The sequence below is a fragment of the Psychroserpens burtonensis DSM 12212 genome (assembly GCF_000425305.1).
GTDB classification, from domain to species: Bacteria; Bacteroidota; Bacteroidia; order Flavobacteriales; family Flavobacteriaceae; genus Psychroserpens; species Psychroserpens burtonensis.
Genome location: NZ_AUDE01000029.1, coordinates 1 through 57,671, shown reverse-complemented (window position 1 = coordinate 57,671; position 57,671 = coordinate 1). Strand labels below are relative to the sequence as shown.

Annotated in this window: 53 protein-coding genes and 5 tRNA genes (1 of these 58 running past the window's edge); 18 read left to right on the top strand and 40 right to left on the bottom strand. The window is 33.8% G+C overall.

From position 1 onward, the window contains the following. Positions 1-1,288, bottom strand: part of the annotated coding region (locus H593_RS19230; RefSeq protein ID WP_157588855.1) for a DUF11 domain-containing protein (this coding region is incomplete at its 3' end). The annotated region extends 2,057 nt beyond the left edge of the window; 1,288 of its 3,345 annotated nt are in view. Positions 1,289-1,780: 492 nt separating this feature from the next. Between H593_RS19230 and H593_RS0113430 the strand changes: the two genes are divergently transcribed. After that, positions 1,781-3,370, top strand: a complete 1,590-nt coding sequence (locus H593_RS0113430; RefSeq protein WP_028872927.1) for a peptide chain release factor 3 — start codon at positions 1,781-1,783, stop codon at positions 3,368-3,370. Between the two features lie 140 nt (positions 3,371-3,510). Next, positions 3,511-3,738: a (4Fe-4S)-binding protein gene (locus tag H593_RS0113425; RefSeq protein WP_028872926.1), complete on the top strand. Its 228-nt coding sequence runs from the start codon at positions 3,511-3,513 to the stop codon at positions 3,736-3,738. Positions 3,739-3,993: 255 nt separating this feature from the next. On the opposite strand, the gene H593_RS0113420 is transcribed toward H593_RS0113425, so the two are convergent. From H593_RS0113420 to H593_RS0113295, 26 genes are all read right to left on the bottom strand, one after another. After that, complete coding sequence (locus H593_RS0113420) at positions 3,994-4,308, bottom strand: DUF3467 domain-containing protein (RefSeq protein ID WP_028872925.1); 315 nt, start codon at positions 4,306-4,308, stop codon at positions 3,994-3,996. A 295-nt stretch (positions 4,309-4,603) separates the two neighbouring features. Then, on the bottom strand, positions 4,604-8,905 hold the full coding sequence (gene rpoC, locus H593_RS0113415; RefSeq protein ID WP_028872924.1) for a DNA-directed RNA polymerase subunit beta': 4,302 nt from the start codon (positions 8,903-8,905) through the stop codon (positions 4,604-4,606). Positions 8,906-9,005: 100 nt separating this feature from the next. Next, a complete protein-coding gene (gene rpoB / locus H593_RS0113410) occupies positions 9,006-12,818 on the bottom strand; it encodes a DNA-directed RNA polymerase subunit beta (protein ID WP_028872923.1) in 3,813 nt (1,270 codons plus the stop codon). A gap of 125 nt (positions 12,819-12,943) precedes the next feature. Next, complete coding sequence (gene rplL / locus H593_RS0113405) at positions 12,944-13,315, bottom strand: 50S ribosomal protein L7/L12 (protein WP_028872922.1); 372 nt, start codon at positions 13,313-13,315, stop codon at positions 12,944-12,946. Between the two features lie 60 nt (positions 13,316-13,375). Next, positions 13,376-13,897, bottom strand: a complete 522-nt coding sequence (rplJ, locus tag H593_RS0113400; protein ID WP_028872921.1) for a 50S ribosomal protein L10 — start codon at positions 13,895-13,897, stop codon at positions 13,376-13,378. A 20-nt stretch (positions 13,898-13,917) separates the two neighbouring features. Then, positions 13,918-14,604: a 50S ribosomal protein L1 gene (rplA, locus tag H593_RS0113395; RefSeq protein ID WP_028872920.1), complete on the bottom strand. Its 687-nt coding sequence runs from the start codon at positions 14,602-14,604 to the stop codon at positions 13,918-13,920. An 11-nt stretch (positions 14,605-14,615) separates the two neighbouring features. Further along, positions 14,616-15,056, bottom strand: coding sequence for a 50S ribosomal protein L11 (gene rplK / locus H593_RS0113390; RefSeq protein ID WP_028872919.1), 441 nt, complete (start codon positions 15,054-15,056; stop codon positions 14,616-14,618). A gap of 73 nt (positions 15,057-15,129) precedes the next feature. Continuing rightward, positions 15,130-15,687, bottom strand: a complete 558-nt coding sequence (nusG, locus tag H593_RS0113385) for a transcription termination/antitermination protein NusG (RefSeq protein ID WP_028872918.1) — start codon at positions 15,685-15,687, stop codon at positions 15,130-15,132. Positions 15,688-15,707: 20 nt separating this feature from the next. Further along, positions 15,708-15,899, bottom strand: a complete 192-nt coding sequence (gene secE, locus H593_RS0113380) for a preprotein translocase subunit SecE (RefSeq protein WP_028872917.1) — start codon at positions 15,897-15,899, stop codon at positions 15,708-15,710. Positions 15,900-15,914: 15 nt separating this feature from the next. Then, positions 15,915-15,987, bottom strand: a tRNA-Trp gene (locus H593_RS0113375). Positions 15,988-16,050: 63 nt separating this feature from the next. Continuing rightward, positions 16,051-17,238 carry an elongation factor Tu gene (gene tuf / locus H593_RS0113370; RefSeq protein ID WP_028872916.1) on the bottom strand — a complete coding sequence of 396 codons (1,188 nt, stop codon included), beginning with the start codon at positions 17,236-17,238 and terminating at the stop codon, positions 16,051-16,053. Between the two features lie 61 nt (positions 17,239-17,299). Beyond that, positions 17,300-17,371, bottom strand: a tRNA-Thr gene (locus H593_RS0113365). Positions 17,372-17,439: 68 nt separating this feature from the next. After that, positions 17,440-17,512 (bottom strand) — tRNA-Gly (locus tag H593_RS0113360). A 226-nt stretch (positions 17,513-17,738) separates the two neighbouring features. Beyond that, positions 17,739-17,820 (bottom strand) — tRNA-Tyr (locus tag H593_RS0113355). Positions 17,821-17,874: 54 nt separating this feature from the next. Beyond that, a tRNA-Thr gene (locus H593_RS0113350) sits at positions 17,875-17,948 on the bottom strand. A 101-nt stretch (positions 17,949-18,049) separates the two neighbouring features. Continuing rightward, a complete protein-coding gene (gene hpf, locus H593_RS0113345) occupies positions 18,050-18,352 on the bottom strand; it encodes a ribosome hibernation-promoting factor, HPF/YfiA family (protein ID WP_028872915.1) in 303 nt (100 codons plus the stop codon). A gap of 27 nt (positions 18,353-18,379) precedes the next feature. Then, positions 18,380-19,270 (bottom strand): tyrosine-type recombinase/integrase, encoded by an 891-nt coding sequence (locus tag H593_RS0113340; protein WP_028872914.1) that lies wholly within the window; start codon positions 19,268-19,270, stop codon positions 18,380-18,382. A 146-nt stretch (positions 19,271-19,416) separates the two neighbouring features. Then, positions 19,417-19,611 carry a 30S ribosomal protein S21 gene (gene rpsU / locus H593_RS0113335; protein ID WP_028872913.1) on the bottom strand — a complete coding sequence of 65 codons (195 nt, stop codon included), beginning with the start codon at positions 19,609-19,611 and terminating at the stop codon, positions 19,417-19,419. 90 nt (positions 19,612-19,701) lie between these two features. Next, positions 19,702-21,123, bottom strand: coding sequence for a carboxypeptidase-like regulatory domain-containing protein (locus H593_RS0113330; RefSeq protein ID WP_028872912.1), 1,422 nt, complete (start codon positions 21,121-21,123; stop codon positions 19,702-19,704). 67 nt (positions 21,124-21,190) lie between these two features. Beyond that, positions 21,191-22,357, bottom strand: coding sequence for an acyl-CoA dehydrogenase family protein (locus H593_RS0113325; protein WP_028872911.1), 1,167 nt, complete (start codon positions 22,355-22,357; stop codon positions 21,191-21,193). A gap of 20 nt (positions 22,358-22,377) precedes the next feature. Next, positions 22,378-23,250: a ComEA family DNA-binding protein gene (locus H593_RS0113320; protein ID WP_028872910.1), complete on the bottom strand. Its 873-nt coding sequence runs from the start codon at positions 23,248-23,250 to the stop codon at positions 22,378-22,380. A 17-nt stretch (positions 23,251-23,267) separates the two neighbouring features. Further along, on the bottom strand, positions 23,268-24,866 hold the full coding sequence (locus H593_RS0113315) for an alanine/glycine:cation symporter family protein (protein WP_028872909.1): 1,599 nt from the start codon (positions 24,864-24,866) through the stop codon (positions 23,268-23,270). 37 nt (positions 24,867-24,903) lie between these two features. Beyond that, the gene (locus tag H593_RS0113310) at positions 24,904-26,535 is read right to left on the bottom strand and encodes an alanine/glycine:cation symporter family protein (protein ID WP_028872908.1); all 1,632 of its coding nucleotides are present in this window, start codon (positions 26,533-26,535) and stop codon (positions 24,904-24,906) included. Positions 26,536-26,630: 95 nt separating this feature from the next. Then, complete coding sequence (locus H593_RS0113305; protein WP_028872907.1) at positions 26,631-27,650, bottom strand: potassium channel family protein; 1,020 nt, start codon at positions 27,648-27,650, stop codon at positions 26,631-26,633. Positions 27,651-27,653: 3 nt separating this feature from the next. Further along, entirely contained in the window at positions 27,654-27,881 is a 228-nt protein-coding gene (locus tag H593_RS0113300; protein ID WP_028872906.1) for a PspC domain-containing protein, read from the bottom strand. 15 nt (positions 27,882-27,896) lie between these two features. Further along, positions 27,897-29,168 carry a DUF2851 family protein gene (locus H593_RS0113295; protein ID WP_028872905.1) on the bottom strand — a complete coding sequence of 424 codons (1,272 nt, stop codon included), beginning with the start codon at positions 29,166-29,168 and terminating at the stop codon, positions 27,897-27,899. A 476-nt stretch (positions 29,169-29,644) separates the two neighbouring features. Here H593_RS0113295 and H593_RS0113290 point away from each other — a divergent pair, with 476 nt between their 5' ends. Together H593_RS0113290 and H593_RS20545 are read left to right on the top strand one after the other, a co-directional pair. Continuing rightward, positions 29,645-30,442 carry a DUF3050 domain-containing protein gene (locus tag H593_RS0113290; RefSeq protein WP_028872904.1) on the top strand — a complete coding sequence of 266 codons (798 nt, stop codon included), beginning with the start codon at positions 29,645-29,647 and terminating at the stop codon, positions 30,440-30,442. A 338-nt stretch (positions 30,443-30,780) separates the two neighbouring features. Then, on the top strand, positions 30,781-30,909 hold the full coding sequence (locus H593_RS20545) for a 30S ribosomal protein THX (RefSeq protein ID WP_084142328.1): 129 nt from the start codon (positions 30,781-30,783) through the stop codon (positions 30,907-30,909). 10 nt (positions 30,910-30,919) lie between these two features. Here the strand turns inward: H593_RS20545 and yaaA are convergent, their stop codons facing one another. The 3 genes from yaaA to H593_RS0113270 all read right to left on the bottom strand — a co-directional run bounded on the left by yaaA (position 30,920) and on the right by H593_RS0113270 (position 33,617). After that, on the bottom strand, positions 30,920-31,678 hold the full coding sequence (yaaA, locus tag H593_RS0113280) for a peroxide stress protein YaaA (RefSeq protein ID WP_028872903.1): 759 nt from the start codon (positions 31,676-31,678) through the stop codon (positions 30,920-30,922). Positions 31,679-32,016: 338 nt separating this feature from the next. Then, a complete protein-coding gene (locus tag H593_RS0113275) occupies positions 32,017-33,054 on the bottom strand; it encodes an RluA family pseudouridine synthase (RefSeq protein WP_028872902.1) in 1,038 nt (345 codons plus the stop codon). Positions 33,055-33,056: 2 nt separating this feature from the next. Next, positions 33,057-33,617: a PASTA domain-containing protein gene (locus tag H593_RS0113270; RefSeq protein WP_028872901.1), complete on the bottom strand. Its 561-nt coding sequence runs from the start codon at positions 33,615-33,617 to the stop codon at positions 33,057-33,059. 367 nt (positions 33,618-33,984) lie between these two features. Here H593_RS0113270 and H593_RS0113265 point away from each other — a divergent pair, with 367 nt between their 5' ends. Next, a complete protein-coding gene (locus tag H593_RS0113265; RefSeq protein ID WP_028872900.1) occupies positions 33,985-34,959 on the top strand; it encodes a D-alanine--D-alanine ligase in 975 nt (324 codons plus the stop codon). A 33-nt stretch (positions 34,960-34,992) separates the two neighbouring features. Beyond that, positions 34,993-35,445 carry a pantetheine-phosphate adenylyltransferase gene (coaD, locus tag H593_RS0113260; protein ID WP_028872899.1) on the top strand — a complete coding sequence of 151 codons (453 nt, stop codon included), beginning with the start codon at positions 34,993-34,995 and terminating at the stop codon, positions 35,443-35,445. 250 nt (positions 35,446-35,695) lie between these two features. Here the strand turns inward: coaD and H593_RS0113250 are convergent, their stop codons facing one another. Further along, a complete protein-coding gene (locus H593_RS0113250) occupies positions 35,696-36,655 on the bottom strand; it encodes a GSCFA domain-containing protein (protein ID WP_028872898.1) in 960 nt (319 codons plus the stop codon). 40 nt (positions 36,656-36,695) lie between these two features. Next, on the bottom strand, positions 36,696-39,311 hold the full coding sequence (gene alaS / locus H593_RS0113245) for an alanine--tRNA ligase (protein WP_028872897.1): 2,616 nt from the start codon (positions 39,309-39,311) through the stop codon (positions 36,696-36,698). Positions 39,312-39,505: 194 nt separating this feature from the next. Between alaS and H593_RS0113240 the strand changes: the two genes are divergently transcribed. Genes H593_RS0113240 through H593_RS0113220 form a run of 5 tightly spaced genes read left to right on the top strand, consistent with a single transcriptional unit; the run spans position 39,506 to position 42,752 of the window. Further along, positions 39,506-40,477, top strand: a complete 972-nt coding sequence (locus H593_RS0113240) for a M23 family metallopeptidase (protein WP_028872896.1) — start codon at positions 39,506-39,508, stop codon at positions 40,475-40,477. Between the two features lie 4 nt (positions 40,478-40,481). Next, positions 40,482-40,811 carry a MerR family transcriptional regulator gene (locus tag H593_RS0113235; protein ID WP_028872895.1) on the top strand — a complete coding sequence of 110 codons (330 nt, stop codon included), beginning with the start codon at positions 40,482-40,484 and terminating at the stop codon, positions 40,809-40,811. Between the two features lie 12 nt (positions 40,812-40,823). After that, complete coding sequence (locus H593_RS0113230) at positions 40,824-41,426, top strand: LemA family protein (protein ID WP_028872894.1); 603 nt, start codon at positions 40,824-40,826, stop codon at positions 41,424-41,426. Positions 41,427-41,428: 2 nt separating this feature from the next. Next, positions 41,429-41,866 (top strand): TPM domain-containing protein, encoded by a 438-nt coding sequence (locus tag H593_RS0113225; RefSeq protein ID WP_028872893.1) that lies wholly within the window; start codon positions 41,429-41,431, stop codon positions 41,864-41,866. Between the two features lie 55 nt (positions 41,867-41,921). Beyond that, positions 41,922-42,752, top strand: coding sequence for a TPM domain-containing protein (locus H593_RS0113220; protein ID WP_028872892.1), 831 nt, complete (start codon positions 41,922-41,924; stop codon positions 42,750-42,752). Positions 42,753-43,205: 453 nt separating this feature from the next. On the opposite strand, the gene H593_RS0113215 is transcribed toward H593_RS0113220, so the two are convergent. The 4 genes from H593_RS0113215 to der all read right to left on the bottom strand — a co-directional run bounded on the left by H593_RS0113215 (position 43,206) and on the right by der (position 48,341). Further along, complete coding sequence (locus H593_RS0113215; RefSeq protein WP_028872891.1) at positions 43,206-45,986, bottom strand: outer membrane beta-barrel protein; 2,781 nt, start codon at positions 45,984-45,986, stop codon at positions 43,206-43,208. A 118-nt stretch (positions 45,987-46,104) separates the two neighbouring features. Continuing rightward, the gene (locus H593_RS0113210; protein WP_028872890.1) at positions 46,105-46,305 is read right to left on the bottom strand and encodes a helix-turn-helix transcriptional regulator; all 201 of its coding nucleotides are present in this window, start codon (positions 46,303-46,305) and stop codon (positions 46,105-46,107) included. Between the two features lie 3 nt (positions 46,306-46,308). Then, the gene (locus H593_RS0113205) at positions 46,309-46,764 is read right to left on the bottom strand and encodes a hypothetical protein (protein WP_028872889.1); all 456 of its coding nucleotides are present in this window, start codon (positions 46,762-46,764) and stop codon (positions 46,309-46,311) included. A 275-nt stretch (positions 46,765-47,039) separates the two neighbouring features. Next, a complete protein-coding gene (der, locus tag H593_RS0113200) occupies positions 47,040-48,341 on the bottom strand; it encodes a ribosome biogenesis GTPase Der (protein ID WP_028872888.1) in 1,302 nt (433 codons plus the stop codon). A 193-nt stretch (positions 48,342-48,534) separates the two neighbouring features. Here der and H593_RS0113195 point away from each other — a divergent pair, with 193 nt between their 5' ends. Beyond that, a complete protein-coding gene (locus tag H593_RS0113195; protein WP_028872887.1) occupies positions 48,535-49,050 on the top strand; it encodes a hypothetical protein in 516 nt (171 codons plus the stop codon). 7 nt (positions 49,051-49,057) lie between these two features. On the opposite strand, the gene era is transcribed toward H593_RS0113195, so the two are convergent. From era to H593_RS0113170, 4 genes are all read right to left on the bottom strand, one after another. Then, complete coding sequence (era, locus tag H593_RS0113190) at positions 49,058-49,936, bottom strand: GTPase Era (protein WP_028872886.1); 879 nt, start codon at positions 49,934-49,936, stop codon at positions 49,058-49,060. Positions 49,937-50,195: 259 nt separating this feature from the next. Beyond that, complete coding sequence (locus H593_RS0113180) at positions 50,196-50,654, bottom strand: RNA methyltransferase (RefSeq protein WP_028872885.1); 459 nt, start codon at positions 50,652-50,654, stop codon at positions 50,196-50,198. Between the two features lie 140 nt (positions 50,655-50,794). Beyond that, entirely contained in the window at positions 50,795-51,226 is a 432-nt protein-coding gene (locus H593_RS0113175) for a DUF3124 domain-containing protein (protein ID WP_051229734.1), read from the bottom strand. A 359-nt stretch (positions 51,227-51,585) separates the two neighbouring features. Continuing rightward, the gene (locus tag H593_RS0113170) at positions 51,586-51,963 is read right to left on the bottom strand and encodes a hypothetical protein (protein ID WP_028872883.1); all 378 of its coding nucleotides are present in this window, start codon (positions 51,961-51,963) and stop codon (positions 51,586-51,588) included. 92 nt (positions 51,964-52,055) lie between these two features. Here H593_RS0113170 and H593_RS0113165 point away from each other — a divergent pair, with 92 nt between their 5' ends. From H593_RS0113165 to H593_RS0113135, 6 genes are all read left to right on the top strand, one after another. Beyond that, complete coding sequence (locus tag H593_RS0113165; protein ID WP_028872882.1) at positions 52,056-53,186, top strand: tyrosine-type recombinase/integrase; 1,131 nt, start codon at positions 52,056-52,058, stop codon at positions 53,184-53,186. A 113-nt stretch (positions 53,187-53,299) separates the two neighbouring features. Next, positions 53,300-53,905: a Crp/Fnr family transcriptional regulator gene (locus tag H593_RS0113160; protein WP_028872881.1), complete on the top strand. Its 606-nt coding sequence runs from the start codon at positions 53,300-53,302 to the stop codon at positions 53,903-53,905. A gap of 69 nt (positions 53,906-53,974) precedes the next feature. Further along, entirely contained in the window at positions 53,975-54,766 is a 792-nt protein-coding gene (locus tag H593_RS0113155; RefSeq protein WP_028872880.1) for an alpha/beta hydrolase, read from the top strand. Beyond that, positions 54,750-55,337, top strand: coding sequence for a hypothetical protein (locus tag H593_RS0113150; protein WP_028872879.1), 588 nt, complete (start codon positions 54,750-54,752; stop codon positions 55,335-55,337). Before H593_RS0113155 ends, H593_RS0113150 begins: the two co-directional genes overlap by 17 nt. A gap of 188 nt (positions 55,338-55,525) precedes the next feature. Next, positions 55,526-56,026: a hypothetical protein gene (locus H593_RS0113140; protein ID WP_028872878.1), complete on the top strand. Its 501-nt coding sequence runs from the start codon at positions 55,526-55,528 to the stop codon at positions 56,024-56,026. 162 nt (positions 56,027-56,188) lie between these two features. Further along, complete coding sequence (locus H593_RS0113135; protein WP_028872877.1) at positions 56,189-57,382, top strand: PQQ-binding-like beta-propeller repeat protein; 1,194 nt, start codon at positions 56,189-56,191, stop codon at positions 57,380-57,382. Positions 57,383-57,671 lie beyond the last annotated feature (289 nt).

The window sequence follows — 57,671 nt, the reverse complement described above, 5'->3', positions numbered from 1 at the left end:
CATCAAAATTAACTATTGTTATACACTCAAAAGCAGTCGCAGTTGACCCTGTGAGCCCTCCTGTACTTCCATCAATAACATGTCCTGTAAAACAAATCGTTTTCGTATCTCTATTATATATCGTTGTAGCATGACCTCCTGTACTTACATAAACGGCGTCATCATCATCTATCGTATAGCCATCAGGAATCGCAGGATACTCAGTTGTGGCATCCGCTCCTTGACCAATAGCCCCTTGATTGTTTGAACCCCAAGTAAGCAGTATTCTTTTTGATGTTGGCGTAGCACCTTCGGTAATTGCACCAGCACTTGCCCATTGTTCAGAAGATTGATTAGATGACATTTGTAATACGTTTTCAATAGGGTTACCTAAAGAATCATCAATCGTCACCCAATTTAAAACAGCATTTGTGGTTTCATCTATTAATTTTTGAGACGTATTAAATCCGACTCCATACATTCTTCTATCTACCCCTAAAGCTAAAACACCGTGCTCATTGGACTCATCATTGTAAAACGCTGTAATATAAGTCGGAGTTGAAGGAGGTGCGGTCATTAAAGTAGCAAAATCGTAGTTTGCCGCAGCATTTCCATCTGCTAAATGCACATTATTTCCCCATACATATACATCGCCGTCATTTTGAATTGCATACAAAGCAACATCACTCCCTGAAACATGAAAAACATCTGTTATAGGCACTCCTGCTGATGTCTCAACTTGTTGCCATATTGCCGTATTTGTAGATGTATTTCCATTTACTCTTGATTCTACTGATGCAATCCAAACTTCTCCAGCAGATGTATTAATAGCTAGAACATTTGATGTCGCATATAAATCATTAACATCAGTCGCTAGAACACCCGCAGGTAATGCCATAGTATCAAATGTAGCCCCAGAAACGAAACTACTATTTACTACTTCATTAACCTGTCCCCAGGCATATAAGTTTGTTGTTGATAATAAAAAGGCTTGGCCTCCTGAATTTCCTGATACTGCATATTGCACAACAGTTCCAGTAAAAGTATATCCGTTCGCAGGAGAAATTTCTTGAATTACGTTTGCATTTCCTCCATCAAAATCCATGTCCTCACCCCAAGTAATTAATCCATCTGGAGTTTTCGCAATACTTTGGTGATACGATGTAATGATTATATCATCTTTAGGATTATAAGTACCATCTGCCTCGGGAACAGGGCATTGAGCAAACAAAAAAGTTTGACAAGTTATCATTACAAGCAATGCAAATGAAAACTTCTTTTTAAAAGAGAATCGAGTAAAGATTATCATATTATATTAAGGTAAAATTATTTATATCGTCTTAATTATTATCAACATAAATCAATAACACACAACGTGATAAATTCTACCAAAAAAAACCTTTAGAACAACAAAAACTCTAATCTAGAAAATCAGAGTGCAGGTGTGGGCTATGAATTGGGTCAATCACAAATATTGCTATTAATCTTAGTTCAAAAATAATACTTATTAATTAAAAGTATCAAATCTTATTAACATATTTTTAATCGATTAAACGCGTAGTTTAATCGATTAAACACGAATTTACACTATTATTTTAAATTGAAAGAGTTTTATATGAAATAAATTATGTAAGATTCTGGTTATAACAAACATACGGTAATAAAAAACTTACACCATATAACGTGAGACATTTGTCTTACGCAAACGTCACATACAATTCGATAAACGTAATAATTATATATTGGGTTTTAATTATAAATGGATTAATAAAAATTATATTTGTAATCACGAAAACAGATTATGAATTTTATTAAAGAAATCAACAGGCGCCGCACCTTCGGAATTATCTCTCACCCCGATGCTGGAAAGACCACCTTGACTGAAAAACTGCTACTTTTTGGCGGTGCAATTCAAGAAGCTGGTGCTGTAAAAAGCAACAAAATAAAGAAAGGTGCAACGAGTGATTTTATGGAAATTGAACGTCAGCGTGGAATCTCTGTAGCAACATCTGTGTTAGCATTTGAATATAATGGCATAAAAATTAATATTCTTGATACTCCTGGTCACAAGGATTTTGCTGAGGATACGTTTAGAACACTTACCGCTGTTGATAGTGTAATTGTAGTTATCGATGTGGCTAAAGGTGTTGAGGAACAGACCGAAAAACTTGTTGAAGTTTGTAGAATGCGAAACATCCCAATGATTGTTTTCATTAATAAAATGGACCGTGAAGGTAAAGATGCCTTTGACCTACTAGATGAAATTGAACAAAAACTAGGTTTACGTGTTGTTCCCCTAAGTTTTCCTATTGGCATGGGTTATGACTTTAAAGGAATTTATAATATCTGGGAAAAGAATCTCAACCTATTTAGTGGAGATAGCAGAAAAGATATTGAAGAAACCATCGAAATCAATGATTTAACATCCCCTGAACTTGATAAATTAATTGGTGAGAAAGCCGCACAAACGCTAAGAGATGAAATAGAATTGGTTGATGGTATTTATCCTCAATTTAATAAAGAGGAGTACTTGAATGGTGAATTACAACCTGTATTTTTTGGATCTGCTTTAAATAATTTTGGCGTACGCGAATTATTAGACTGTTTTGTTGAGATAGCTCCTAAACCAAGACCAAAAAATAGTGAACAACGTTTAGTAAGACCAGATGAAGATAAATTTACTGGATTTGTATTTAAAATTCATGCTAATATGGATCCTAATCACAGAAACAGGTTAGCCTTTATAAAAGTAGTCTCTGGAGAATTTAAAAGAAACACGCAGTATCTGCATGTTAGGCACAATAAAAAACTAAAATTCTCAAGTCCGAATGCTTTTTTTGCAGAAAAGAAAGAAATTGTGGACATCTCATATCCAGGAGATATTGTAGGATTGCAAGACACCGGAAACTTTAAAATTGGAGACACACTTACTGAAGGTGAAATTCTAAACTATAAAGGAGTTCCTAGTTTTTCCCCAGAACATTTTAGATACATCAATAATGCAGATCCATTAAAATCTAAACAATTAAATAAAGGTATCGATCAATTAATGGACGAAGGTGTTGCTCAATTATTTACATTAGAACTTAATGGAAGAAAGGTTATTGGAACCGTTGGAGCGCTACAGTATGAAGTAATTCAATACCGTTTAGAACATGAATATGGTGCAAAGTGCATTTATGAGAACCTTAATGTTTACAAAGCTAGTTGGATTGAAACCGATGACAAAAAGAGTGAAGAATACAATGAGTTCTTGAGAGTTAAGCAACGTTTTTTAGCCAAAGATAAACGAGGACAACTTGTTTTTTTAGCAGATTCGCCATTTTCATTGCAAATGACGCAACAGAAGTATAAGAATATAAAATTCCATTCTACATCAGAATTTGATTAATAATATAATACCGTTCATCTAATAATCATGATAAAATTTGTTTTTAATCGATGTTTTCATACATTTAAACGTTTAAAGAGTTTTATTAGCGCTTTTACTTTATAAATGAAAAAAGATTAAACCCCAAAATTGATCTACTTATGAAAACTACTCCCAATGTTTTCAGTAATAATGATATTACTGTTACCTACAACCCTTGTGAATGCATAAACGCTGAGCGTTGTGCTAAAGAACTTTCCAATGTATTTCGTCAAACTGTTATACCATGGATAGATTTAGAAGGTGCTTCAACAAAGAAAATCATCGAACAAGTGAAAAAATGTCCTTCTGGTGCATTACAATTTCACATCAATAAAGAAGTTGCTTAAATAGCATATTTCAATTGAAATAGTAAATTTATATTTACAATGTACTATTGATATTTTTGAATAAATTAAAACAAAGTCTTTTTAAGAGCGATTGACCAGGTGGTACAGTAATTCGTACTCAACAATTTTCATTTTGTCTTAAAGATGTATTTATAATACCAAATTTAAAAAAAACATGAATTTGATGTCTTGCAAAAATACTATATGATAAAACATAAATAAAAATCCCCTTGAATTCTTCAAAGGGATTTTTATTTAAGCTTGACCTGTTGGTCCAAAATTTAATGGAATTGGTGGTTGCTCGTAGTCTTTAATTTCACCGTGTGCCTTTTCAAATCGATTAACATTATCACCTAATGCTTTTAATAACCGTTTAGCATGTTGTGGTGTCAAGATGATTCTTGACTTCACTTTGCTTTTTGGAGTTCCTGGCATAATGCTCACAAAATCAACTACAAACTCCGAAACTGAATGATTTATTATAGCTAGATTGGAATACATGCCTTCTGCTATTTTTTCATCTAGCTCGATATTTATTCCTGGTTTCTTATTTTTATTTTCTTCTGCCATCGTAAAGTTATTTACGCTTCCAACTTGATTGGAAGTCTTATTATACATTTTAAATACCTACAAGATTTTTAAAGCTTTGCAGGAAATTCTTTATTAGATATTTCCGTAGAAAAAGGAAATATGAACCATTTTATTAAAAAAAGCCCTCTAGTAGTAATTACAAGAAGGCTTTTATTTTATTTAAAGAGATTTACCAAATAAATTTCTAATTCTCTAACGAGATCCCAACATTCGTTGGGATAAATACGTCTATTGTATTTCAGTTCACCTTCGGCTTATGACATCCAATGCTCATTTAATTATAATTCATCTCTTCTTTTGCTTTCATCATTTCATTGAATTCTGCTTTAGAACCTACTATGATGTTATCAAACTTTCTAACACCTGTTCCTGCTGGAATTCTATGACCAACGATTACATTTTCTTTCAATCCTTCAAGATCATCAATCTTACCATTTACAGCGGCTTCGTTGAGAACTTTTGTAGTCTCTTGGAACGATGCTGCAGATATAAATGATTTGGTCTGTAACGATGCTCTTGTAATACCTTGTAAAATTGGAGTTGCAGTTGCTGGTTGCGCTTCACGAGCAGTCACCAATGCTTTATCCTCTCTACGAAGTATTGAGTTTTCGTCTCTTAACTCTCTTGAAGTTAATACTTGACCCAATTTTAAAGTCTGAGAGTCTCCAACTTCTTCAACAACTTTCAATCCGAAAATTTTATCATTTTCTTCAATGAAATCTGCTTTGTGAACCAATTGATCTTCTAAGAAAATGGTATCACCAGAATCAATGATTCTTACTTTACGCATCATCTGTCTTACAACAACCTCAAAATGCTTATCATTAATTTTCACACCTTGTAAACGATATACTTCTTGTACTTCATTTACTAAATATTGTTGCACTGCAGCTGGGCCTTTGATATTTAAAATATCATTAGGAGTAATAGAACCATCAGATAAAGGCATACAAGCTTTTACGTAATCATTTTCTTGAACAAGAATTTGATTAGATAATTTTACTAAGTATTTCTTAACCTCACCAAGTTTAGACTCAATTATAATCTCACGGTTACCTCTTTTAATTTTTCCGAAGGACACAACACCGTCAATCGCACTTACTACAGCAGGATTAGAAGGGTTACGTGCTTCAAATAATTCTGTTACACGAGGTAAACCACCTGTAATATCACCAGCTTTAGACGACTTACGAGGAATCTTAACTAAGACTTTACCAATCTTAATTTTCTCTCCATCATCAATCATGATGTGTGCACCTACTGGTAAGTTGTACGAACGAATTGCTTCGCCTTTACCATCCTCAACAATAAGCGTAGGAATCAATTTCTTGTTTCTAGACTCTGAAATTACTTTCTCCTGGAATCCAGTCTGTTCATCAATTTCTACTTGGTAAGTAATACCCTGCTCGATATTTTCATACCTTACTTTACCAGCAAATTCTGAAATAATCACACCGTTATATGGATCCCATTCGCAAATTACAGCACCTGCTTTCACTTTATCACCTGGTTTAACATAGATGAAAGATCCGTAAGGGATATTGTTTGTACTTAATGTGATTCCTGTTTTAGCATCTACTAATCTTAATTCTGAAGTTCTAGATATCACAACATTTATATCTTTCCCTTCTTTATCAGTACTCTTAACAGTTTTAAGTTCGTCGATCTCTGCGATACCATCAAACTTAATTGTTAATTTATTTTCTTCGGAAATGTTACCCGCAACACCACCTACGTGGAATGTACGAAGTGTAAGCTGTGTACCAGGTTCACCAATTGATTGTGCAGCAACTACTCCAACAGCTTCTCCCCTTTGTACCATTTTACCTGTCGCTAAATTACGACCGTAACATTTTGAACAAATACCTTTTTTAGCCTCACAAGTTAATGCTGAACGTACTTCTACTGCATCCAAAGGAGATGCTTGAATACGTTTAGCTATATCGTCATGAATATGACCACCTGCTTCAACTAATAACTCTTCAGTAATTGGATCAAATACATCATTTAATGAAGTACGCCCTACAATTCTAGCCTCAAGAGTTTCTATTACTTCTTCATTCTTCTTTAATGGCTTAACTTCAATACCTCTTAATGTTCCACAATCTTCAGTATAGATGATAACATCTTGAGATACATCAACTAAACGACGTGTTAAGTAACCCGCATCGGCAGTTTTAAGTGCTGTATCGGCAAGACCTTTACGTGCACCGTGAGTAGAGATAAAGTAATCCAAAATTGAAAGACCTTCCTTAAAGTTAGAAAGAATTGGATTTTCAATAATTTCACCACCACCTGCGTTAGACTTCTTAGGTTTAGCCATTAATCCACGCATACCGGTTAACTGACGTATTTGTTCCTTAGATCCACGAGCTCCAGAATCAAGCATCATAAACACCGAGTTGAAACCTTGTTGATCTTCACGAATACGCTTCATAGACAATTCAGTCAATTCAGCATTTGTTGATGTCCAGATATCAATAACTTGGTTATAACGTTCGTTATTAGTAATTAAACCCATGTTATAGTTACTCTTAATACCATCAACTAAAGTGTTAGCCTTGTCAATCATACCTTGCTTTTCCGAAGGAATAATAATATCACCTAAACTAAATGATAAACCACCTTGGAATGCAAACTTATAACCTTGAGTCTTAATTTCATCTAAGAACGCAGCTGTTTCGGGTACACTTGTCTTTTTAAGAATACCATGAATAATTTCTCTTAATGATTTCTTAGTTAATACCTCATTAATGTAACCTGCTGCAGCTGGAACTTTTTCATTAAAAAGTACACGACCTACAGTTGTTTCTATAATTTGAGAAGTTAACTCTCCTACTTCATTAAAATCTTGAGTTCTTACTTTAATACCTGCATTCAATTCTACTTTCTTCTCGTTGTAAGCAATAATTACTTCCTTTGGAGAATAGAATGTTAAGCCTTCACCTATCACTTTATAATCATCTGTGGATATTCTGTGCTTAGTCATATAATAAAGACCAAGTACCATATCCTGTGATGGTACAGTTACAGGAGAACCATTTGCTGGATTTAAAATATTATGAGATGCCAACATTAATAATTGACACTCCAAAATAGCTTCAGGTCCCAATGGCAAGTGAACCGCCATCTGGTCACCATCAAAATCGGCATTAAATGCAGTACACACTAATGGGTGTAACTGAATTGCTTTCCCCTCAATTAATTTTGGTTGGAATGCTTGAATACCAAGTCTGTGTAATGTAGGTGCACGGTTTAGTAATACTGGATGCCCTTTAAGGACATTCTCTAAAATATCCCAAACAACAGGCTCTTTTCTATCTATAATTTTCTTTGCAGATTTTACAGTTTTTACAATACCTCTTTCTATTAGTTTTCTAATGACGAACGGTTTGTAAAGTTCTGCTGCCATATCTTTTGGCAAACCACATTCAAATAATTTTAATTCTGGTCCAACAACAATTACAGAACGCGCAGAATAATCAACACGCTTACCTAGTAAGTTTTGACGAAAACGTCCTTGCTTACCTTTAAGTGAATCTGATAATGATTTTAATGGCCTGTTAGAATCTGTTTTAACTGCAGAAGCTTTACGTGTGTTATCAAATAATGAATCTACAGATTCTTGTAACATACGTTTCTCGTTACGTAAGATAACTTCTGGAGCCTTGATTTCAACCAAACGCTTTAAACGGTTATTACGAATAATAACACGACGATAAAGATCATTTAAATCTGAAGTTGCAAAACGTCCACCATCTAAAGGCACTAAAGGTCTTAATTCTGGTGGGATAATTGGAATAGCCTTCATGATCATCCACTCTGGTCTATTCTCTCTATTTTTATTAGAATCTCTAAATGCTTCAACAACTTGTAAACGCTTTAACGCTTCAGTCTTACGTTGTTTAGAAGTTTCTGTATTTGCTTTGTGACGTAATTCAAATGATAATTCATTTAAGTCGATTCTTGATAATAAATCGATTAAACACTCAGCTCCCATTTTTGCAATAAACTTACTAGGATCTTTATCATCTAAATGTCTGTTTTCCTGAGGAATACCTTCCATTATGTTTAGATACTCTTCTTCTGTAAGGAAATCTAGCTTTTGTAAAGGCTCTCCCTCAACATTTTTGGCTTCACCTGGTTGAATAACCACATAACGTTCGTAATAGATAATCATATCTAAACGCTTAGATGGTAGACCAAGTAAGTAACCAATTTTATTTGGTAACGAACGGAAGTACCAGATATGAGCAACTGGCACAACAAGGTTGATGTGTCCTACTCTATCACGACGTACTTTCTTCTCTGTTACTTCAACACCACAACGGTCACAAACAATACCTTTATAACGTATTCTTTTATATTTACCACAAGCACATTCAAAATCCTTTACAGGGCCAAAAATACGCTCACAGAATAAACCATCACGTTCTGGTTTATGTGTTCGATAATTAATAGTTTCTGGTTTTAAAACTTCACCACGAGATGCTCCTAAAACAGACTCTGGAGATGCTAAACCAATAGAAATTTTGCTAAATTTCTGAATTGTATTCTTATCTTGTCTTCTTGCCATTTTTTATGGTACTAACAATTATTTAATTTATTTTTTAATTGGTTTTTTACGTTGAACAATTCGATAACTGTTCAACGTAAATCGAACATTTTCTTCGAAATTATTCCTCCAATCTAATATCTAATCCTAATCCCTTCAATTCGTGCATAAGTACGTTGAAAGATTCAGGTAGTCCTGGTTCTGGCATTGGCTCTCCCTTTACGATAGCCTCGTAAGTTTTAGCTCTACCAACAACATCATCAGATTTTACTGTTAAGATCTCACGCAATGTAGCTGACGCTCCATAAGCCTCAAGTGCCCAAACTTCCATCTCTCCAAAACGTTGACCACCAAATTGTGCTTTACCACCTAATGGCTGTTGCGTAATTAATGAGTACGGTCCAATTGAACGTGCGTGCATTTTGTCATCAATCATGTGACCTAACTTAATCATATAAATAACACCTACGGTTGCTGGTTGATCAAAACGATCTCCTGTTCCACCATCATATAAGTATGTATGACCAAATCTCGGCACACCTGCTTCATCTGTAAACTCGTTGATTTGATCTAATGTTGCACCATCAAAAATTGGAGTAGCATACGTACGTCCTAATTTTTGTCCAGCCCAACCAAGAACAGTTTCATAAATCTGACCGATGTTCATACGAGATGGTACACCTAACGGATTTAATACAATATCAACAGGTGTTCCATCTTCTAAGAATGGCATATCCTCTTGACGAACGATACGAGCAACAATACCTTTGTTACCGTGACGTCCTGCCATTTTATCACCGACTTTTAATTTACGTTTTTTAGCAACATAAACTTTAGCTAATTTGATAATACCTGCTGGTAACTCATCACCTACAGAAATTGTAAACTTTTCGCGTCGTAATGATCCTTGAAGATCATTTTCCTTAATCTTATAGTTGTGAATTAAATCTGCAACTAACGAATTTAAGTGATTGTCTGTAGTCCAAACTCCCGAAGTTAAATGCGCATAGTCATCAACTGAGTTTAACATCTTAAGCGTATATTTCTTTCCCTTCGGAATGATTTCTTCACTTAAGTCATTATAAATACCTTGAGCAGTTTTACCATTGACAAGTGCGAATAATTTTTCAACTAGAACGACTTGTAAATCATCAAACTTTTTGTAATAGACATTTTCTAATGCTTCAATATCCTCTTTATCTTTTGCTCTCTTACGTTTATCTTTAATTGCTCTTGAAAATAATTTTTTCTCAATAACAACCCCATGTAATGAAGGAGATGCTTTTAAAGATGCATCTTTTACATCACCGGCTTTATCACCAAAAATGGCACGTAATAACTTTTCTTCCGGTGTAGGATCAGATTCTCCCTTTGGTGTAATCTTACCAATAAGGATGTCACCTGGCTTAATCTCTGCACCAATTCTAATCATACCGTTTTCATCAAGGTCTTTAGTAGCCTCTTCTGAAACGTTAGGAATATCGTTAGTTAATTCTTCGTTACCTAATTTAGTATCTCTAACATCCAATGAATACTCATCAATATGAATAGATGTAAATATATCATCACGAACTACTTTTTCTGAAATTACAATTGCATCCTCAAAGTTATAACCCTTCCAAGGCATAAATGCCACTTTCATGTTACGACCTAATGCTAATTCTCCTTTTTCAGTAGCATAACCTTGACATAATACTTGACCTTTTTTAACCTTATCACCTTTCTCAACAATTGGCTTTAAGTTAATAGAGGTACCTTGGTTAGTTTTTCTAAACTTAACCAATGGATATGTTTTCGTATCACTTTCAAAACTTACCATTGCAGCTTCTTCAGAACGCTCGTACTTTATGGTAATTTCATTAGCATCGACATACTCAACAACTCCATTACCTTCAGCATTAATCAAGACTCTAGAATCTTGAGCGACTTGACGCTCTAATCCTGTTCCTACAATAGGTGCTTGGGGACGCAATAAAGGTACCGCTTGACGCATCATGTTAGACCCCATCAATGCACGATTGGCATCATCATGCTCTAAGAACGGAATCAACGACGCCGAGATAGATGCAATCTGGTTTGGTGCAACATCTGTATAGTTTACATTTATCGGATCAATAACTGGAAAATCACCTTCCTGACGCGCAATAATTTTGTCTTCAAGAATTTTTCCGTTTTCATCAACACGAATATTCGCCTGAGCGATTAACATGTCTTCCTCTTCTTCTGCACTTAAATAAACTGGTGCGTTCTTAATATCAACTACTCCATTTTCCGATTTTCTATAAGGTGTTTCAATGAATCCCATTGAATTAACTTTAGCATAAACAGATAGAGAAGATATCAATCCAATGTTTGGTCCCTCAGGAGTTTCAATTGGACAAAGTCTTCCGTAGTGCGTATAGTGAACATCACGAACCTCGAATCCTGCTCTTTCTCTAGACAAACCTCCAGGTCCTAAAGCCGATAGACGACGCTTGTGAGTAATCTCTGCCAATGGATTGGTTTGATCCATGAACTGAGACAATTGGTTTGTACCGAAAAAAGAATTAATAACTGAAGATAATGTCTTAGCATTAATTAAATCAATTGGTGTAAACACCTCGTTATCACGAACGTTCATACGTTCACGAATAGTTCGAGCCATACGCGCTAAACCAACACCAAACTGAGAAGATAATTGCTCACCAACTGTACGTACACGACGGTTAGATAAGTGATCAATGTCATCAATCTCTGCTTTAGAATTGATTAACTCAATTAAATATTTGATAATTGTTATGATATCTTCTTTGGTAAGCACTTGCTTATCCATACCGATATCTAACTGTAATTTTTTATTCATTCTATAACGACCTACTTCACCTAAAGAGTAACGTTGGTCTGAGAAGAATAATTTGTCAATAATACCACGTGCTGTTTCCTCATCTGGCGGCTCAGCATTACGTAGTTGACGATAAATATGTTCAACTGCTTCTTTTTCAGAATTTGTTGGATCTTTTTGTAATGTATTATGAATAATAGCATAATCTCCTTGTTGAGATGTTTCCTTGTGTAATAAAATTGTTTTTACACCTGCTTCAAGAATTTCTTCAATATTATCCTTATCTATAACGGTATCACGGTCTAATACAATTTCGTTACGTTCGATAGAGACCACTTCTCCTGTATCTTCATCAACGAAATCTTCATGCCATGTATTCAATACACGAGCGGCTAGTTTGCGATCAATAACTTTTTTTAGTCCAGATTTAGACACTTTAACTTCTTCTGCAAGATCAAAAATCTCTAATATATCTTTATCACGTTCAAAACCTATAGCTCTAAATAATGTTGTGACTGGTAACTTTTTCTTTCTATCAATGTAAGCATACATTACCTGATTAATATCAGTAGCAAATTCTATCCAAGAACCTTTGAAAGGAATAACTCTAGCAGAGTACAACTTAGTACCATTTGCGTGAAATGATTGACTAAAGAATACACCTGGAGACCTATGTAATTGAGAAACAACCACGCGCTCTGCACCGTTGATACAAAACGTACCACTTGGTGTCATATAAGGTATAGTCCCTAAGTAAACATCTTGAACAATTGTCTCAAAATCCTCATGCTCAGGATCTGTACAATACAACTTTAGACGTGCTTTTAAAGGCACACTGTATGTAAGCCCTCTTTCTATACATTCTTCAATTGAATATCTAGGTGGATCAATAAAATAATCCAAAAATTCTAGAACGAATTGATTACGTGTATCCGTAATTGGAAAGTTTTCCATGAAGGTATTATACAACCCTTCATTTCCTCTTTGCTCTGATTTTGTCTCTAACTGGAAAAAATCCTGGAAGGATTTAATTTGAATATCCAAGAAATCTGGATACTCAGTTCTGTTTACTATGGAAGAGAAATTTAATCTTTCAGCTGTATTTGCTAACATCGATGAACGCTTTTTTGATTAAAAAATTAACTAGTTTATTTATGTGCTTTTTTAATACACAAAAGGGTTTAGGTCATTTCGACTATATCGAAAGACCTAAACCGTAATTTGTAGGTTTGCTAAGTTTACTTAACCTCAACCTCTGCTCCTGCTTCTTCTAACTGAGCTCTTAAAGCTTCAGCTTCGTCTTTAGCAACACCTTCTTTGATTGCACTTGGTGCATCATCAACTAAACCTTTAGCTTCTTTTAATCCTAAACCAGTTAATTCTTTAACTAACTTTACAACTGCTAATTTAGAACCACCTGCGGCCTTAAGGATTACATCAAATTCAGTTTGCTCTTCTACTGCATCCGCAGCTCCAGGACCTGCTTGCATAACTGCTGCAGCTGCTGCTGGTTCGATACCGTACTCGTCTTTTAATATTGTAGCTAATTCATTAACTTCTTTTACTGTTAAGTTAACTAATTGCTCTGCGAAATCTTTTAAATCTGCCATTTTTCTACCGTTTTAATAATTTTAATAAAATATAATTTGTTTAAGTGCGTACTTGCTTAATTATCCTTCTCTTTCAGATAATGTTTTGATAATACCTGCTAATGTTCCACCACCTGATTTAAGTGCTGCAATAACATTCTTAGCTGGTGATTGTAACAATCCAATGATATCTCCAATCAATTCTTCTTTAGACTTGATATCTACTAACATGTCTAATTGATCATCGCCAATGTAAACAGCTTCTTCAATAAAAGCACCTTTAAGCAAAGGCTTATCAGATTTTTTACGGAAGTTCTTAATTACTTTAGCTGGAGCATTACCAGTTTCAGAATACATTACTGAAGTATTACCTTTTAAAACCGTTGGAAGTTCTCCGAAATCTCTATCAGAAGCCTCCATCGCTTTAATTAATAATGTATTTTTTACTACGCTTAATTGTACGTTTGCTTTGTAACAAGCACGACGTAAGTCTGAAGTATTACCTGCGTTTAATCCTGAGATATCCGCTAAATAAATATTTGCATTATCTGCTAATTGAGCAGTTAACTCTTCAATTACTTGTGATTTTTCTTCTCTTGTCATAATAATAAAGATTTAACTACTTATGCGAATTTAACATCAATTGCTATACTAGGACTCATTGTACTAGACATGAAAACACTTTTCATGTAGACACCTTTTGAAGCAGTTGGTTTCAATTTATTCAAAGTGGTTAACAATTCCATAGCATTCTCCTCTAATTTATCAGCACTAAATGATGCTTTTCCTATTGGAGCATGTACAATTCCTGTTTTATCAACTTTGAAATCAATTTTACCAGCCTTAACCTCAGCTACTGCTTTCGCAACATCCATAGTAACTGTTCCTGTCTTTGGATTTGGCATTAGCCCTCTTGGACCTAATACTCTACCTAATGGACCTAGTTTTCCCATGATAGCCGGCATAGTAACAATAACGTCAACATCTGTCCAACCATTTTTGATTTTTTCTAGGTACTCATCTAATCCTACGTAGTCAGCTCCTGCTGCTCTAGCTTCCTCTTCTTTATCTGGAGTAACTAATGCAAGGACTTTCATATCTTTACCTGTTCCATGTGGAAGAGAAACAACTCCTCTCACCATCTGATTAGCTTTACGTGGGTCTACTCCAAGTCGTACTGCTAAATCTACAGAGGCGTCAAATTTTGTATACGTGATCTCTTTTAATAGAACTGTAGCTTCCTTGACAGAATATAATTTATTCTTCTCAACTTTAGCTCTAGACTCTTTTTGTTTTTTTGTAATTGCCATTTCAAAAATTTTTAGTTAGGTGACTCACCACCTTTAACTGTGATTCCCATTGATCTTGCAGTTCCTGCAACCATCTTCATTGCAGATCCAATATTAAATGCATTTAAATCTTGCATTTTATCTTCTGCTATAGCTTTCACTTGGTCCCAAGTTACTTTCGCTACTTTCTTTCTGTTCGGTTCACCAGATCCTTTTTTTACTTTGGCCGCTTCCATTAATTGTACCGCAGCTGGAGGAGTTTTGATAACAAAGTCGAAAGACTTGTCTTTGTAAACTGAAATTACAACAGGAAGAACTTTACCAGGCTTGTCCTGAGTTCTAGCGTTGAATTGCTTACAAAATTCCATAATATTAACTCCAGCAGCTCCTAAAGCGGGTCCAACCGGTGGCGACGGATTCGCAGCACCTCCCCGAACTTGTAATTTAACTACTTTACCTAATTCTTTTGCCATTTTGAAAATTTTAATTTTGTACATCTTTATTGTGGAAGCAAAAAAGAAATACTTTCTATGTGTGTAACGATTATTATACTTTATCTACTTGCATATAACTTAATTCTAACGGTGTTTTTCTTCCGAAAATTTTCACCATTACCTCAAGTTTACGCTTTTCTTCATTTATCTTTTCAACAGTACCGTCAAACCCATTAAATGGACCATCAATTACCTTAACTGTCTCTCCAATAGTATAAGGTATTGCCATATTGGAATCTGCTTCAACAGATAACTCATCTACCTTACCTAGCATTCTATTAACCTCACTTTGTCTAAGTGGCACTGGATCTCCTCCTTTAGTCTCCCCTAAAAAACCAATTACATTCGTAATGGATTTAATAATATGTGGAACTTCTCCGCTTAAGTTAGCCTGAATCATAATATAACCCGGAAAATAAACACGTTCTTTATTTATTTTCTTACCATTACGAATTTGGATAACTTTTTCTGTTGGAACTAAAACTTGATCAACAAAATCCTCTAAGCCTAATCTAGAAATTTCATTTTCTATATAAGCCTTGATTTTGTTTTCCTGACCACTTACAGCTCTAACAACATACCACTTTTTATTTACGCTAGTCTCAGACATACTCTCTGTTATATTATTAGTTATATTAAATTAAAGTATGCCTTAATAACTTTACTAAAAACAGTATCAACTCCCCAAATAGCTAAAGAGAAAATGATTGAGAATACAGCTACTAACACAGTTAAACTTTGAGCTTCAGACCATGTTGGCCATGATACGTTATTTTTTAACTCGCCAAAAGATTCTTTTATATAATTTACAATTCCTGCCATCTGATTTCTTGTTTGCACGGGTTGAGAGACTCGAACTCCCGACACCTGGTTTTGGAGACCAGTGCTCTACCAACTGAGCTAAACCCGTAAATATTAATCAAGGCATCTTGCAAAAACAAGACACCTTAATTACTATTTATTTAATAAATATTTAGTCTAAAATTTCAGTAACCTGACCTGCTCCTACTGTTCTACCACCTTCTCTAATTGCGAAACGTAAACCGACGTTCATTGCAATTGCTTGAATTAGATCAACAGTAATTGTAAGGTTATCTCCAGGCATTACCATTTCAACTCCGTCAGGAAGCATAATATTTCCAGTTACATCAGTTGTACGAACGTAGAACTGTGGACGATAGTTATTATGGAATGGAGTGTGACGTCCACCTTCTTCTTTCTTAAGTACATAAACCTCAGCTTTGAATTTAGCGTGTGGAGTAACAGATCCTGGCTTAGTAATAACCATACCTCTTGAGATTTGACTCTTCTCAATACCTCTTAATAAGATACCAGCATTATCTCCAGCCTCACCCCTATTAAGGATTTGACGGAACATTTCAATACCAGTAATAGTAGATGTTAATTTCTCAGCACCCATACCAATAATCTCAACTGGATCACCTGTATTACCTACTCCAGTTTCAATACGTCCTGTAGCAACAGTTCCACGACCTGTAATTGAAAACACATCCTCAATTGGCATTAAGAATGGCTTATCCATATCACGTACCGGCTCTTCAATCCAAGAATCAACAGATTCCATTAATTCCAATACTGAATCTACCCATTTTTGTTCACCGTTAAGTGCACCTAAAGCAGAACCTGCAATTACAGGTCCATTATCACCATCATATTCATAGAATGATAATAACTCTCTAATTTCCATTTCCACTAATTCTAATAACTCTTCATCATCCACCATATCCACTTTATTCATGAATACAACCATACGAGGAATACCTACCTGACGACCAAGTAAGATGTGCTCGCGCGTTTGTGGCATAGGACCATCAGTTGCAGCAACAACTAAAATAGCACCATCCATTTGAGCAGCACCAGTAACCATGTTCTTTACGTAATCGGCGTGACCTGGACAGTCAACGTGAGCGTAATGACGATTTGCTGTTGCATATTCAACATGTGAAGTATTAATTGTTATACCTCTTTCTTTTTCTTCTGGAGCGTTATCAATCTGATCGAATGATCTTGCTTCTGAAAAACCTGCATCAGCTAATACTTTAGTAATAGCAGCAGTTAAAGTTGTTTTACCGTGATCTACGTGTCCAATAGTACCTATGTTAAGGTGTGGTTTTGAACGATCGAAAGTTGCCTTTGCCATGTTTAATTTATTTAATCTTATTTATATTAGTATTCAATTTAATTCTTTATTAAAAAAAAAGAGCCAATGACGAGAATTGAACTCGTGACCTCTTCCTTACCAAGGAAACGCTCTACCCCTGAGCTACACCGGCTTTAAATTTGGTAAGCTAAACAGAAACGTTTACTTAAAACTAAATCAACAAAAAGCTAACTTAGTTAGAGCGAGAGACCAGGTTCGAACTGGCGACATTCAGCTTGGAAGGCTGACGCTCTACCAACTGAGCTACTCTCGCATTTTTTAACTGTTTTACGAATTAAAGGTTTCAATATTTCAAATGATCCGGATTTGCTAAGTTCATACTAAACACAAACTTGAATTAAACCTCCTTCAAATTATTTTCTTAATATGAATTACCTCGCTTTACTCGGTAATCTTGGATTGGTGACCCAATCCAAAGAATTCTAAAACGTAGTTTTACAAAAGCAAGCTTTTGGCAACTTCTTATTTAAAATTCTTTGTGGGGAGAGCAGGATTCGAACCTGCGAAGACGTAGTCAGCAGATTTACAGTCTGCCCTCGTTGGCCGCTTGAGTATCTCCCCAATTTTAAAGAACTTTTGCTAAAAACAACTTTCGTTTTTCTTAGACTTTTTAAGAGCCGATGGAGGGACTCGAACCCACGACCTGCTGATTACAAATCAGCTGCTCTAGCCAGCTGAGCTACATCGGCTTTTATATAACTTTTAGGCTATAAAAAAAGTCCGCTATTTCTAACGGACTGCAAATGTAAAGATTTATTTATTTATTCAAAACATTTTTTCAAAAAAATTATCACATATGTGTTCTTAATTTTTCTTTTCTACGTTTTAACTGCCTTTCTAACGATGAAACTGCCATATCTGCCCCTTCTTCAAATGTTTTACATTGTTTTTTTACAATAAAACTATCTCCAGGTACTTCTACGCGCGCCTCAAAAATTTTATTTTCCTTATCACTAGTGTTTTCAACTTTCAAAAACACATCAGATTGTATGACCTTGTCATAAAACATATCTAATTTATCCATACGATTTTGAATAAAGTCAATTAGCTTTTTATCTGCATTAAAATTTACAGCTTGAGTGTTTACCTTCATATTCGATTTTTTATAGGTTAGACAATATTATTTTTTACTTCTTGGATGTGTATTTGTGTACACTTTTTTCAGTTCTGCTATACTACTATGTGTATAGATTTGAGTTGCTGCTAAACTTGAGTGTCCGAGAAGTTCTTTTACAGCGTTTAAATTTGCACCTTGATTAAGTAAGTGAGTCGCAAATGAGTGCCTCAATATATGTGGACTTCTTTTTACTTTAGTAGATACCTTACTAAAGTAGTCATTTATAATTCTGTAAACAAGAGTTTCATAAATTTTAACCCCTTTTTTAGTTAAAAACAAACAAGAATCATCTACAATAATTTCTAAGTCATTTCTTTGCCCTAAATAGGTCTCTATTGTTTTTATAACAGAATCTAACAAAGGGATTAGTCTTTCTTTATTTCGCTTACCCAAAACTTTCAATGTTCTATTGGACATATCAACATCAGAAAGCCTGAGCTGCACTAGTTCTATTCTACGTATTCCAGTTGCATAAAACAATTCAATAATCAAACGGTTTCTTAAGCCTTCAAAATCTGTTACCGAATTAAGTTCATCTAAAACTTGGTGCAATTCCCCTTCCGAAAATGGCACTTGAATTTTCTTGCTGACTTTTAAAGCTTTATGCTTATTCAAAGGGTTTACCGTAATCGTATTAATTTTTAGAAGAAATTTATAATAGGTATTGAGAGAAGATGATTTTCTGTTGATGCTTCGGTTGGAGATACCACTTTCAACGAGACTTACAATCCAATTTCTTATTTGCTGGTAATTCACATCATCTATAGTGTTCTCTTGAAATTCTAAAACTATAAATTTTTGAAATGCCTGTAAATCAAACAAGTACGCCTTTAGCGTTAGTGGTGAATAGTTTTTCTCTAGCAAGAGGTAATCTGAGAATGCTTTAAAAGACATGTGATATAATTTCAGAAGTAAGATTTTATTTATTACTTGAGTTTAGTGTAAATTGAAAAGTACAACCTTTTTCAATAGCGACTTGAGTATCGAACAAAAAAAATCCTACTTGAATAAGCAGGATTAATATTTAAGAAAAGCAATACTTATAAGGCTTCTTGATCTCTAAGATCTTGAGCATATTGAGCTTTTTTAACTTGCGCTCTAAGTGCTATAGACCGTTTTGTAAATTGTTTACGTTCTTGCAACTGGCTTTTAACCGTCGTCTTCACAAACTTACGCTTGTAACGTTTTAACGCTCTATCTATATTCTCTCCTGATTGTATTGGAATTATTAACATAGTCCTTAACCTCCTCTCTTTTAGATTTTTTAAGGCCGCAAATATAAAAAGTAATTTACAATGTTCAACTTCTTTTTTTAAAGATTTAATCTAGTCTATAAATAAAGAAGCCCTTTTGCTCAAATCCTGAATCAATTTCTCATCTTCTTCACTTTCTAATAGCACATTGTAATTCTTCCAAAATGCTTTATCATATGGCTTGGAGGAAAAGATATCCATATCCCATTCACCATCAAGTTTCATTTTAATAACGTCTTTATCTAATATAATTTCAGAAAAAAGAATCTCTTGAACTGTGTAATAATAGCGTTCTTCCTTATTATAACGTTCCTTTTCTTCGTCACTTACTTTTTGATCTGTTTTAAAACCAACATTGACGAGTTTTGGCGTTTCGTAATAGATATAATTGGGATACATCTTATCTTGGTATTCTATGTAAGTCATCACTAATTTATGATTTACCTGAGTATCAAATAAACGTTTACTTCTTACCTTTTGTGCTTGAGAAGCTGCCACGAGTTCATACTCTATCTTTTTAATTGCATAATTATCATAATACACGTATAACCAACCTTTAGCCTCATATCCTGCGTTAAAAATGCCTTTAGTCTCTAAGTCTACTAATTTTGTGCTTTCTGAAATTTTAATTTTATAAATCTTTCTATCATTATCAACTAATATGGTGTCTAAATCAAAATGGTGTTTTTCTAAAATGTCCTCACCAAAAAGCGCCTTAGCATCTATTGAATTTCTTAGCAAGTTTAATTTTCCTTGAAATATATTTTGGAGTCCGTTAACTCTAGTATCATTCCACTTTATAGCTTTCTCTAATTGCGCTGTTGATAATTGACTACGTTTTACATCTTTAACCTTTAGTCTACTGCGCTTTGCATTCTGGTTATTATAAGCCACATAATTAAAAATACTATCTATATCTCTAAGGTCATAACTCTTTCTAACCTGATCGACATTGATTTTTAAATAGTCACTCGAGTTGGCTGCAAATCCAGAATCATAGACGGTTATCGCACTTTCTATAAGCCATTTAAACTCGACTTTGTTTCGTTCTTTATGGCGTAAAAACCCTTTTTGGATATACGCAGAATCTGGCAAATTAATAGCTAACTTCTCAATAGCTTTGAGCACAATATCATTTCCTGTTTTAGGACGTATTTCTGCAATTAGAATAATCTCATCAAGTGAAGCCACATCTTCTTCTAGATAAATATCTAAACTGTTGTCAAATTCTATTACAGGAATCTTATAACTTTTATAACCAATAGAGGAAATGACTAAAGTATCTTTTGCAAATTCTTGAGGAATTTGTAATATAAACTTACCATCAGAATTACTTACCGTACCAATTGTTGTGTTCTTAACATAGATGCTAGCGCTCTCTATTGGCGCAAGCATTGAGAAATCGAGAATTCTATTTTTGACTTCAATTTGTGCTGCCGCACCAAATGATAAAAGCAATATCGTTACCGCTAAACCATTTTTGATGTATTTCATTACCATACTAAGTGTTCTTTTATTTTACGAGGGAACAGTTTGGTTGTTATTTTTCCGAAGAAAAAAATTAGGTCGCAGGCTTATAATCTTTGTTATCTAATACCATCTTCGCTATTATTTCACGTAAAATTTCTGATGTTCCACCACCAATCGGTCCCAGTCTACTATCACGAGCCAATCTTGCAAGAGGATACTCCTCCATATAACCATAACCTCCTAAAAACTGAAGACACTGGTAAATTACCTCGTCTGACATTTTTGTTGAACGCAATTTAGAAATCGTAGCTTCTTTAACCACATATTCACCATTATTAAGACGATCTGCGATAGCATAATTGAATTCTTTACACATCAACATGTCTGCGTAGCAATCTGCAAACGTATGTCTTAAGGCTTGGAATTTATCGATAGTTCTCCCAAACGCTTGACGTTCACTCATGTATTTTTGAGCGTAATCTAAAGCAAATTCTGCACGAGCGTGCGCATTGATCCCCATGATTAATCGCTCTAAAGCGAAATGTTGCATGATGTAAGGGAAGCCCTTATTTTCCTCACCCATTAAGTTAGACGCAGGAATGATTACATTATCAAATGCAATCTCACCAGTATCTGAAGCTCTCCAACCTAATTTATCAAGTTTTGTAGCAGAAACTCCAGGTGTCTCGCGATCCATTACAAATATGCTAATCCCTTTATTACCAAGCTCAGGATTTGTTTTTGCACAAACCACTAGATAATCACTGTACACTCCATTTGTAATAAATGTCTTTGAACCATTAATCACATATGTATCTCCTTTTTTAACTGCAGTTGTTCTCATTCCTGCAACGTCACTACCACCAAATGGTTCTGTAATACAGAGACAACCTATTTTATCTCCAGTGATACTTGGTGCTAAATATTTTTGTTTGATAGCATCATCACCTTCTTTATTAAGGTGAGTCATTGCTAAATAGGCATGTGCCCAAATTGCAGCTGCGAATCCACCAGAATTCACTTTCTGTAATTCCTCAAGTAAGATAACTGTGTAAAATAAATCGAGATCCATTCCTCCATATTCCTCAGGATATGCGATTCCAAAGAAACCCATTTCACCAAATTTCTTCCAAATGAAACGTTCTATGTGACCAGTTTTTTCCCATTTTTCAATATGGGGAACAACTTCCTTCTGCAGAAAATCTTTTAAACTTTGTCTAAATAATTCGTGTTCTTCAGTGAAATATCTACTACTCATAAATTATTAATTTTTTATATCTAATCGATTGTCAAATATAACCTAATTATCTCACTTTTTTTAATAGGAAAACCTTTAACTTTTGTTAATTCGTCCAAGGTCTTGAAACCCTCTCTAAGTGTTCTTTGCTCTATGATATTATGGGCAATCTCGTAATCAATATACTTTATAGTTACCAATTGATCGAGGGTCGCCTTATTTATATTGATTTTTACAATTGGTTTTGCTGTTTTAACTGTAAACTCATTTAATGCACGTTCAATAACTTCTGGTGATAAGCCATACACTTCTTGAAGCTGAACATCTGCAACAAAATCTCCATATTTTTTTCTATAGGCAACGATGCGTTCTGATAGTTTTTCACCTATGCCATAAATACGTTTGAGTTCCGCTGCACTTGCTGTATTTAAATCTTGTTTTTGAGCAAAGGTTTTAGGTATAGCACTATTTGAATAATTATTGATGTAGTTCGCTTTAGTTTTAGGGTTAGTCACCCAGTCTGGAAATTTAAAGTAAGGCGATATTTCAGCTAAAAGGGAATCTGATATTTTGGTTACCTTCTGAAAGTCTTTCGAAGAATTGACCCATTTATTGGTCTCTCTAAATGCATGAAGTCGATCAATTTCTTCATTAGACATTCCGAGTGAATAGCCTTTAAAATCGGTAATATAATTTGGATTAAAAGGAAATATCACTGGTTTTGAAGCCTCTAATCTCTCTAAACGTAGAGAATCTATCTCTGCTTGAAATTTAAAAATGTCTTGCGTACCAGTATCAAACTCTTCCGAAGAAAAATCAATAAAATAATAGGCGCATTGCCCTACGAATATAATGAGTAATAACAAAAAAATCCCACTCCTCTGTTTTTTAGTAAACGTGAAATGGGATTTCATTTATTGTGATTTAAATGTTACATATGCTTTTTTAAATCTTCTGCACCATCATTCAAAGCGTCCTGTTTGACATTAATTGCCTTGTAATATTTCTTAAGCTCTATACGAATTATTGGAGATAATATAACAACTCCAATAATGTTTGGTACCACCATAGCAAAAATCATGGCGTCAGAGAAATTTATTACGGCTCCTAAACTAATTGAAGCACCAACAACTACAAAGAATAAAAATAATATTTTATAAATTAAATCAGTTATTTTTCCTTTACCAAATAAAAACACCCATCCTTGCATTCCGTAATAAGACCAAGAAATCATGGTTGAAAAAGCAAATAGTATAACAGCTATTGTTAGCACGATTGAGAAATGAGGTATCACACTATCAAAAGCTACTGCAGTAATTTCTACACCTTGTTTAATTTCTACCCCATATTCCATAAAACCTCCATCGAAATTTGTAATTACAATAACTAAAGCAGTCATGGTACAAATAACAACCGTATCTATAAAAGGTTCAAGTAATGCAACGATGCCCTCACTTGCAGGATATTTAGTACGTACAGCTGAATGCGCAATAGCAGCAGAACCAACACCAGCTTCGTTAGAGAAAGCGCCTCTACGAATACCTTGTATCATAACTCCAACAAGGCCACCAGCAATGCCTAAGCCAGAGAAAGCCCCTTCATAAATTAACCCGAAAGCATCGTCAATTAAACGCCAATTAGCTACTAAAATAACTAAAGCAGCAAGCACATAAACTCCAGCCATAAAGGGCACTACCTTTTCGGTTACTTTAGCGATTCTTTTAATACCTCCAATAATAACAATTGCTACAAGAACAGCCATTACAATTCCGAAGTATAAACCCGCATTTGAACCTTCTAAGTTAAATAGTTTCACAAATTGTGCAGCTGCTTGATTGGCTTGAAACATGTTTCCACCACCAAAGGATCCACCAATAACAAAAATGGCAAAAAACACAGCTAACACTTTTCCTAAACCACCCATTCCTTTAGATTTCAAACCTTTAGACAGATAATACATTGGCCCACCATAGACGGTTCCATCTTCTCCAACATCTCGATATTTAACTCCTAAGGTACATTCGGCAAACTTAGAAGCCATACCTAAAAGTCCAGCTACTATCATCCAAAAAGTAGCTCCTGGTCCTCCAATTGACAAAGCAACAGCTACGCCTGCAATATTACCAAGTCCAACAGTTGCAGATAAGGCAGCTGTAAGGGCTTGAAAGTGGCTTACTTCGCCCTCTACACTATCGTCTCGAATGGTTTCAAAAATATCTTCACCTTCGTTAGATGTTTGATCTCCATATAAAGTATCTGCACCATGTTTTTCAATATCTTCATATTTACCACGAACCACTCTTAAAGCTAATCTAAAACCGGTAAAATTGATAAATTTAAAATAAAGTGTAAAGAATAAAGCACCTCCTACAAGTACAATTAACACCCATGGAATTCTATAGGTATCCGAAAACGGAATTTCGTAAAAAATAGCATCTACAAACCAGCCTGTGTAGTCTTGAAATACGCGATCTATTGTCTCTGAAGTTGATTCCTGAGCAAACGTAAAGTAGGATTTATAAAGTTTCATTATTATTTATTAATTATGGAAAGGTGTTGAACTGAAATCATTCTTTTTTATCATGAGCAATAGCTGTTAAATATCTCTTTATTTCCTGTCTCACTTTTGGTGCTAAGATTAATAATCCGATAATATTAGGGAATACCATAGCGAATATCATAGCGTCAGAAAAATCGATAACAGAGCCTAAACTAGAAGAAGCTCCAACAACAACCATTATTAAAAACAATGCTTTAAATACGATATCAGCAACCTTACCTCTTCCAAATAAATAAGTCCAACCTTGTAATCCGTAATAGGACCAGGATAACATACTTGAAAAGGCAAATAAAATAACTGCAATCGTTAATACTATTGAAAAATTTGGTATTGCTGTCTCAAATGCTAATGAAGTTAAATCTACACCTCCAATACGCTCTCCGTTAGAATTTAATAATACTTCTTTATTAACAACATCACCATAAGCGAATAAGCTATTCTTTAAATTCACTATTATAATCACTAACGCAGTCATGGTACAAATAACAACTGTATCAATAAAAGGACCAATAGATGCTACAATACCTTCACTTGCCGGGAATCGTGTTTTCACAGCAGCATGGGCAATAGATGCTGATCCAACTCCCGCTTCGTTAGAAAAAGCTGCTCGTTGAAACCCAACAATCATAACCCCAATAATACCTCCTAAAGCCGAATTTGCATTAAAGGCACCATCCCAAATTTCTGAAATAGCAGCAGGAATTATTGACACATTCATAAATATAATAACGAGTGAAGCTCCTACAAAAATGATAGCCATAAAAGGAACTACTTTTTCTGTTACTTTACCAATCCTTTTTATACCGCCAATAATAACTAACCCAACTAAAATTGCCAAAACTACTCCAAACCAAAAACCTGCAGAACCCGAAGTTGTATTTGCTAAAATTTTAAATTGTGCTGCAGCTTGATTTGCCTGAAACATATTTCCCCCACCAAAGGAGCCACCAACAACCATTATAGCAAAAAACACAGCTAATACTTTACCTAAACCGCCAAGTCCTTTCTCTTTAAGTCCTTTTGTTAAATAATACATTGGACCACCATAAATTTTTCCATCTTCACCTACTTCACGATACTTAACACCTAAAGTAGCTTCAACTAATTTTGACGACATACCTAACAATCCAGCAAGAATCATCCAAATAGTTGCTCCCGGACCTCCTACTGCAATTGCAACAGATACACCCGCAATGTTACCTAAACCAACTGTTGCTGACAAGGCAGCTGTTAGAGCCTGAAAATGTGTAACTTCTCCAATAACACCTTCTTTTTGTATAGTTTCAAAAGAATCTCCATCATCATTTGGTGTTGAATCCCCAGCAACTGTTTCGGCAACGTGATGATCAATTTCATCATATTTTCCGCGAGTTGCTCTAATGGCAACACCCATTAATCTAAAGTTTGCAAACCTATTATAAATTGTAAAATATAGCGCACCTAATAATAAAATTATTATAACAATTGGAACATCCCTACCAACGATACTTATTGGATAAAAAACAACAGAAGACACCACGTCTGAAATTGGTTTAAACCAAGTTTCTATTTTTTCGTCAAATCCCATTCCCTGGGCTTCTTGAGAAAACGTTATAATTGGTAATACGAGAGTAAAAAATGAAAGAAGATATTTCTTCATTGTATATAATTTAATTAGTTAGTTATTTTATAAGTTGACAATATCCTAAAAAATTTCGACTTTTTAAAGCATTGGTTGATAAAATGAAACCTGATTTAATTGATATCGTATAAGGAATTAAGCTTCTGAATTTGTTCAGGTCTTCCCAATACAATTATTTTTGAATTTGGTGCTAATTCTAAATCAGCTTCAGGATTAACAATGTATTCGCCGTTACTACCCTTATAACCAATAACATTACATCCTGTTTTTCTACGAAGATCTAAGTCCCTGATAGTTTTAGCATTTGTAGCATCATACAATTTCTCAATTGGAATTTGTTCAATATTGATATTCGATTTCCCTACGATAGACAGATTATCAATAAACTCAATTAAATCTGGAACAACAACTAAGGAAGCCATATGGTCCCCTCCTATTCTGTCTGGCAAAATAACATTGTTAGCTCCTGCTAATTTTAATTTCTGATAAGACGTTTCTTGAGAGGCGCGACTTATAATATTTAATTTACTATTTATTTGTCTTGCCGAAAGTACTACAAACAAATTATCTGCGTCATTTGGTAGTGCAGAAATAAGAGTACTCGCACGCTCAATACCTGCTTGCAAAAGAACTTCATCCTCATTTGCATTTCCCAAAACAAAAGGTACCATTTCGTTTTGAAATTTCTCCATACGCTCTTTGTTTTTTTCTATCACAACGAAAGATTTGTTATAAGCTAACAGTTTTTCTGAAGCCTGCCTTCCATTTCTTCCGTAGCCACAAATAATGATATGACCTTTAAAACCGTCTATTTTCTTTTGCATCTTTCTTTGCTTTAGTTCTTCAAAATTATTTTTGCTTAAAATATATTCGGTAATAACAGTAATGGCATAACCTAATATAATAACACTCGCCAAAATCAAGAATATCGTAAATATTTTGGAGTTATCATCTAGAGGTTGCACTTCTCCAAAACCTACTGTGGTAATCGTAATCACAGTCATATAAATAGCATCAACCCATGTATAGTTGGACATAAGCTTATAACCAATGACCCCTATAAAAAGTAAGAATACCAACAAAAACACTGCGGTAAAGATCTTCTTTCTAAAAAATACAACTAGTGGATTCATAGGTTATAAATCAAAAACAGATGAGCGTTTGGTGTAAATTATATCTTTAATTCTTATCCAGAATGCGATAAATAAATACAGTGCAAAACCAAATCCCAAGGTTACAAAAGTAAGGTACATAAATGATGTACGTACAACTTTTGCTCTAATCCCAAAACGTTCTGCAATACGTTGACAAACGTAATAACCGCGTTTTTGAAAATAGTAAAGTATTTGATAAAATAATTTCACACCGCAAGTTAAAATTTATTTCGTTAACAATACGTTCCCAATAGCACATTGCAAACATTTATTTTTGTCGCAGTATTCAGTTTTTAATTGGATGAAGGCTTGTGATTCTAAAGCAGATTTAGGTTTTTGTTTCAATTGGCTAAAACCATCTATTATAGAATTTTTCTCAGCAGCTATTCCATTTATAATCTCCAATATCGTTTCATCATTGGTCTCTCCCTTTTGTTTTGCATAGCAAAATTTTATGGGTAAAATGGTATTTATTAATAATAAGTCCACAAATGCTTTAGTCACTTTTTTATTACACTGCTTAGATTCTTTATCAAAGGTGTAGTGCGTTTTCCAAAATGGTGAGGTGCTCACTTCAAAAGGGCTATAAATATCAGATAGGTTTTCTGCGGAAATCACTTTTGAAAACAACTGCTGTTCCTTATGATATAAATTTGCTAATTGTGATAAGCGTATCGTAGGAAAGTTAGGTGGACGCAATCTAAAAAATTGTACAGCTATAACACCTCGTGTCTCTAGCTGAAACTTTTGCTTTAGAAATTTGTATTCTTCCTGAAGCATCTCGTAATAACCCGTACTACTATCTTTTTCTAGTAATCCAGCCTGACCAAAAAACAAGGCTTCCAATTGCTCTAATTTAGAACTTGATTTTCTCACTGTAGAGAACTCTATAGAATTGGCTACGCTAGCAAAAGATGCACCGTTGACTTTAAGTCCAAAGTTTTTAGCCAATAGTTTAAACAATACGGCTTCCCAATCGTTTTTTGATGCTTTTAATAAGCCTTCAATAGTTTTAGATTTTCGTTCTAATCGTTCAAAATATAATCGTTCTTGCCAGTTTTTGAGTGTGAATTCATCTACATCAGGAAAATCTTGTTCACAATTAATCCATTTCTTTTTTGAAGAAAACAACTTATGGTAGTTATCCAGCAATGAATTATCTATAAAATTTTTGAGTTCTAATGTTGGAATTGTAGAATTATCATGTCTAAAAATATCTGTATCGTGTTCATAAACAACATGCAAAATCACATTATCATAAGCAGAATCTTGTTCGTGACCATGAACAAACCAATCGCTAGATTTTATATGGATTTCAATGTTCCCAGCCCAAAGTTGTTCTCCAATTCTAATTTGACCATTAAAAAAATCTGGACCAGAATTATGGTTATGCTGTCCTACACTTACGATTTCTAGACACTCATGATGTGTTGTTTTTAAGTGGAGTACATCCAACTTTTTATGTAACCATAAGTAGTGTAAAAAATCTTCTTTCATTTATAAATGTATGAATTCTAACTTTATCGTCATATTTATTTTGTTTTTTTACGCTATGAGTAATTCAAAACATTTAGCCATGCATATACAAGCTGTCTTTTTTGACGGCAACTAGATGAGTGTAAACCTCAAGCGCCAATGAGTCTTAGATTGAGAAACCCGATGCAATACCATTTTAAATGATGCTAAAATCTAAGAACAACAGATAGCCTTTTTGAACGAAGAGACCATTTGGAGTGATTTTAAAGATGTTAAATACACAAACTACTTTAATAACTTCAAGGAAATCAATGAGCAATCACATTATCACTTGAAACAAATTACTTTATTAAAGAAGAATACGAGCGTTAAATAATTAAAATATATAGCCTAACATATATCATATTTGCGATAAAACACTGACCTTTGCAATGCGGAACTATTAACCATTGAAACCGCTGGTATCTTAGCACATTATAGGCAATTAAAAAAACGGAATGAATAGAATACAACACATAGAAAACGAGATTTCTGGATTAAGAAATCAATTGCAAAATCATAAACTTTATGAAAATTTAAATAATATAAATGACATAAAAACCTTTATGGAAAGTCATGTATTTGCAGTATGGGATTTTATGTCACTTTTAAAAAATCTTCAAATAAATTTAACGACGGTAAAAACACCTTGGACACCACCAAAAAACCCAACATTATCAAGATTTATAAATGAAATCGTTCACGGTGAAGAAAGTGACCTTAACGAAATAGGCGAACCTAAAAGTCATTTTGAAATGTACTTGGATGCCATGTTGCAAACGAATGCAAATACTAATGAAATAAATAAGTTTATAAAACTTATCGAATCAGAAAATTTAATCGAATACTCTCTAAATGAAATCAATATCGACAGAAGAGTTGCTGATTTTGTTAAATTTTCATTTTCAATTATTGACACAAATAAACCGCACCTTGTTGCTTCTGCATTTACGTTTGGGAGAGAAGATGTTATTCCTGATATGTTTATAGAAATCCTTAAAAACTCGCACTCTGAAAATAAGCCTTATAGCAAATTAAAATATTACTTGGAGCGTCATATTGAATTAGATGGAGATGAACACGGACCTCTCTCACTCAAAATGATTGCAGCACTATGTGAAGATGATGATGTAAAATGGAATGAGGTATTAACCATTGCTAAACAATCTTTAGAAAAAAGAATTGAGCTTTGGGATGCCATTAACGATTTAATTCAAAATGAAAAGCCATCGTATAATACAGCGCATGAAGTATAATTATTGGAGACTTTCAAAGGCGTTTGGTGTTTATTTATAAATATTGTTAAAACAACAGTACTTCAAAAAACTACGACGACTCCACTACTCTAGAAGCAAATGTATTAAAGCTTGAATTGCTTGTTTTAAGTTATTTTAAAATACATTCTTACTGATTGACATATTAGCTACTCTGGCTGTGGAAGATATAAGAAAGGTTTTGATGACTCATTATTAGGACTATACTTGAGACATCTTTTAAATTTATAATTAAATACTAAAATATTTTAGTTACCTTAAGATTTTAAACTAAACATAACATAGTTCCTCGTTTTCACAGGAACAAAAATAAATTTTTGATGGGAAAAGGAGACAAAAAATCAAAACGAGGAAAAATAAATATTGGTAGCTTCGGAGTTAAGCGACGTCGAATAAAAAAACGTCCTAAAACCGAAGACAAAATAAAGCCAGGTAAAAAAACCTTATAATTCCAACTTGCTATCTTGTAAATACAAGTTCTTTTTCGCTCGATAAATTCTCGGTGTAGCGATAGTTATCATGATTAAAACCTTTGATATCTTCTATAGTCTTAGCGTTAGTATCAATCACATATCTTGTCATTAAACCTCTTGCTAATTTTGAAAAAATAGCAATGGTTTTATATTGACCATTTTTTAATTCTTGAAACTTAATATCTATAACTGGTACTTTTAGAGCTTTGGTATCAATAGCCTTGAAATATTCTTGACTTGCCAAATTTAAAAACAACTCATCGTCTTCTAACTCATCATTTAAAGCTTGAGTAACTTGTTGTTTCCAGAATTCATATAAGTTTTTATTTTTACCAACTGGGAATTTGGTTCCCATTTCTAATCTATAAGGTTGGATGAGATCCAATGGTTTTAAAAGTCCGTAGAGTCCTGATATGATTCGCACCGTATCTTGAACTTTATCCAATTTCTTATTATCAATAGAATAAGCATCTAATCCTCGATATACGTCACCACTAAAGGCGTAAATAGCTTGTCTGGCATTCTCTTTTGTAAAGGGCAGTGTCCATTCTTGGTTACGATCGTAATTAAGTTGCGCCAAATTATCTGAAATCTTCATGAGCTTAGATAATTGTTTTGGCGACTCTTTTTTCAACAGTTTATTAATACGTTGTGATTCATTTAAAAAGCAAGACTCTGTCGTTTTTGTCGTTGGCAATTTACTGTCGTAGTCTAGTGATTTTGCTGGTGATAATACGAGTTTCATAGTTATTACCCGCAAAAGCAGGTATATTATTAAGTGTTAAACATCATCTCAAATGTAAAGTTACAATAGAATAATAAAATTGTCAACTCATTTATTTTAAATGTTTCTATGAGATAATAACCAAAAGTTATAGAAAAAACTAAGACTTGCGTTAAGGATGGAACGGTCTGTTTGAGCTCACCCGATTTTTATCGGGAAGCGAGTAGAGAGAGCCTGACGTTTTGCGATCCTGCGAGGTTTCTTTCAAACCTTGTAGGCATGAGCAAAAGGTAACGCCCTAAAAACCATTAGGCTCTTCCCTTTACGAATAAAGAGTCCTGCCTTCGCAGGAATTGCTTTTACTGCATGTGTGTTGCGTAATGTCTCCATTTATCGATACACTCTTGCATATCTGCTGGAACTGGCGAATCAAAACTCATGTGCTCACCAGATGTTGGATGCACAAATCCTAAGGTTTTAGCATGTAATGCTTGTCTTGGTAAAATCTTGAAACAGTTATCCACAAACTGCTTATATTTTGTAAATGTGGTTCCTTTTAAAATACGTTCACCTCCATAACGTTCATCATTAAAAAGGGTGTGACCAATATATTTCATATGGACACGAATTTGATGCGTGCGACCAGTTTCTAATTTACAAGTGACCAGAGTGACATAACCTAAACGTTCAATAACTTTATAGTGCGTCACCGCTTGTTTTCCTTTCTCATCTGCATCCTCACCTTCAAAAACGGTGTTCTGTAATCTGTTTTTTGGATGACGACCAATATGACCTTCTATTCGACCTTCGTCATCCTCCATATTCCCCCAAACAATCGCCACATATTCTCGCTCACTGGTTTTATTAAAAAACTGTTTTGCAAGATGCGTCATGGCGTGTTCCGTTTTGGCAACAACCAGTAATCCAGATGTGTCTTTATCAATACGATGTACTAATCCTGGACGCTCACTAGAATTATTAGGCAAATTATCAAAATGAAAAATCAAGGCGTTAATCAAGGTTCCTGAATAGTTACCATGTCCTGGATGAACGACCATTCCTGGAGGTTTATTAAGCACTAAAAGGGCATCATCTTCATATACAATATCTAAAGGAATATCCTCTGGTGTCAATAAATTCTCATAAGGTGGATGCTCAAAGAGCACACGAATGGTATCTAAAGGCTTCACCTTATAGTTCTGCTTTACTTGGATGTCATTGACATAAATACTGCCATCTTTGGCTGCTGCCTGAATTTTATTTCGGGTCGCATTCTCGATACGATTCATCAAATATTTGTCTATGCGTAGTGGTGCTTGGCCTTTATCTGCTGTAAACGAATGATGCTCGTATAACTCATCATCATTCTCTTCTGGTACTTTGTATTCTGTAGTCATTTTTAGTTGGATCCTCGATTTCCGTTGCCTAAAACAACATCAATTTTTGACGTTAGCGGAAGCATATCTCCCGCTTTTATGGTTTTTCCTTTGTGCTTTATAGCAATCACTTCTTCTTTACCTATATCATCGATATAAGTAACGCTTCCAACTTCAAAACCTAAGGTTTCTAATGTAGGTTTTGCCTGACGAAATGTGCGACGCACAATATTTGGAACTGATACTTTACGATATCCTGATGGGTTTAAAGTCAAGTAAATTTTTCTATTTTCTTTAACCTGTGCTCCTGCTTTTGGGTATTGCTCAATGACAGAAAACTTAGGGTATTTAGGATTATAATTTGCTGAATCTTGAATTTCCATCACCAAATCATTATCGTTTAATTCTATTTTTACCGTTTTTAAGGATTTCCCTTTCAATTCAGGCACTTTTATAAATTCTCCATGATTGGTTGTCCAGTCTAAATATTGTATCGTTAGAAAGACAATAACAAACAAAACAATTACTGCTAATCCTAATTGTTTGAAAAAGGTCTTACTCTTAAGAAACTGTATGAAACTCATGTATTAATTTATTGTACGGCAAATATATAAAAACGAAAGGGTTTTTATTATGAACTCAACTTGACTTTTTATGTTTAACCGAAAATGTGTCTAAATTCACTGAAATGAGATTATTTTTGAAAGTCATAGCATCGCTCTGACTCATAAAACAAGGGAAATACGAGCGAGTTTTGACCATTTTTTAGGAAATAGATAAAGTCGAGTTGAGTTCTATGGTTTATTTGGTATTTTAGCTTAACTGATAATAGATGTAATTTATTGTTAGTTTTGAAGATGTTAATCGAGGAGTTTCTTAAGAAATTGAAGTTTTCAAAAACACAAATACTGAAATACTGAAACAAATTCAGCATAAGCAAGTTTAGCAAGCATGAAAAAAAATATTGCCATCATCATGGGTGGATATTCTAGCGAATATAACATCTCTCTTAAAAGCGGACAAGTGGTCTATAAAACCCTTGAAAAATCAAAATATAATGCTTATCGCGTCCATATTTTTAAAAACAAATGGGTATTTGTTAATGATATGGATGAGGAGTTCCCAATAGATAAGAATGACTTTTCTGTGTTAGTCAATGACACCCGAATTAATTTTGACTGTGTTTTCAATGCGATTCATGGTTCACCAGGAGAGGATGGCTTTATGCAAGGCTATTTTGAGTTGTTAAATATTGCACATACAAGCTGTAACATGTATCAAGCAGCACTAACGTTTAATAAACGTGATTGCTTGAGTGCTTTAAAACCGTACGGAATTAAAACTGCAGCGTCTTACTTTGTCAATTTAGGTGATCCTATCGATGAAGACGCTATTGTCAACAAGGTGGGTTTACCTTGTTTTGTGAAGGCAAATCGCGCTGGAAGTAGTTTTGGAATTTCCAAAGTATATAAAAAAGAAGACTTACAACAGGCGCTTGATGTTGCTTTTAAAGAAGATGATGAAGTTATCATTGAATCTTTTTTAGATGGCATTGAAATATCTGTAGGCGTTATTACTTATAAAGGTGACACTGTTGTGCTACCACTCACTGAAATCGTTTCAGAAAACGACTTTTTTGATTATGAAGCTAAATATCTTGGGAAATCTCAAGAAATTACACCTGCAAGAATTAGTGAAGACAAAGCAGAACTAGTGAGAACGCTTGCTAAGAAAGTATATAACGTTCTAAAACTTAAAGGGTTTAGCAGAAGTGAATACATCTTTAAAAATGGAGAACCTCATCTATTAGAAGTCAATACAGTTCCTGGTTTAACTGCTGCTAGCATTTTACCTCAGCAAGCTGCTGCAGCTGGTATTAGTTTGAGTGAATTGTTTGAGAATGCTATAGAAGAAGCCCTCAAATAAATAATAATTATCTTTGAAAGTAGAAAATAAATTATGAAACGAGCAATTTTCCCAGGATCATTTGATCCTATCACTTTAGGTCACTACGACATTATTAAACGTGGTATTAAACTTTTTGATGAAGTTGTCATTGCTATTGGTATTAATGCTGAAAAAAAGTACATGTTCTCCTTAGAACAACGACAACGCTATATAGAAGATGCTTTTAAAAATGAGCCAAAAGTAAAAGTTGTTACTTACAAAGGTTTAACCATTGATTTTTGCAAAGAAATTGATGCAGATTTTATACTTAGAGGATTAAGAAACCCAGCAGATTTTGAATTTGAAAAAGCCATAGCACATACCAATAGGAAATTATCAAAAATTGAAACTGTGTTTTTGTTAACAGCAGCTAGAACGTCATACATTTCATCCTCTATTGTTAGGGATGTCATTAGAAATAATGGTGATTATACTGTTTTAGTTCCAGATAGTGTTAGGGTATAAAACATCTAAACTGCGTGGTTTTGAGTTTAAAAAAGCATCATTTAAAGACACAAAAAAAGCATCAGATTTGTTTGGGCCTTTTGGGGACTACAAAATGAACTGACGCTCTCTTACAATTGATTAATAGCATAACGAATATATAACTAATTCTCAGTTACATAGGACTTTTTCGACAAGAGGTCATTAAAAAAGACGAAGCGTAAATCACTGAACTTAAGTTCACAAAATAGTTAAACTAAGAGCAGACGACTTAAAATGTAATGTGAGAGAACTTTGATTCTATGCCGGTTTTCTTATCATCCAATCGGTTTAGAAAGACCTGATGCGCTTCAGAATTTGGATTAAACGGTCGATGCGCTAATCCCTTTTGAATCTCCTCAATAGCTTTCATTGTATTTTGTGTGTCTTCCAAAATCCAGACCGCCACAAAACGCTCCCAAATATAATTAACAGCAGTGATATTGGGATGCAACATATCCTCGGTATAGAATCTATAATCACGAAGTTCATCCATCATTATCTCATAAGACGGAAAATACGCTTCGGAAGCACTCGATGAACCGTCGTTAATTACGCTGTGTATCGCTGTAATAAGATGTGATTTACTTTGGGTATTCTCAACAAATCCGTCTTTAATATGTCTCACTGGTGACACCGTAAAAAGAAAAGATGCTTTAGAGTTTACACTTTTAACCAAACTTATAATAGCATTCAACGATGCTGCGATTTCATCTACAGAAAGCAGTTCTTTCAAGAATTTTTTCTGCGGAATCTTATGACAGTTGGCTACATACGTATCTGTTTCAATAAAACGATACGCCCAAGCAGTTCCCATAGTAATTACGACATGAGACGCATCTTTTAAAAACTGATGCGTCTTTGTAATAGTAGCATTTAAATCTTGAAGTAGTTGGTCTTGCGACGCGTTACTCAAACGAGAATGTGCATCATAACAATGCCATTGCTCGTTATGGAAAAAAATAGCGTCTTTAGTATAACTCTTTTCATTAATAGCATTTGTAATCAAGGTTTCAATCGCTAAAGGATGAAACAAGATCCCAAACGGATTTTGTAGTTTCTGAAATTTAAAATACGCGAACTTCTCACCAATGTTTTCAGAGAAACATGAGCCTAACAAAAGCACTTTTGAGTTATAATCTATTTGATTAAACTGTTGTGTTTTTAGTGGTATTTTGGTTTGTAGATTCATATGATGAAAATCTGAATCAAGATCAGGATGACGAACGTGTTTATTTTATATAGTTTTGAGCAAATCTCAAAGCCTCCTCAATGCCTTCAGGTTTTTTTCCGCCAGCAGTTGCAAAGAATGGTTGTCCGCCACCTCCACCTTGGATATGCTTCCCTAATTCTCTAACTATAGTTCCTGCATTTAGACCTTTACTGGCTACCAATTCTTTTGAAATGTAACATGACAAAATAGCTTTACCGTCATTTTCTGCTCCAAACAACAAGAATAAATTGTCAAATTGACTCCCTAATTCAAAACATACATCTTTAATTCCAGAGGCATCTAAGTCTAATTTCTTAGCTAAGAAATTTATGCCATTAACTTCGGTTATTTCATTTTTAAGATCCCCTTTTACAGCTTTTGCTTTCTCTTTTAATAAACCATCAATCTGTTTTTTGAGAGTTAGGTTTTCATCCTGTAAACTTTGTAGTGCTTTAACAGGTTCTTTTGCATTATTCAATAGATCTCTCATTTCAAAATACGACCTGTTATTTTCAAAGTAGAACTCTTTAACAGCATCACTTGTAATCGCTTCTATACGACGAATACCAGAAGCTACTGCACCTTCTGATACAATTTTAAAGTGCCAGATATCACCTGTATTTTTCACATGCGTTCCTCCACACAATTCTATAGATTGTCCAAAACGAACTGCGCGTACTGTATCACCATATTTTTCACCAAATAACGCCATAGCACCATCGTCAATAGCTTGTTGCATTGGTATGTTACGCTTTTCTTGTAATGGCAATTTTCCGTAGATACGTCTATTGACAAAATCTTCTACGTCTCTTAATTCATCAACAGTCAATTTTGAGAAGTGTGAGAAATCAAAACGTAAATATTTAGAATGTACCGCAGATCCTTTTTGCTCCACATGAATTCCTAAAATATCACGAAGTGCTTGATGTAATAAATGTGTTGCTGTATGATTACATTCTGTTCTATAACGCTGTTTAACATCTACAGAAGCTTTTTGAGTTTCATTGACATTTTTCGGTAAACTTTTAGCAAAATGAACTGCTATATTATTTTCTTTTTTGGTGTCCACAATATAAACGACATCACCTTGAGCATTTTCTAAATACCCTTTATCACCAACTTGTCCTCCTCCTTCAGCATAAAAAGGTGTCATATTAAATACCAGTTGATATAACTCACCATCTTTTTTAGAAGTGACCTTTCTATATTTAGCAATTTTAACTTGTGCTTCTAGAGTATCATAGCCTATAAACTCTTGTTCTTCATCTTCAATAAGCACGGTCCAATCATCAGATTTTAGTTGTGACGCCTCCTTTCCTCTACCTTGCTGTTCTTTTAACTTCTTATCAAAATCTCCATGATTATAGGTATATCCATTTTCGCGAAGAATCAAATCCGTTAAATCCTCTGGAAACCCATAGGTATCTTTAAGTTCAAATACTTTTGTTCCCGAAATTTCTTTCGTTTGTGAGTTCTCAATGATGCGGTCTAATAAAATCAATCCTTGATCTAAAGTTCTCAAAAAAGAAGCTTCTTCCTCTTTAATTACATTTTCAACCAATTGACGTTGTACTTTCAACTCAGGGAATGTTTGTCCCATTTGTGTTACAAGCACTTCTACTAATCTATAGATAAAGGGTTCCTTTTTATCTAAAAAAGTAAATCCGTAACGCACTGCACGACGTAAAATTCTACGAATGACGTAACCAGCTCCTGTGTTGCTTGGTAATTGTCCGTCGGCAATAGAAAACGAAACAGCGCGAACATGATCTGAAATCACACGAATCGCGACATCGACCTTTTCATTTTTCCCGTATTCTTTATCTGTAATGGTTTCAATTTCACGAATGATGGGTGTAAATACATCGGTGTCATAATTAGACTGCACGCCCTGCATTACCATACATAAACGCTCAAATCCCATTCCTGTATCGATATGCTTATCTGGTAAGTTCTCTAAAGACTTATTTGCTTTACGGTTATACTGCATGAAGACCAAGTTCCAAATTTCTACAACCTGAGGATGATCCCTATTAATTAAAGTTTTTCCATCCACTTTAGCTTTTTCTTCCGCAGAGCGTATATCCACATGAATTTCACTACAAGGTCCACAAGGCCCTTGATCTCCCATTTCCCAAAAGTTATCGTTTTTGTTTCCCATAAGGATTCTATCTTCGGAAATGTGACCTTTCCAAAAATCGTAAGCTTCTTGATCCATTGGTAACTTATCAGCATCATCACTACCTTCAAAAACAGTAACGTAAAGAAGATCTTTATCGATACCGAATTTCTCAGTCAGTAGCTCCCATGCCCAAGCAATAGCTTCTTTTTTAAAGTAGTCCCCAAAACTCCAGTTACCGAGCATTTCAAAAAGTGTATGATGGTAAGTATCATAACCCACTTCTTCCAAATCGTTATGCTTACCAGAAACACGAAGGCATTTTTGGGTATCTGTGAGACGATTGTTCTTGGGCTGCGCATTTCCGAGGAAAAATTCTTTAAATGGTGCCATACCAGAATTGACAAACATCAAGGTTGGATCGTCTTTTAAAACCATTGGTGCAGATGGCACTATACTATGCTTTTTTTCTTCAAAGAAGTTTAAAAATGTATTTCGAATGTCTTGAGACTTCATGCGCTTTTTGTTGTTTTTTTTCATTTGTCACATGGAACATCAAAAAAACAAGAACTTTTTTTGATTAAAGTTATCGTTAGATGTTTCATTTATTGTGATTAAAACGTGTTTCTATTATATTCGATAAATGAGAAACAATTTATATATTTGTGATACGTTCTATTTAGTCTTGCAAAAATAGAATTTTTTAAGATATGGCTAAAGTAAAATATCATTACGATCCAGAAACACTTTCTTACCGCAAAATAGAGCGTAAGAAGGGGAAAACCGTGACGTATGGCTTTATTTTTTTATTAGCCTCTTCCCTTTTCGGATTTCTATTCGTTTTTATTGCTAGCCAATACATACAATCACCTAGAGAACGCGCTTTAAAACGGGAGCTTTCTAATATGGAATTACAATACCAATTATTAAACAAACGTGTTGACAATGCATTTGCTGCTTTAGAGAGCGTAGAAGAGCGTGATAACTCTATTTATAGATTATATTTTGAAGCCAATCCAATACCGCAAGAGCAACGTCGCGCTGGTTTTGGAGGTGTTAACCGTTACAAAAAATATGAGGGTTATGACAACTCAGAACTCATTATAGAAAGCAATAAACGATTAGATAAACTTCAAAAAGCGGTCGTAGTACAATCGCGATCTTTAGATGAAATCGCTGTTTTGGCAGAAGACAAAGAGAAATTCTTATCCTCAATTCCAGCGATTCAACCTGTAAGGAATAAAGATCTTAAGCGCATGGCTTCTGGTTATGGCTATAGAACAGACCCGTTTACTAAGGTGCGAAAATTTCACTTTGGTATGGATTTTACTTCGCCTCGTGGCACACCTGTCTATGCCACTGGTGACGGTGTAGTCATACGAGCAGACAACAATGCTACAGGTTATGGTAATCACATTAGAATAGACCATGGCTACGGTTACATGTCACTTTATGCACATTTATATAAATATGAAGTGCGTTCTAACCAAAAAGTGAAACGTGGTGATCTCATTGGTTATGTTGGCAGTACTGGACGATCTGAAGCGCCACATTTACATTATGAAATCTTTAAAGACGAAGAACGTATCAATCCTATTAATTTTTACTACGGAAATTTAACTGCGGAAGAATATGCGCGTTTACTGCAAAAAGCATCCTTAGAAAATCAATCTTTAGACTAAAGCTATGTACATAAATATTCCAGAAAAACGCTATTATGGTATTGGTGAAGTCGCTAAAGCTTTTGGCGTCAACACCTCTTTAATTAGATTTTGGGAAAAAGAGTTTGATATTTTAAAACCAAAAAAGAACGCTAAGGGCAATCGTAAGTTTACTCCAGAAGACATTAAGAATCTAAAGTTTATTTATCACTTAGTAAAAGAACGCGGATTCACATTAGAAGGTGCAAAAACACATCTTAAAGAAGGCAAAAAACAATCTCTTGACACCTTTGAAATTATAGAAAAACTAGAAGGAATCAAAGCACAACTTAACAAAATAAAATCACAACTATAAAACCCTATTATTATGAAAAAGTTACTCGTTCCTTTAATTATTATAGCCCTTTTAGTAATTGCTGGTTATTCTTGGAGCAAAGGATTTAACAATACAGCAGTTCAGCTCAACGAAGATGTAGGCGAAGCATGGGGAAACGTTCAAACATCTTATCAACGTCGTAACGATCTTATTGGTAATTTGGTAAATACTGTAAAAGGAGCTGCCGATTTTGAACGCAACACATTAACCGATGTGATTGAAGCGCGCTCTAAAGCAACTCAAACCACTATTGATCCTTCAAATATTACACCAGAGCAGTTGAAACAATTTAATGCAGCACAAGGCGGTTTAAGTAGTGCACTATCAAGACTTTTAGTTACTGTTGAGCGTTATCCTGATTTAAAATCGAATCAAAACTTCTTGAAACTTCAAGATGAATTAACAAGCACTGAGAACACAATTCAAACTGCACGTACACGCTACAATGAAGCGATAAAGCCCTATAACATTCATGTGAAAGAATTCCCCAATAGTATTTTTGCAGGAATTTTTGGATTTGATGCTAAGCCCTATTTTGATGCAGAGGCTGGCGCTGAAAAACCTGTAGACGTAGAATTTGATTTTGGCAACTAATTATGTCTAAAGTAGAAGCCTTTTTAACAGCAGAAGAAGAACAAGAAATCATCAGTGCAATACGTGATGCAGAAGAGAGTACGTCTGGTGAGATTCGTGTGCACATAGAACGAACATCAAAAATTGACCCTTTTGAGCGTGCTATGGAAGTTTTTCATTACTTAAAAATGGATAACACCAAACAACAAAATGGTGTTTTAATTTACGTAGCTATTGATGCCAAAACCTTCGTGATTTATGGAGACAAAGGCATTAATGATGTTGTGCCTACTAATTTTTGGGACAGTACAAAAGACGTTATGCAATCTCATTTTAAAGCGAATAGGTTTAAACAAGGTCTCATTGAAGGCGTATTACAGGCGGGAGAGCAATTAACAAAACATTTTCCATGGATTCATGGCGATACAAACGAATTACCAAACGAAATTTCTAAAGGATAAAACCGTCAGTAATATGCAGCATGCAATGCGCAGTAAAAAAAGAACATATCACTTGATGGGTTCAATTAAGTGCCTTTTGATATTTTCATTAGTATTTTTATTTTGTGCTCAAACAGTTTCTGCTCAATTTGATATCCCTCCTATTCCAAAGGAGCAGACGAGTGTATATGACTATGTTGAACTCTTATCGTCTTCCGAAAAAAATAATCTAGAGCAAAAGCTTATTCGATATTCTGACACGACCTCATCTCAAATTGTTGTCGCTATTATCGCCACCACTAAAGGTGAAAATATTGGGCTCTTAGCGCCTAAATGGGCTCAAGAATGGGGAATTGGTCAAGCTAAAGAAGATAATGGTGTTTTTATATTACTAGCGCGCGAAGATCGTAAAATATGGATTTCTCCTGGTTATGGTGTTGAAGATAAATTAACCGCTGGTATCTCAGGAGAAGTCACAAGAAACATTATAATTCCTGAATTTAAAAAAGGGGATTATTACCAAGGGCTCAACAAAGGTTCTGATGCTATTTTTGAAATATTAAAAGGCACTTATCAAGGCACACGACAATCGAATAATTCTGGTGGCGATTTTCCGGTCGGAGTTTTTATAGTCATGTTCATCATCTTTATCATTTTTATCATTGCCATCTCTAAGAATAGACGTGGAGGTGGAAATAATGGAAGTGGTGGCAAAAGAACTAATGGTACCAGCATTTTAGATGCTATCATTTTGAGCAATATGGGTCGCGGAAGCTATGGTAATAGATCTGGTGGAGGTCTCTTTGGCGGCGGAAGTTCTTCTGGAGGTGGCTTTGGTGGAGGCGGTTTTGGAGGTGGCTTCGGTGGTGGTGGATTCTCTGGAGGTGGTGCTGGTGGAAGTTGGTAGGTTTTTAGTCTTTAACTGAAACTCAAATACATCTCAAGGTTAAATACAAAAATTAATTCCGTCCCTGTATTCAAAGAAATATAGATTTGATTTCAGTAAAAAATCAAAACCGGAAGGGTTCAAATCTCTTCTAATTTCTCAAAATGTTTACAATATTTTCTTCGGAAATATGATGTGTTCTTACTGATGGACTTAAAACCCTCCTAATTCAGCGGAGCTGAATTTGTCCTCCCTTCGCAAAGAAGGGAGGAGCTAGATTTTACTAAGTTTTAAAAAAAATTGAGGACTGGATATGTAGACCTTTAAAACGTTATCAAGATCTCAAAACTAAACATTAAAAATAACGCCCTTTTCTGTGAGAACGAATTCTCTGCTTCTTTAAAAGCAGCAGCATCACCTAGTTCTATTTAATATAAATCAGCAACTGTTGACTGTTGACTGTTGACTAAAAATCTAATCCATAAAGAATATATCCCCTTGACCTGTTTCTCCTTTTGACCCCAGACTATTAAATTTCCAGCTAAAGCTTAGCATAAAGTACTGCTCTAATACGGTACTCTGGCTATCTTCAATAAAGTTTTGAGTTGCTCGACGTCTTGCATTTGTATTTTGATTTAACAAATCATAAACTTTCAAAGTCATGAGCGCTTTATCATCTAAGAATGAATAGGCAAGCGTAGAATTCCAAAACCACGCGCTCTTTTGAAATCCTGCAGCAACATTAGGGTTGTATGCAAAATCGATGTTATTAGTCCATTCAAAAGCTTTAGGAAGATAGGTCGTAAAATTTAAATCTAAATCGTGTCTAATGAAATCCACATCTTCAAACGTTTCAATATCAAAGGTGTTTTTTGTAAATGTTAATCGATAACGAGGTCTTAATTCTAACACTTTTTTCCATGTAAACCGCAATCCAGCACTAGGAGTTAGTGATGTTACATTACTTTTATATTGAACTTCATTATTAAAATTCACATTACGATTTAAACTTGCTGATATTCCTGCATCAAATTTGATTGATCTAATAGAGTCTGTTTTAACGGTTTTGCTATAGTTGATGTTTCCGTAGAGGTCGTAGTTACCATTTACATTGGCATAGGTGGTTGTTCTCTTTAAGGTTTCTAGATTTACAATGGTTCTAGAAACTACCGCATTATTATTAAAATTAACGCTTGCATAGCTATAGATTCCTGTTTTTTTCTGAAAATCAAACGCATTATAACCCATATACAGACGATGACTATTTGTGGGTTCTAAATTTGGATTACCAGTAATCGTATTTAACGGATTGGTAACGTTTTGAAAAGGTTGCAACTGTGTTAAACTTGGCGGTCTATTATTTAGCGAATAACCCGTATACATGGATGCCTTCTCGCTAAAGCGGTAATTAAAATAAGAGCGTAATTCTATAGCCTCAAAGTTTCGTTTTATATCTAATTCTGGTCTTAAAAAGTCTTTGTTTTCAAGTGTTCTAAATACATATTTGGTCGTAAAACTGGTAGACCATTTTTCTTTACGATATGATAATTTCAAGGATGGTGAATTTTCTTTATTTTGATACTCAAAGTCTGTACTTAAATCGAGATTAAAATCGGCAAATTGATTAGTCCCCTCATCACGATCAAACGTACGTCGTAAATTAGAACGATTATCATCTCTAAAGTTATATTCAAAATCTAAGAATAACTCTTTTGCTATTAGAGGTAACCTGTAAGTTACTGATGCATTAAAACTGCGGTTATTATTTTCAGAATCGGTGAATTGATCTCGAATAATATCCTCTTCTGAAGAATTTAAAAAGTTAGTCTCTGAGGTTAAAAAATCGTTGGATACGCTTGTATTATATTCGGTATCTATTTTAAACTTCAAGAATGCACCGTTATTACCAAATCGTTTTGTGATATCTAATTCGTTATCAAAATTCTTTGCATCGCTTTCAGAAAATGATGCCGTTGTAGATTGATTGGTCAATTCATTATCTTCATTACGTGTTTCTTCTTCTTCGGAAAACGTTCTATTAGATGTTGACCATTTTAACGAAGGATTGATATTAATTAAAAACGTAGAATCAATTTCTATATCAAAGCCAAGATTAGCACTATGGTTTTCTCCATTACTTAAAGATTTTGATCGCGAATCTGAAAAGAATCGTGAATCTGGCAAGATGTTTTCACGTTCTGTAATGGTTTCGTTATCTGAGTTACTACCAGAGTAAAAATAATCGGCATTGATTTCTACTTTATCACTAAGAACATCTGCATAGTTAGCACCTGCATTTTGGGACGTCGTTATGCCTTCTCCATTACCAAATGATCTACCGTCAATTGTAAATGCACCACTACTATTCATACTCATACTATAACCACCTCCAAACATTTTTTGAATTTCTCCAAAACTAAATCCTGGTGAGTTGGTATTATTTCCACCAGCGAGGACACTTACACGTCTATCATTATCAAAAAAGTTGACCATCCCTGCGAGCTCGTAACGCTCATCTGTTCCTGCACCTCCTGAAACCCTACCAAAAACACCTTTGTTATTTTCTTCTTTTATGGTCAGATTAATAGTTTTATTCTCAGTATCACCCTCTTCTCCTGAGAAAGCCTCAGACTTCGTTTTCGTATCTGTGATTTGAACTTTCTCTATAATGTCCTTTGTGAGGTTACGTGTCGTTATTGTTGGGTCGTCACCAAAAAAAGGCTTCCCGTTAACTAATATTTTACTTACATCTTTACCATTTACAGTGATTTTACCTGCTTCATCAACCTCTACTCCTGGTAACTGCTTTAATAAATCTTCAACGTTAGCATCTTTCTTGGTTTTAAAAGATTTTACGTTGAACTCCAACGTATCCTTTTTAAAGGTAATTGGTGATCGTGATTTAATGACGACTTCATCTAAAGCATTACTAATCCCTAAGGCTATAGCGCCAATATCTATGACATCTTTGTTAATTGTAATTTGTTTAAAATAGGTTTGATAGCCTACAAAATCAATAAACAAATTGAGTTTTTCATCGTAAGTTTCCTCCAGGATTTCAAACAAACCGTCTTTATCTGAAATTGTGTAGGTCACAAGACTACTGTCTCTTACGCGCTCCAAATAAATTGTTGCAGCCTCTAAGGGTTCTTTATTGTCTTCAGAAAGTATCTTTCCTGAAATTTTAAATGACTTGGACTGAGAGAATGAAATGGACACACTTAGGAGTGCGATCACATAGATTAGTTTCTTCATTTGGCTGATTGCTGATTGGCTGATTGGCTGATTGGCTGATGATTAGTACTACTACTTTGACAACGAATGTACTTTAGTTTTCGTATGAAAATTCTTAATTATTTCATAAAATTTAAAGTCACTCCCCCTTTTCTAGAAAAAAAAGCTCCTCAACAGGAAGTTTAAAAAGTTGAGCTATTTTAATTGCTAATAGTGCAGATGGCACATACTTACCTTTCTCAATGGCATTAATTGATTGTCGGCTTACGCCTATTTTTTCTGCTAAATCACCTTGTGTAAAATTATATCTTGCGCGTTCAATTTTGATATTGTTTTTCATGATCTAGGCTCTAGATTTTAAGAAGTTGAATCTAATAATAAAAAAAAGCAAAGGCGTAAACATGTTATACATTAAAACATCAAAAAATTTAAAATTGTATATAAATATTACAGTAAACATCAATATACCGTAGTTCAATATCACTGCCCAAACTAGTGAATCTGTTCTCAGCTTATAAATAAATTCATCTTCTACTTTTTCTTTTGAAAACCCAACACATAAACCTCCAATTATTATCGAAAGCGCAATGAGTTCGTCTGCAATATTATTTTCAATTATTTTAAAGTACGTAATCTTATCATTCGAAAAAGAGGCACCATCATAAATTGACAATACATTAACTTCCATAATATTGGGAGAATCATAAAAGAATAAAAAGACATAGGCAGTTAGTCCAATAATTAATAATATCCAACCTGGAATTTTGAATTTATTTGATAATAAATAATTTGACTTCATAACACTTTACGTTTACAATTAGCACTCAAATGTAAACTAAAAATTACAAAAAGTAAACTAAACTTTACATTATGTAAAATATTATTGCTTTTATTATTATATAATTATTCAATAATTTGTGCTTTACATATCCAAAGAAACACTGTTTAAATACGCTTCAACTAATAGCAAATACAACTTTATTTGGCAAAACACTTACAAAAGCAAACATCCAATAGTTGAACTATTGGATGTGGCACATTTCCGAAGAAAATAAGTTTTATAAAAAAAAATATTTATTTTTTACGCATGTATATACTAATAGGAACCCCTTTAAAATCAAAAAGCTCTCTTAAATTATTCTCTAAGAAACGCTTATATGGATCTCTCACATACTGCGGTAAGTTGCAAAAGAATGCAAACTGTGGCGTAGGCAACTGCATAATGTATTTAATCTTTACGAATTTACCTTTATAAGCTGGTGGTGGATAATTCTCAATAACAGGTAATAAGACTTCGTTAAGCTTACTTGTTTTGATTTTTTTAGTTCTATTTTGATATACTTCAACAGCAGTTTCAATTGCTTTATAAATACGCTGTTTAGTTAATACTGAAATAAACACAATTGGGACATCTGTAAAAGGTTCCATTTCTTTTCTGATCACCTTTTCAAACTCCTTCATGGTCTGGGTCTCCTTTTCTACCAAATCCCATTTATTGACAAGTACTACGATACCTTTACGATTGCGTTGTGCTAGCCAGAATATATTTTGTACTTGACCGTCAAATCCTCGCGTTGCATCTAAAATAACAAGACATACGTCACAATGCTCAATAGCTCGCACACTTCGCATTACAGAATAGAACTCTAAATCTTCTTTTACCTTAGATTTACGTCTAATTCCTGCTGTATCTACTAAATTAAATTCGAACCCGAAGCGGTTATAAGTTGTATCTATAGAATCTCTAGTTGTACCTGCAACATCTGTTACGATGTAACGCTCTTTACCAATTAGCGCATTAATGAATGATGATTTTCCAGCATTAGGACGACCAACGACTGCAAACCTTGGCAAATCGTCTTTTTCTTCCTCTTCTTCTATTTCTGGTAAAGCTTTAACTAGAGCGTCTAGTAAATCTCCTGTTCCGCTCCCATTAATACTGGCAATTGTATAATATTCTCCGAGACCTAATGCATAGAATTCTACGGCGTCTTCAGATCGTTTATTGTTATCTACTTTATTTACAGCTAAAAACACGGGTTTGTTGACCCTACGAAGTAATCTCGCTACATCTTCATCCATTCCGGTAACGCCAGTCTCCACATCTACGATAAATATGATTGCGTCTGCTTCTTCAATAGCCAATTCTACTTGTTTATCGATTTCTGCCTCAAATACGTCATCACTTCCTTTGACATATCCACCAGTATCTATTAAAGAAAATTCTTTTCCATTCCAGTCACTTTTCCCATAGTGTCTGTCTCTCGTTACACCACTTACTGCATCAACAATAGCTTCTCTACGCTGAATTAAGCGATTAAATAAAGTTGATTTTCCTACATTTGGACGACCAACTATTGCAACTATACTACCCATAACTTCTTTATTTTATTTGCGTTACATATCCTGTAAGCGGGTGCAAAGGTAAACAATATGTTGGATGCACTATTATTTTTACCTTAAATAGTATTGAAAGACCCCTTTTACGCTTTTTTTTAAAAGTTTGAATGGGTAACTTTTGAAAGTTTAATCTAAAAACAGTAATTTGATCAGCTCTTATAAAATTATAATGTCTACAACCAACGATATCGTATTAAGACCGCGTTTTAAGTTTCATCTAAAGGAAAACAATACCTCCATTTTAGACCTTTTTGAAGATACCGAGACGACTCAAAAAGATTTTATTATATCTCGTATTGATAATCATCTATTTATTAAAATCCCAAAAGCAAAACAGCATTATTGGTCACCTCAGCTGCACTTAGAGATTAATCAAAACGAGAACAAAGGCAGCATTATTTATGGCCTTTTTGGACCCAACCCAACCGTCTGGACCATGTTTATGTTTTTTCATTTTATTGTGGCTGGATTATTTATAGGATGCGGAATTTGGACCTATGTCAACTGGTCTTTAGGCAATAGTTATGCGTTACAATTGTTTTTTGCGCTTTTTATGATCGTAATATGGCTCGCACTCTATTTTTGTGGTCGCTTAGGTAAAAAAACCGGAATGACACAAATGCACGAATTACATCATTTCATGCGAGATACTTTGCGCACTAATGGGATTCATACTGAAGATTAAGGCATGCTTACTGGTTATAACCAAAACGTTTTAGTTGGCGTTGGTTACTCCTCCAATTCTTGTTCACCTTTACATACAGTTCTAAATGGACTTGCTTCCCAAAGAATTTCTCTAAATCTTTTCTAGCTTCAACACCTACACGTTTTAGTGCGCTTCCTTTGTGACCAATAATAATTCCTTTTTGAGTCTCACGCTCTACCATAATTACGGAGCGCATTCTAATAATGCTATCTTCCTCAAAAAACTCTTCGGTATCGATTTCTACAGCATAAGGAATTTCCTTTTTGTAAAACATTAAGATTTTCTCTCTAATTATTTCATTGACAAAAAATCGTTCAGGCTTATCGGTTAATTGATCTTTAGGATAGAATGCTGGAGATTCTGGGAGTAATTCAATGATTCTACCAAATACTTCTTTAACGTTGAATCCTTCTAGTGCAGAAATTGGAAATATTTCAGCATTTGGCACTTTATTAGACCACAGTGCTACTTGAGACTCTAATTGCTCTTGATCTGATTTATCAATTTTATTTAAAAGCAGTAATACCGGAATTTTAGAACTTGTAATTCTATTAAAAAAAGCTTCATCTTTCAATTCTTGTTCTCCAATTTCTACCATGTAAATTAACACATCTGCATCATCAAAAGCTGATTTCACGAAATCCATCATAGATTCCTGAAGCTCATAAGCTGGCTTTATGATTCCTGGCGTATCACTTAATATGACCTGAAAATCCTCACCATTTACAATCCCTAAAATACGGTGCCTTGTGGTTTGCGCCTTTGAAGTGATTATAGATAACTTCTCTCCAATAAACGCATTCATTAACGTGGATTTCCCAACATTAGGATTCCCAATAATATTTACAAAACCTGCCTTATGCATATCAATTAATTTGTTACAAAGATAGAGTTTAAAACTAAAGTCAGCGAATTAACAATACATCTAATTCTCCTTTTCGTCTAAGACATCTTCTAACTTATTTTTTTGGCTATGAGAATCATGACCCTATTTCATAGCGTAGTGTGCCATAAATTCTGCTCTAAAAAAGAATCCCTCACTTTGATTATGAGCGATAGTTTTTATTCCAGTTCTAATTTTTGATTTCGATACAGAATTACTTCGGAAATATCTCACTATAAATTTATGATCTTGGTTTATCAATCCCTCTATCATACAAGACAATACTTCCTGCAACAGACACATTTAAACTTAATTGCGACTTAAACTTTACTAAGAAATGACTTTTCTTTATCGCTAGTGCTGTTAGCCCATGATCTTCTGCTCCTAATAAATAAACGCAACGTCGCGGATGATGAAAGGTTTCTAAATCTTCAGCTTTATCTGTTAATTCTACACCGACAATTCTGGCTCCTTTTGGCAAGTTCTTAAAAAACTCTTCAAAAGTATCGTAGTGAAAATAAGGCATTGACTTTACTGCATTGTGTGTATCACTCGCTTGTTTAGCGTATCGATTTCCGATGGTAAAAATAAAACTAGCTCCTAAGTTTTGTGCAGAACGCCAGAGCACTCCTAAATTTTCTGGTGTTTTACCGTTTTGGATCCCAATTCCGAAGAACTCATTTTCGAAGTTATTTATCATGAGTTCAAAAGTAAAAAAAAGTTCCTATTTTGGGAAAGGTCAAGAAAAAATCTCTCGTTTTTTTTAATTAAAAGTCGCAGCAGCTTTGTAGTTTGAGAATTTCCGAATGTATAATTATAAAACCGAACTCTATTTTTTAGTTACTCGAAATAAACGCCTTCTGTGGTAAACGAGAAGGTTTTATTACCCAATCCGCCAATCATCACTGCTTGAAATAAGGGATTCAATTTTTTGTCACCATACCACTCAATGATAAAATTAGCGCCAGACCCACCACTATTGTCTTGTTCATCTACGACATATTCTATAGTTTCAAATGTATTGACGTAAATTGGAGATTCTAAATGTTTTACTACTAGCTGCCCTTCGGTATTGTAATAATCAATGCGTTTGATAAATAATGTATCGGTCTCGCTGGTGTTGTGAATACTCAATGTAGACGTTAGGGACGTACGTTCATTTCTAGTACGTTGATAAATATTAGAATATACGGGTACATATACTTTTCGAGTTTTGCTCAGGCTATCTGATGAAGTGACTCGTTTATTAACCATATGGTCTTTTCCGGTCATTTTGGGATTATTATTGGGTGATTCTTGGACACAACTGCATAGAATAACGAGTAATAAAAATATAATGGATTTGGCGAATTTCATAGGTACACTATTAAATTGAAAACTGATAGTACTGATAATCAAAGGTAACAATAACTTTTAATGCATTTAAAAAATTATAAGTTCAGCGAAATTCACTGTTTATCTTGTAAACGGTTATAAAACTATCGATTTGGCGACAGGTTTACTTAATAGTAATAATAAGATTAACCCCTTCGCGTCTATGACACTGGTTTAGACAAATACTTATTTAACACTATGCTCTTCATTTTTATTGACGTGATCGTGATGACATAGCACATTAACTAGGCATCTATTTATAGCATATAGTCCTGCCATTTTATGAGTATGTATTTCTCAATATGATGTTCTTCCCTTTTTAGAAAGCCATATTCATATATAAATAAATAAACATCTCCTTTATTGTTCTTCCAGTAATGGGTAAAAAATTTGGGACTAAACCCTTTTTCTTTTAAAGTTCGGGCTCTTACTGTTACCTTACCCCCTTTGTTAAATTCCTTTAATAGTTTGCGATTAAGCTTTAATTGGTTGTCTACTTTATTATAGAATCGCTCAGGCTGTTCTTTTGCTTGTTGGTATTGATATCCACTTTTACATTGTGGATCACAAAATTTCTTATCTGTTCTACCCACTAGTTGCTTGTTACAAAACAAACATGTTTTATAAAATCTCATATGTTTTAAAATTAAGTGAATATTATACGTATCCTATTCGTATAAGATACGTTTAAATCATTTACATCCAGTAAATTGCATAAAAATACTTTATGGAAAAGGGAAGGAGTGTTACTTTAAAACATCTTTTAATTAAGGGCAAAAGATATGTCGGACTGCAATTCAACACAGACAAAATTATTCAGGCACTTGTTAAAGGGTTACCAGACGTAAAATGGAGTACTGAGTTTAACATGGCTTACATTTTAAACTCAAAAGCGAACCTTAACGAAATATTCGAGATTTTTAGTGGTGTTGTTTGGGTCAACTGCAATTACTTTTTTGATAAAAAACCATTAAACAATAATAATGAACCAATAGATATTACCTGGTATAGAAAAAGGTCTCTACCAGAAAATTTCCGGCATTGTCCTACACCATATTTAGATAGACTACAATTAAAAAAGTATGCAAATAACACTGTAAAATCATATATTCTTGCCTTTGAAACATTCATAAACTATTACAATACAAAAGAACTGATACAAATCAATGAAAATGATGTTAGAGAGTATATCCTTACATTAATTCAAGAAAACAAATCTGATTCTTATATAAATATAGCAATTAACAGTATTAAATTTTATTACGAGTCTGTGCTAGGTATGCCCAATCGGTTTTATCAAATAGAACGACCTCGAAAGGAAAAAAAATTACCAAAAGTACTTTCAAAAGAAGATGTTTTACAAATTATAGCGCACACAAATAATTTGAAGCACAAATGCATTGTAAGTCTATTGTATTCCTCTGGAATGCGGAGAAACGAATTCGTTAATTTAAAAATAACAGATATTCATAGCAAAAGAATGTTAATACTCATTGAAGCGGCTAAGGGCAAAAAGGATCGTTATACGATACTTTCTCACACATTATTAAAAGATTTACGAGATTACTATAAACAGTGGAAACCCAAAAAATACATTGTGGAAGGAGCCTATGGACAACAGTACTCTGGACAAAGTATTGGCAGAATAGTAACAAATGCCGCAAAAAAAGCTGGCATACAAATTACTGTAACGCCACATATGCTTAGACATAGCTTTGCAACTCACCTTTTAGAAGACGGTGTTGATTTGAGGCAAATTCAAGTTTTATTAGGTCACAGTTCTTCTAAAACGACAGAGATATACACCCATGTTGCGATGACTACATTTAAGAAAATAAAGAACCCTCTAGATCTCTGAGAATATAATTGAGATATATACAACATATGTTATATATATCCTATATTTGGGTGTATATATAACATATGTTGTATATACTATTGTTAGCAAAAATTTAATCAACCTAACTACAAATGAATAAAGCTTTCTCAAAAGAAGAAAATATTTTATATAGCTTTTTAAATACTGTGTACCCTCTTACAGAATTGGAATTTAAGCCCATAGCTGAAATTTTAAAAAAGAAAAAATACAAAAAGGGAGAAATTATTCTAGATATTGGTCAAGTTGAAACAAAAACTAGTTTATTAATTAAAGGCTTTGTTCATCAGTACGTAATAATTGAAGGGGAGTTGTTTACAATTGATTTTTCGCTTTCCGGTATGAGTTTTAACAATTTAACTAGTTATATAGAAAACTCGCCTTCAAATCAAATACAAAAGGCAATGACTGATGTAGAAATTCTTTATTTTAAAAAACAAGATATTGAAAAATTACTATTAAAAAGCCAACCTTTTTGCTACATCTACACGAAGCTATTTGAACAAGTACATTCAGAGCGTGAAAAAAGGTCTTTACTCTTGCAACACAAAGATGTCTTTAAAAAGTATGAATTATTTCTAAAAACAATTGAAAAATCTAAAGTATTCATAGAAGAAATACCTCAAAAATTAATTGCAAATTACTTAAGTATGACACCTGAATCTTATAGCAGAGTAAAAAAGGAATATCTAAAAAAGTAAATTCATTTATTGATTTAAAATAAGTTTTATGACTTAAAGTTGTTTCACCTTTGTGGCAAAATTTTAATTATGAAATTTATTTATCTTTTATTTATACCTATACTTTTGAGTTGCTCAAAAGATGAGAATTTAGAGATCATTGGAGTTATCGAAGAATTTAGTCTACAATCAAACATTATTAACGATAGCTATCCTATTTATGTTTATTTACCTGAAAATTATTCCAATGATTCTTCCAATCAATTGATAATTGGTTTAGATGGTGATACTCGATTCAATGCTATAGCAAATCTAATTTCCGATAAAACTCAGAACGGAAGTATGCCACCTTCTATTTTAATATCTATTGGAAACAATAAAAATAGGAATCGAGATTATACGCCAACATCTTATGATCACGGTACTGGAGGTGCTAATAACTTTTATCAGTTTATTAAAGAAGAACTGATACCTGAACTTGAATCAAGATATAATTTAGACCCCTCAAATAATAAAACACTAATTGGACATTCTTTTGGTGGGTTATTCACACAGTATGTTATGGCACAAAATAGGCAAGATAACCCATTCAATAAATTTATTGCGGGTGGCACATCATATTGGTATGATTCAGGTGTTATATTCGAATATGAACAGAATTATGCAAATGAAAACATTGACTTAGATGTAACATTTTATAATGGAATGGGAACCTTAGAAGGAGGAGTTATGCTGGCGTCTTTTGAGGAAATGAATGAGCGTATAGACAATAGAAACTATCCGAATTTTAAGCATAAAAGTGAATTAATAGAAAAAAGCGGACATACGGGTTCTGCACACACAATATTTAAAAAAGGATTAGACTATGTATTCAGTAATTAGAATAATTACAATTATCGGTTTGTTATCTATCAGTAACACGTTATACGCTCAAAAAACCAACAACAACTCTTTAGAAATAGGTGTATTGGGAGCAGGCGATGAATCATTATATTACGGAGGCTACAGCAAATTTATCGTACCGCTGTCTAATAAAACAAATTATTTTACGATTTCTTTTGCTCTAACTGCCTACTTCGATTTTAAGGGAGAATCAGAACCAAATGCTTATTTAGTAGATGATATTGATATGCGATTAATACCAACTGTTAATTTTGGGTATTCGTTAAATTTTAATAAAGTCCAATTAAATTTTGAAGTACCAATTGGTTTAAGTTATGCCCATACAAAAGGTACTTTGGTAAATGAAAGAATAGGTTTCGAACGTGATTATTCCAATAATGAAGTTTTCTTTAATTATGGATTTTCTTTTTCACCAAAATACAAGATTAATAATTATAATAGCATTGGACTTACTACATTTCTACCTTTTATTAAGGACAAAGCTCAATCTGGATATCAGATTGGAATTGGGTGGACAAAAACTTTTGCTAACAATGTATATAAAAAATAGGACGATTATTGCTTGACCAATGGCTTGGGCTTATTTACGGGGTCGCCATGTTTTTAATTTGTATTTTAACTAATAATAAAGTTAAGAAAAAATTAAAAATATGGCTTCTTGATTTACGGAAAGTTAAATAGTTACCAACTGCCCTACTTTTCATATACTAACCGTTGTAAAACATTAAAAAAAGCCGATTGAATAAGAAGAAAAAATTGAAAATAATTTGCGGAATATTGGCGTTGTATGTAATCGCAAGCCTATTAATTGTATTTCTAATTCCAAATTTTCAGTTTCGGAATTATGAAATGAACAGAGCTTACGGAATTACTTTCGGGATTTTATCATCAACTCTATTTTTACTTTTATTTTGGACTATAAGACACATTAAATCGGAGAAAATAAAACAATTTCTGATTTTTATAAACGGATTCGCTCTCATTTTTGCGCTTGGAAATCTTGCTGTTTACTCTGCAAAAATTGACCCAGATATTCAATATAGAGATTATAAAACTTTATATATTAATAAAGAAAACGACAATGAAAAGATTGTAAGCCAATATGACGTGAATTGGAAAACTTTGGAAAAAGAATACCAATTTAATCACGTTACGGATTACGGAATTTTTAGAATTTATAAATCATACCGAATTGACACTTTGAATTTGAGAATTGAAGATTGGAAAAGAAAGAATTGAAATCAGAACGTAGAAAAACGTTTTACAACACCGTGTATAATTAATTGCTTGGGTCACTGCCGACTTACGAACATTCCTGCGGAATATTCTATTCGGTTTTTATTTGCTAAATTAGTTGCTTAACAACGCAACTAACCATACACAGTCACGTTAGGCACAATTATGAAAAACATCTTGAACATATTAATAATACTTCTGACTTTTAGTGTTCAAGGTCAAATTTCAGAATCTTGGAATCTGAATATTGATAGTTATACTCATAATTCATCGAATTACGCTTCGAAATTTCCACCAATCGAAATTGCGGAATTTTCAAATGGCGATAACGTAGTTTTATCTCAAAATGGAACTCTAGTCAAATTAAATGCTAACGGAGAAATAATTTGGCGTAATGAAATCAAAACGTGCGCTCAACAGAGAATATTAATAGACTCAAATGACTATATTATTTTTAGTTGCGGAACCGAAATAACGAAATTTGACTCGAACGGAGAAATCATTTGGAATAAAGACTATTCGAATATATTCAGTAAAAAATATTTGACCTTCGACGCCATTACTTCTGATAACGGAAATTTATATGTTGCTGGTCATTTTTTCCATTCAAAGCATATATGCCAACTTTCGATTGATAAAAATGGAAATGTACTATGGAAAACCAAGTTCAAGCAAGATGTGGATTATGAATTTTCATTTTTACCACCAAAACAAATAGTAGTTTTTGATAATACTATTTTTATTCTTGCTCATCACTACACAAAATCTAATTCATTTTTATATTCTTCTAATCTCAAAGGGAAGAAAAGAAAAGAAAAACAAGTAGATTTCAAAATCAAAAAAATAAAATCATTTGAAAATTCTCTATTTGCTTTAGGACATTTAAATAACCTAAAAGATAAATTGATTTTCGGAAAAGTAGATGAAGGTTTAGAGTTATCGAATATATCTGAACTTAAATTACCTAGAAACCTAGAATACAATGAAAATTCAACAGGTTGGGCAACTAAACCACCAACAAAAGAGGAATTTGAAAGGGAATATATTACAGCATACAATGTTAATGATTTCGAGTTTTTAAATACAAAGAACTTATTAATTGTTGGGAATTCCAGTGGAAAACCTTGGATTTTAAACTTGAATTTAGATAATGGAATAACTTGGAATTGGGACATTGCAGATGATAGATATTTTAAGTTTGACAATAAATACACAAGTCATTATTACGTTCTGTATTCTATTAACCAAGTCGGAAATAAATATTTAATTTCTGGAATTAGCGAAGAACAAGATGACCAAGAAAATCGGTTTGTGAAATATGTAAACTTATTTGTCCGAGAAATAGAAATGGAAAAATAACAGTGCCTAACAACGTATATATCTCATAGCTAATTAGTTGCTTAATCGAAGTTAAGGCGTATTTGGAAAGTTGCCAAATTTTTAAATTTGACGACTTTCCATTAAAAAAGATAAATAGTAAAATTTAAAAATCTGGCTTGTGCTTAATCCGAAAATTATTTTCTAATTTACACGCTACGAGCCATATACAATACCGTTAGCTGTAATAATGACCCGTCCTGAAATAAGGCTACATAATTTTAAACATTATGTATAGAAATGACAAAGTAATTAGACGTTACAGCGAACC

Coding starts and splice junctions, on each gene's coding strand:
- H593_RS0113215 (WP_028872891.1), bottom strand. CDS start 45,986: ATGAAGAAACTAATCTATGTGATCGCACTCCTAAGTGTGTCCATTTCA.
- H593_RS0113175 (WP_051229734.1), bottom strand. CDS start 51,226: ATGACCGGAAAAGACCATATGGTTAATAAACGAGTCACTTCATCAGAT.
- rpsU (WP_028872913.1), bottom strand. CDS start 19,611: ATGTTAATAATTCCAATACAATCAGGAGAGAATATAGATAGAGCGTTA.
- coaD (WP_028872899.1), top strand. CDS start 34,993: ATGAAACGAGCAATTTTCCCAGGATCATTTGATCCTATCACTTTAGGT.
- H593_RS0113235 (WP_028872895.1), top strand. CDS start 40,482: ATGTACATAAATATTCCAGAAAAACGCTATTATGGTATTGGTGAAGTC.
- H593_RS0113270 (WP_028872901.1), bottom strand. CDS start 33,617: ATGAGTTTCATACAGTTTCTTAAGAGTAAGACCTTTTTCAAACAATTA.
- H593_RS0113295 (WP_028872905.1), bottom strand. CDS start 29,168: ATGAAAGAAGATTTTTTACACTACTTATGGTTACATAAAAAGTTGGAT.
- tuf (WP_028872916.1), bottom strand. CDS start 17,238: ATGGCAAAGGCAACTTTCGATCGTTCAAAACCACACCTTAACATAGGT.
- H593_RS0113330 (WP_028872912.1), bottom strand. CDS start 21,123: ATGAAATACATCAAAAATGGTTTAGCGGTAACGATATTGCTTTTATCA.
- H593_RS0113290 (WP_028872904.1), top strand. CDS start 29,645: ATGAATAGAATACAACACATAGAAAACGAGATTTCTGGATTAAGAAAT.
- hpf (WP_028872915.1), bottom strand. CDS start 18,352: ATGAAGGTAAACACTCAAGCTGTAAATTTTAATGCAGATAAAAAGCTA.
- H593_RS0113170 (WP_028872883.1), bottom strand. CDS start 51,963: ATGAGATTTTATAAAACATGTTTGTTTTGTAACAAGCAACTAGTGGGT.
- alaS (WP_028872897.1), bottom strand. CDS start 39,311: ATGAAGTCTCAAGACATTCGAAATACATTTTTAAACTTCTTTGAAGAA.
- H593_RS0113430 (WP_028872927.1), top strand. CDS start 1,781: ATGAATTTTATTAAAGAAATCAACAGGCGCCGCACCTTCGGAATTATC.
- H593_RS0113205 (WP_028872889.1), bottom strand. CDS start 46,764: ATGAAGTCAAATTATTTATTATCAAATAAATTCAAAATTCCAGGTTGG.
- secE (WP_028872917.1), bottom strand. CDS start 15,899: ATGGCAGGAATTGTAAATTATATAAAAGAATCTTTTGGCGAGTTAAAA.
- H593_RS0113305 (WP_028872907.1), bottom strand. CDS start 27,650: ATGAATCCACTAGTTGTATTTTTTAGAAAGAAGATCTTTACCGCAGTG.
- H593_RS0113275 (WP_028872902.1), bottom strand. CDS start 33,054: ATGACTACAGAATACAAAGTACCAGAAGAGAATGATGATGAGTTATAC.
- rplL (WP_028872922.1), bottom strand. CDS start 13,315: ATGGCAGATTTAAAAGATTTCGCAGAGCAATTAGTTAACTTAACAGTA.
- H593_RS0113325 (WP_028872911.1), bottom strand. CDS start 22,357: ATGAGTAGTAGATATTTCACTGAAGAACACGAATTATTTAGACAAAGT.
- H593_RS0113230 (WP_028872894.1), top strand. CDS start 40,824: ATGAAAAAGTTACTCGTTCCTTTAATTATTATAGCCCTTTTAGTAATT.
- H593_RS0113320 (WP_028872910.1), bottom strand. CDS start 23,250: ATGAAATCCCATTTCACGTTTACTAAAAAACAGAGGAGTGGGATTTTT.
- H593_RS0113165 (WP_028872882.1), top strand. CDS start 52,056: ATGGAAAAGGGAAGGAGTGTTACTTTAAAACATCTTTTAATTAAGGGC.
- rpoB (WP_028872923.1), bottom strand. CDS start 12,818: ATGTTAGCAAATACAGCTGAAAGATTAAATTTCTCTTCCATAGTAAAC.
- H593_RS0113135 (WP_028872877.1), top strand. CDS start 56,189: ATGAAAAACATCTTGAACATATTAATAATACTTCTGACTTTTAGTGTT.
- H593_RS0113240 (WP_028872896.1), top strand. CDS start 39,506: ATGGCTAAAGTAAAATATCATTACGATCCAGAAACACTTTCTTACCGC.
- H593_RS20545 (WP_084142328.1), top strand. CDS start 30,781: ATGGGAAAAGGAGACAAAAAATCAAAACGAGGAAAAATAAATATTGGT.
- yaaA (WP_028872903.1), bottom strand. CDS start 31,678: ATGAAACTCGTATTATCACCAGCAAAATCACTAGACTACGACAGTAAA.
- nusG (WP_028872918.1), bottom strand. CDS start 15,687: ATGTCTGAGACTAGCGTAAATAAAAAGTGGTATGTTGTTAGAGCTGTA.
- H593_RS0113160 (WP_028872881.1), top strand. CDS start 53,300: ATGAATAAAGCTTTCTCAAAAGAAGAAAATATTTTATATAGCTTTTTA.
- H593_RS0113265 (WP_028872900.1), top strand. CDS start 33,985: ATGAAAAAAAATATTGCCATCATCATGGGTGGATATTCTAGCGAATAT.
- rpoC (WP_028872924.1), bottom strand. CDS start 8,905: ATGGCAAGAAGACAAGATAAGAATACAATTCAGAAATTTAGCAAAATT.
- H593_RS0113250 (WP_028872898.1), bottom strand. CDS start 36,655: ATGAATCTACAAACCAAAATACCACTAAAAACACAACAGTTTAATCAA.
- H593_RS0113220 (WP_028872892.1), top strand. CDS start 41,922: ATGGGTTCAATTAAGTGCCTTTTGATATTTTCATTAGTATTTTTATTT.
- der (WP_028872888.1), bottom strand. CDS start 48,341: ATGGGTAGTATAGTTGCAATAGTTGGTCGTCCAAATGTAGGAAAATCA.
- H593_RS0113155 (WP_028872880.1), top strand. CDS start 53,975: ATGAAATTTATTTATCTTTTATTTATACCTATACTTTTGAGTTGCTCA.
- H593_RS0113150 (WP_028872879.1), top strand. CDS start 54,750: ATGTATTCAGTAATTAGAATAATTACAATTATCGGTTTGTTATCTATC.
- H593_RS0113315 (WP_028872909.1), bottom strand. CDS start 24,866: ATGAAACTTTATAAATCCTACTTTACGTTTGCTCAGGAATCAACTTCA.
- H593_RS0113180 (WP_028872885.1), bottom strand. CDS start 50,654: ATGATAAATAACTTCGAAAATGAGTTCTTCGGAATTGGGATCCAAAAC.
- rplJ (WP_028872921.1), bottom strand. CDS start 13,897: ATGACAAGAGAAGAAAAATCACAAGTAATTGAAGAGTTAACTGCTCAA.
- H593_RS0113225 (WP_028872893.1), top strand. CDS start 41,429: ATGTCTAAAGTAGAAGCCTTTTTAACAGCAGAAGAAGAACAAGAAATC.
- H593_RS0113310 (WP_028872908.1), bottom strand. CDS start 26,535: ATGAAGAAATATCTTCTTTCATTTTTTACTCTCGTATTACCAATTATA.
- H593_RS0113195 (WP_028872887.1), top strand. CDS start 48,535: ATGTCTACAACCAACGATATCGTATTAAGACCGCGTTTTAAGTTTCAT.
- H593_RS0113340 (WP_028872914.1), bottom strand. CDS start 19,270: ATGTCTTTTAAAGCATTCTCAGATTACCTCTTGCTAGAGAAAAACTAT.
- era (WP_028872886.1), bottom strand. CDS start 49,936: ATGCATAAGGCAGGTTTTGTAAATATTATTGGGAATCCTAATGTTGGG.
- H593_RS0113420 (WP_028872925.1), bottom strand. CDS start 4,308: ATGGCAGAAGAAAATAAAAATAAGAAACCAGGAATAAATATCGAGCTA.
- H593_RS0113425 (WP_028872926.1), top strand. CDS start 3,511: ATGAAAACTACTCCCAATGTTTTCAGTAATAATGATATTACTGTTACC.
- rplA (WP_028872920.1), bottom strand. CDS start 14,604: ATGGCAATTACAAAAAAACAAAAAGAGTCTAGAGCTAAAGTTGAGAAG.
- H593_RS0113210 (WP_028872890.1), bottom strand. CDS start 46,305: ATGAAAAACAATATCAAAATTGAACGCGCAAGATATAATTTTACACAA.
- rplK (WP_028872919.1), bottom strand. CDS start 15,056: ATGGCAAAAGAATTAGGTAAAGTAGTTAAATTACAAGTTCGGGGAGGT.